The following is a 40,898-nucleotide window of genomic DNA, read 5'->3' on the forward strand; positions in this document are numbered from 1 at the left end:
AAACAGGACAGAATTCGCCGCAAGAGTTTTGCCGGATCCTCGGATGGGCGCCGCAGGCCTTTCGCCACCTGCGGCCAATAGGCCCCATATTTCTTCTCCAGCGCCGCGAACTCTTCGAAGAAGGAAGCCAGTTGCGGCAGAACGCTCTGCATCCCTTCCAGCGGACGCGCTTCGAGTTCGACGGCTTTGGTCTCGGCCAGCGCCTGCATCACGCCCGCCATATCATCACGCGTTGTGATCACCTCGAACCGCCTGGTTGCACGCGCCCGCAGCATCACGCAGCCCCCGCGAAAACGACACGGTTCACCAGGATGCCGCGCAGTCGCTCGTTATCAAGGATGCCAAGACTCAGGTATGCAAAGACGGATACGGGGCCTGCCCCGTACATTCGGAACACTTTCAGAAAATGCTGTTCCATAGCCTCCCAGGTCCATCCCAGCGTACGGGGTATGGCGTTTCCCGGCGCCGCCTCCGCCCCCAGGAATCGCCCGGTGATCGGTGCCAATGCGGCTGCAAGATCGCCGGGCTTCCGGCAAAGGCTGGCGCGCCGGTCCCATTCCTCGCGCCAATGCAGGGAGACGTCTCGCCATGTCACCGCATCCTCCGTCGCGCCCCGGGCCCTGTCCGTCCCAGCCCCACCGTTGATCGCATGGGCGCCTTCGCGCAGAAACGGCAGCAGGCCGAACCACTCCACAGCCTTGCGCCACGTCTGCGGGCACCAACGCGCGATTTCCTCGACATCGCGCGCAAAGGCCTGTCGCAATACATCCTCCACGACATGCACATCGCTATCGCTGTTGAGCCGGTGCACCCTTTCCGCGATTGGCATGCGGCTGGCCAACTGCAATGCATGGGCGAGATCCGGGCTCGCCTCCAGCTGAACCCACTGCTGTGCGCTCATGCGCGCCGCAAGACGGGCATGCAGCCGGGCCGTGGCATATGAAAATCCCACGGATGCCACTATCCCTGCTGCCCCGTCAGCCTGCGCGCAAGGCGCTCCACCAGCCTGTCGATCTCGCTATCATCGAGTTCTTCGCTCCCAGCGACTATTGTGGACTGATATTCCGCCTCAATCTCCGTACGGGCCAGCTTCAATCCTTTTTTCATGCAAGCGTGCAGCGCCTGGATACGCCTATCCGTGCGCTCGGCTTCGCCACGCGCCGCGGCTTTCGCGCCACCGACGATACGCTCGGCTTCTGCCCGAGCGCGCTCGATCCGGGCGGCCGCCTCTTTCTCGGCCGTGAGCACCTTTCGCAACGCATTCACCTGCGCCTCGCCGGTCTCTCTGCGATCTCGTCCGCTCATGTGAACAACCTTCAGGGATCATCGCCTGTCTTCATGTTTGCATGCCGGCGCAAGCAAAAAAACCTTCTTTCGCAAAGGATACTTGCTTCAAATCCGCGCGGCTTGCCCGGATTCCTGCGCGGGCAAGGTAGCGCGGCGGAGTACCCCGGAACAACTCGGCCGATGCTCGCCAAAGCGAACCCAAAGCAAAGCTTAAAACGCGCCGAGAAACTCCAATCAGCGCAAACCGAAGCTGGAATAGGGAAAATACCGCACCGGCGTACCCGGCCTGACATCCAGCTCTTCATCGGGCAGCTCGACCAGTCCGGTTGCCCAGGACAAACCGCTGATGCGCCCCGATCCTTCCGAATGGAACACCTCGGCGGCGCCGTCCTCGTTCAGTCGCGCCCGCAGAAATTCGCGCCGCCCCGGCTTCTTTCGTTTCTCAAAGGCCGCGGGCACGACAAACCCCTGAGGTTCCTGCCACTCCGATCCAGCCATCAACGAAAGCGCAGGTCGGGCAAAAATCAGGGCACAGACCAGTGCGGCAACCGGATTTCCCGGCAAACCGAAAACCGGTGTCCCGCGCCACAGGGCCAGGGCCAGCGGGCGCCCGGGTTTCAACGCAATGCGCCAGCTCGACAAGGTGCCGCTTGCACGCAGGAGGGCCGAAACATGATCTTCATCCCCAGCGGAAGCCCCGCCCGATGTCAGGATCACGTCGGCCTCTGCGGCCCCTTCATTCAGGCGTATCTCGATCTGTTGCGGATCGTCGATGACATGGCCGAGGTCGACCGGGTGATATCCCCAATCTGCGATCAGCGACAACAGCATGGGACGGTTCGCGTCCCAAATCTGATGCGGCCTGGCCGGGCGATCCACGTCAGCGACAATCTCATCCCCGGTGGAAAGCACCCCTACCCTGAGCTGCTGGAACACATCGACACGCGGGATGCCTAGCGCCGAACACAAGGCCAGATCGGGCGCTCGTAAGCGATGCCCCGCTCGCAACGCAGGAGTGCCCTCGGTCACGTCCTCACCGGCCGCGCGGGTGTTGGTGCCGGGCTTGACCGGCCCGTCGAAGACCACAGCGGTGCCATCACTGGCCGTGTCTTCCTCGAGCACGACGGTGTCGACCCCATCGGGAAGGATGGCGCCGGTAAGAATCCGAATCGCCGCGCCATGCGGAACCGGCCGGTCATAGGGCTGTCCGGCTGCGGCTCTGCCATTGACCAGCGGCAGGCGTTGTACCCCGTCGCCAGTCGCGGAATGGGCAAAGCCATATCCATCCACGGCAGAGTTGGGGCGCGGCGGGTTTGATCTTCGGGCCACCGCATCCACCGCAAGGATGCGCCCGGCCGCCCTGTTGGTCGCGCAGGTCTCGATGGTAGTGATCGGATGCAGCGCGGCGCGCAACCGCCTTTTCGCCTCGTCGACTGGAACCCAGGCAACGCCTTGCGGCATGGCAAAACAGTCATCGCGCAGGCGCGGCGGCTCCTGCGTGGCGGGCAACGCGGCCCGTAGCGCAATTTCATGGCCCGTTCCCAAGGGTTGTTTCCATGTCGGGTTGCCCGCAAGCAACGGCGCAAGACCGCCCTTTTCCGATAACGCGAATACCGCCTGAGCGAGCACAGCAACCCGGCTCTCGTGCAAGGTCTTCCGGGGGTTTTCCGCGCGATGCAACGAGATTTCGGCCTGAAGTATCTCGGGATCGACAGGCACCACCGTCATCGCAGGACCAAGATCCTCCTTCGGCCAGAGGTTTGCCGGATCGTGCTCTCCGATAACGCCCAGCAAACAGGATTGCCCCCGGTCCTGAATAGCCAGCGCTTTGCCTGCCGCATCAAGCGACGCAAGGCGCTCGGTCAGGATGCCACCACGCGACGCGACCGCCAGCCATACCGCGTGCCCGGACGAACAATCCAGCATTGCGACCCGATCGAATCTCACAGCCCGACCTCATTCAGGATGAAGTCGGCGATCGCACCAGTATCGTCGAGGTCAAACAATGGCAGTACGGTTTCCACCGGCGAATCCGATGCCAGCGCCCGGATCGTGCCGTTTTCCTCAGCCAGCGGCCTTTTCCCGTTGACCGCCCGGAAGGCCTCGATCTTGGGATGCGCCTCGTTCTTGTAGCCCTCGATCAGCACCAGATCGACCGGCGAAAACCTTTCCAAAAGCGCATCAAGCGGCGGTTCCGGAGCATCTCGCAGCTCATGCATCAAGGCCCAGCGATTGGGCGTGGCGAGCAGAACCTCCCGTGCGCCGGCCTGGCGATGCCGATAGCTGTCCCGTCCCGGCTGATCGATATCCGTCGTATGGTGCGCGTGTTTGAGGCTCGAAACCGATACTCTGCGCTCGGCAAGCTCGGCGATCAAACGCTCCATGAGCCCGGTCTTTCCGGCGTTCTTCCAACCCGTCACGCCATAGATCTTCATAGCAAGGCCTGCGCTTTCTCCAGATCTTCGGGCGTGTTGATGTTGAAGAAGGGATCGAAGGGCGATGCCGGGAAAAGCGCCTCGCGCCCGCCATGGCGATCCGTCCAAAGGACGATCTTTTTCAACCCGTCCTCCAGACCATTCCGCAAATCATGGCGCAGGGCAACTGGCCAAAGGCCGAACGTCGGATGCCGGATCAGGCCCGAGCGTGACTTGCTCTTAGTCGCGGCGTCCCCCCTAGTTGCGGCCAGCACCAGCGGATGTGCCTGACCTTCTGCGGCAGCCTGCAACCGGATCACCAGATCATCCGGGAAAAACGGTGTGTCGGCCGCAACCGACACCACGACATCCGCCCCCTGTTCCGAGGCCCAGTCCAGCCCGGCCAGAACGCCCGCCAGCGGGCCCGGAAACCCGGCAACACTGTCCGGCAAAACAGGCAGACCAAAGCCCGAGAAACGATCAGAATCACCGTTGGCATTCAGGGCCATGCCCGCAACCTGCGGCGAAAGACGGTCGATCACATGCGCCAACAGAGGCCTACCGCCGAGCATCAGCAACCCCTTGTCGCGCCCGCCCATGCGTGTGGCCTGGCCGCCGGCCAGGATCACCCCCAGGGGCCTGCTCATTCAGAGGCTCCCTTGCGGCGCGTCTTCTGGTCCTCGGCAGGCACGCTTGCCGGATCGACATCCCGGACAAGCCGATCTTCACCTGACAGGCACACGAAACGCTGCCCGCGCATCCGCCCGATCAGCGTCAACCCCACCTGTCGGGCGATTTCGACGCCCCAGGCGGTGAACCCCGAGCGCGATGCCAGCGCTGGAATACCCATCATCGCCGTCTTGATCACCATCTCCGAAGTCAACCGGCCCGTGGTGTACAGAATCTTGTCTGCCGCAGGAACGTCATGGCGGAACATGAATCCCGCGATCTTGTCGACGGCATTGTGGCGGCCGACATCTTCCATGTAGAGGAGCGGCTGATCGCCCTGGCACAACACCGTGCCATGGATTGCCCCGGCCTTCAGGTAGAGAGACGGGGTCATGTTGATCTGGCGCGCCAACGCGTAAAGCCAACTCGTGCGGAGTTCGGTCTGCGGCAGTTCCAGCCCCTCCAACCCCTCCATCATGTCACCGAACACGGTGCCCACCGCGCAGCCGCTCGTCCGGGTCTTCTTCTGCACCTTCTCCTCGTATGACGTTTCGCGGACCGTGCGCACGACAACGGTTTCAATGTCTTCATCGTAGTCAATTCCGGTTACGACATCGTCATCGCGCAGCATCCCCTGGTTTCGCAGAAAGCCGAGCGCAAGGTATTCGGGATAGTCCCCGATCGTCATGGACGTGACGATTTCCTGACTGTTGAGAAAGATGGTCAGGGGGCGCTCTTCGACAACCCGGATTTCAATTTCCGCCCCGGTCTGATCCGTTCCCGTCACGGCGCGCGTCAGGCGCGGCGCGTCCGGGTCTGGTAGAATGGGATAGTCCGCGCCTTTCAATTCATGCTCCTGTCAGGCTTGCATTTTCCGCCGCGCGAACATCATGTATGCCAATATTGGGACATGCAAGTGGAAGCCATGCTGGGCTATGTAATCGCAGACGGACGCGGAAAGGCGGATCTATTGATCCGTGAAGTCGCCATGCGCCTTCACGCCGGCGGGGTCAGGGTCGCCGGGGCGGTGCAGGTGAACATTGAAACGGACGCCAACCGAAAATGCCACATGGACCTGCATATCCTGACCGGTGATGACGTGGTGCGGATCAGCCAGGATCTCGGGGCGATGTCCAGAGGATGCAGGCTCGATCCGGGCGGGTTGGAACGCGCCGTTGGGTTGGTATCCGCCGAGCTGGCCAACAATCCCCAGATCGTAATCATCAACAAGTTCGGCAAGCAGGAACTCGAAGGGCGCGGCTTCCGCCCGGTTATCGGAGAAGCGCTTTCTGCCGGTATTCCGGTGCTAACGGCCGTGAACCGCAGTAACCTCGACGGTTTCCTGGAGTTCGGACAGGACTTCGCCCAACCGGTTCCTAACGATGCTGAGGCGCTCCTCGACTGGGCGATGGTCGCGTTGAAACAGAGTGCAGCCGAGTGAACGGAACCAACCCCGACTAATCTGTCCTGCGATAGCCCGGACAAAATCTAGGACAAGTCGACCTCCTCATCGGGCTTCGGTATCTAGTTCGCCTTGGTCGCGCTTTTCAGGAAACTGATCAGGTCTGCCCTGTCGGATGTCTTGCGGATCACCTGCATCGGCATTTTTGATCCGGGAATGTAGTGATCCGGCCCTTCGTCGAAGAGAGCGTCAACCGTCGCCTCATCCCAAACAATATCCGCCCGAAGCAAGGTTGGCGAATAGGTATATCCCGGCAAGGTTCCGGCCCGGCGCCCGAACAGCCCATGAAGGCTGGGACCGGCCTTGCGCGATGGCCCGGGTTCAAGCGCGTGACAAATCGAACATTTGCGCATGAACTGCCGCTCGCCATTGGGCATGCTTTCGGCCTCTCTGAGAAATGAACGTTTTCCATTTATCGCTGGATCGAACTTATCCAGAAGGGCCACAGGCCAAGCATAGACGACATCGTCAAGCCCACCGGCGTAGATGGTCTCTCCATCCGGAGAGAACGCCAGCGCCCAGACCGGCCCCTGGCGGGTTGCCTTGAAATCCCGCGTGATCTCCCAGCGATTTGCATCTAGCATCATGATGTAGCCATGACCATCGCCCACGGCGATTTGTCCGCTCTTCGGGTGATAGGCCATGGACAGTATCGGGCGGCGATCCAGCGTGAAGTCGGCGATCGTCTCGCCGGTTTCGACATCGATGACACGCGTGCCGCCGTCGACGGCGCCGTAGGCCACCCACCCCGCGTCAATGATCAGAACATTCACGCCAAAGCCGTGATTGACCATTGGAAACGGCGTGCTGCCTTCGTCATCGTAACGCAGCAGCGCGCCTTGCGACGTGCCCGCAAAGAGACGGCCGCGCTGATCGAACGCAACCGCGTTTACCCCGGCACCCGGCGCAGGAAGCGCTTTGGACGCCCCTCCCTCGAGCGGCCAAAGCCGAATGGTTCCGTCCCAGCTTCCGCTCGCGACCGCTGTGCCGTCGGGGGAAACCGCCAGCGAGGTCACCTTTCCCTGGTGGCGTCCCAGCTCGATGGGCGGATCAGTCCACAGGCGCACGGCAAAATCGTCGCCCGCGCTGATCGGGGTGCCGCCGGAGGTGAAGCCGACAACCGTTACGGCCGCATCATGGCCTTCGAGCCAACGTGGTTCGCGATCCGTCCAGAGACCGACAGAGTTGTCGAAGCTGGCAGTCGCCACCTGCCCTTGCGGCGTCACGGCGATCCCCATGATCGGTCCACCATGTCCCTTTAACGTAGTGAACTCCTGCGCGGCACCAGCCGCCGCGCAGGCCCCGAAGAAAACTGCAAGAAGATATCGCAGCGCCCTATTTCGCCGTTTTGGGATCATCCGCCAAAGTATCTGCAACCAGTTGTCCAAGGCTGACCACCTCGATCTCGTCCCGGTCCAGCTCGAACAGTCCATCCTCGAAAACGCCCCGGCAGTTGGCGCAGGGAACGACCACAGCGTCGATATTGCCAAGATCGTCGATCTGTTCCAGCTTCTTGCCGAAAGCACCGATCATCAGATCCTCTGCACGCTGGTTTGCCGATACACCACCACCGCCACCACAGCAGTAGTTTGTCACGCCCGCGCCTTTCATCTCGACGAAATTCGAACAGGCATCATCCAACAGGCGGCGCGGTTCCTTGAGAAGGCCACCACGTCGGACAATCTGGCAAGGGTCATGCAGGGTCATCTTGCGCGTGTCGCGTTCTCCCGGCGGGATACGCCCTTCGGCTCTGAGCTTGTCAAGCAACTCAAGAATGTGCAGCACCTCGAACTTGAAAGAACGGCCAATCAGGTTCGGCCCCGCCCAGCGGATTGCCCCGTAGGCATGGCCACATTCCGGGCTGATAACGTATTTGACACCCAGCCGTTCGGCCTCATCGACAACGCGCTGCACCAGTTGCCGGGCCAGCGGACCCGAGCCGATCTGCACCCCGACATTCGTCGCTTCATAGGCTTCGGTGGACAGCGTCCAGCTGACTCCCGCACGATCGAAAATCTTGGCATAGGCGCCGATGATTTCGGGCGAGGCCATGATCTCATGCGAAGACAGCAACGCGAGGTAGTCGGCCCCCTCCACGTCCACCGGTATCTTCAGACCGGTGTCCTCTTCCTGATGCTCGACCTGTTTCAAAAGCGCTCTTGCGGTCACGCCCATCGGGCTTGAGGTTCTCTCGACATTGGCGCGGGCCTGCGCCAATCCTTCCGGCACGATGTCCGCGGCGGCATAGCCCTCGCGAACCTTGCGAATGGTGCCGGCGATGTCGATTCCCATGGGGCAGACCAAAGTGCAACGCCCGCACATCGTGCAGCTGTCATAGACAAGCTCTTCCCAATCACGCAGTTCCTCTTCGGTGATCTCGTCCGGTGCCCCGAAAATCTGGGTGATCCAGCGCAACGGGGCCTTGTGCTTCTTGTAGGCCTTCACCAGCGGGAACAGCTTGTATGTCGGCGTATATTTTGGATCGTGCGTCGCCTCGTAGAAATGGCACGCTTCGGCGCATTCCCCACAATGGACACAGGCCTCCAGATAGGACGCAATATCACGATCGATCTGGTTGACCAGAGTGTCAATGGCGGTCTGGGCTTTCGATGTCTCACTCATGGGTTCATCCCCTTGCGGCCATAGTTCGCGCCGGTGGCCCCGCGCGACAGGAAGAATGTGAAGGCATGCATCAGGCGGCTGAACGGGAAGTATATCAGCCAGATGTTGACACTGAGCATGTGAATTGCGCGCAGGCTGTCATGGGCTTCCTGAAGGGCAAGACAGCCTGTCAGCATGACTATGAAAGTCAGCCACGTGCCGACATGGTCATCCCAGTCCGAGATCAACCGCATCACCGGATCCGAGAAACGCCGCACCCACAGGACAATCAGGCCGGCAAAGGCGATCTCGGCTGCAATGATGAAACCCCAACGGGGCAGCGCAGGCCAGCTCAGACCGGTAAATTTCTCGATGAAGGCGATATGCGGCGCCGCGAAAAAGAACAACACGAACAGGCCAAGGTGAAACCCGTACCCCCCAAGAAGATGCATCCAGGTGCGCTGAGCGAACAGCCCGCGCGGGAAGAAATGCCTCAGGTTGCCTTTCAGGAAGCCCGTAGCGGCAGAGCCGCGCGCGGGGGCCAGGTCGGGCTTCTTGCCCAATCGAACGATCCCGACCAGTCGCCACAACCCCGCCACGACGAACAACGCCGCGGCGAAATAGAACATCGGGCCTTCAGTGAATTCCAGGAATGTCATGCCGAACCCTCCGCCGTGGCCGCGCCGGGCGCGGACTCGTCTTCATCATGGCTGGCCTTCTTGCCCGTTACCTCCTCGTACCAGAGGTCGTGGTGTTCCTTGGCCCAGTTTTCGTCCACTTCGCCGCGCAGCATCGAGTCGAGCGACCCTTCCATGCCGATCGAGCCGATATAGGCATGGCCCATCGCAATCGAGATCATGAGAATGGCGCCGCCGGCGTGCAGGACGGTGGACAGTTGGTGCCACGCCAGCACCTCCGTGACCCAGGGAAACAACAGGAGCATCCCGGTGGCGGACATGATCAGCCCGACGATTACCACGATCCAGTACCAGGTCTTTTCGCCGAAATTATAGTGGTGCGATGACGCGTGTCCGCCGAGCAGACCTCCACCCTTGATGATCCACTTGGCATCGGCCCACTGGAAGAAATTGCCCTTCATGAACTTGAAGATCACGATGAGCAGCGACAGGATGAAAACAGGCCCGAAAAGATTGTGGCCCTGCAGCATGGCGCTGGTCAGAACCGCGTTCGCCTCCTTGCCGATGATAGGTACCAGAACCGTGCGGCCCAGAAGGATGACCAAGCCCGAAATCGCCATCAGGATGAAGCTTGACGCAAGGAACCAGTGCGCGATGCGATGCGCCATGGAGAAGCGTGGAATATACTTGCCTGACCGTCCGCCGCGAATCTTGATGCGGCCGCGCACGATGCCGAACAGCGCAATCACCCCAAGAACCGTCACTAGAATCCAGCCTGCATAGGGCAGGATGATTTCCCGCCGCAGCAGGCGCCATTCCTCACCCAGAACCTGCATCACCCGGGGCTGTCCCGAGGAGGATGTGACATTGACCGTCTCGCTGGGCCGGATCTCTTCCATCAGGGCTTCGAAAACGTTTTGCGGACGCCCGGGCACCTCGAGGATCGGATTGTCGCCAACCACAGGAGGCGGCTCTGTGCCACCGTATTTCAACTGCCGCCAGATGTCGGCGTCGGACGCCTCACCAAGCGGAGCGGTAATGCCCGGCGAGTCCACAGCTCCCTCGGGCGGCCTGACGGAACTTTGCGCGTCTGCCGTCGAGGCCATGGCCAGGCAAAGCAGCGTGATTGCAGCCACGAGCAGCCGCAAGGGATGCAGTTTGAAGGCGGTCACGGTCATGACAACCCCTGTCTTTTGTATTGCTCCGGACAGGCAGGCCGCAGAGGGCGGCCTGCCTGGATATTACGGAAGAGCCTGCAGCTCAGCCGCCCTTCTGGTCGTAGGCCGTGCCCCAACCCCAGGCGCCCGAGCCAAAGCCGCGGGCGACCACGCGTTCGCGATAGATCGCCGACACGACGTCGCCATCTCCCGCGAGCAGGGCCTTGGTCGAGCACATCTCGGCGCAGATCGGCAGTTTGCCTTCTGCGATCCGGTTGCGCCCGTACTTGGCGAACTCGGCCGTGGAGTGGTTCTCTTCCGGACCGCCGGCGCAGAAGGTGCATTTGTCCATCTTGCCTCGAGATCCGAAATTGCCTGCCTGCGGATATTGCGGCGCGCCAAACGGGCACGCGTAGAAGCAATAGCCGCAACCGATGCAGAGATCCTTGGAGTGAAGAACAACCCCCTCCTCGTTCTGGTAGAAGCAATCCACCGGGCAGACCGCCATACAGGGCGCATCCGAGCAGTGCATACAGGCCACCGAGATCGAACGCTCACCCGGGTCGCCATCGTTGATCGTCACAACGCGGCGCCGGTTGATGCCCCAAGGCACCTCGTGCTCGTTCTTGCACGCCGTTACACAGGCATTGCACTCGATGCAGCGTTCAGCGTCGCAGAGAAACTTTGCTCTAGCCATTTCTCAATCCTCCTTATGCTGCCGTGACCTTGCAGAGAGTCGCTTTCGTCTCCTGCATCTGGGTCACCGAGTCATAGCCATAGGTCTGTGCCGTGTTCGAACTTTCGCCGAGCACATACGGGTCAGCCCCTTCGGGATACTTGTCCCTCAGGTCCTTGCCCTCGAAATGGCCGCCGAAGTGGAACGGCATGAAGACGACGCCTTCGCCGACCCGGTTCGTCACCATCGCCTTGACCTTGACCTTGGCGCCTTCGGCACCTTCGACCCAGACCGCGGCCCCGTCACGCACACCAAGGTTGTTGGCATCACGCGGGTTGATTTCGACAAACATGTCCTGCTGAAGCTCGGCCAACCAGGGGTTCGACCGGGTTTCGTCACCACCGCCTTCGTATTCCACGAGCCGGCCAGAGGTCAGGATCAGCGGATAGTCTTTGCTGAAATCCTTTTTCTGGATCGAGGCATACATGGTCGGAAGTCGATAGAACTTGCGGTCCTCATAGGTCGGATAATCCGCAACCAGGTCGCGCCGCGGCGTATAGAGCGGCTCGCGGTGGACCGGGATCGGATCCGGGAAGGTCCACACGACCGCCCGCGCCTTGGCATTGCCGAAGGGCGCACAGCCGTGCTTGATCGCAACCCGCTGGATACCGCCGGAAAGGTCGGTTTTCCAGTTGGTCTTGGGACCGGCCACAGCATCGATCGCAGCGCGCTCGTCATCCGTCAGATCCGAATCCCAACCCAGGTCCATCAGCATCTGCATGGTGAATTCCGGGTATCCATCCTGGATTTCCGACCCCACCGAGGCCACGCCATCGGCCAGCAGGTTATCGCCATCGCGTTCCACGCCGAAACGGGCGCGGAAGGTCAGGCCGCCTTCGGCAACCGGCTTGGACATGTCATAGAGGTTCGGCGTGCCCGGGTGGCCCATTTCGGGCGTCCCCCAGCATGGCCACGGCAGACCGTAGTATTCGCCATCGTTCGGGCCGCCAACGGCCTGAAGCGTGGTCCGGTCGAACGTGTGCTGGTTCGCCATGTGCGACTTGATCCGCTCGGGCGACTGGCCGGTGTAGCCGATCGTCCAGAGTCCGCGGTTGAACTCACGGGTGACACTTTCGATGTTCGGCGTGTTTTCGTCTTCCATCTCGATATTGCGGAAGAAACGATCTGCCCAACCGAACTTGTTGGCGAACATGCCCATGATTTCATGGTCGGTCTTGGATTCGAACAGCGGATCGACCACCTGCTCGCGCCACTGGAACGAGCGATTCGACGCCGTGACGGAACCACGGGTTTCGAACTGCGTTGCCGCAGGGAGCAGATAGACGCCATCGGTCCGGTCGTGCAGCACCGCCGAAACCGTCGGGTACGGGTCCACCACGACAAGCATGTCGAGCTTCTCCATCGCCGTCTTCATCTCTTTCAGGCGGGTCTGCGAGTTGGGCGCGTGGCCCCAGAGCACCATGGCGCGGACATTGTCCGGCTGATCCATGTTGTCCTTGTTCTCCAGGATGCCGTCGATCCAGCGTGATACCGGAATACCGGTCAGGTTCTGCAAAGACTTTTCCTTGCCGTCGGCACCGGTGGTCTTGGCAAACTGGTTGCCCAGCCATTCGGGATCTTCGCCCCAGACACGGGCCCAGTGCGCCCAGGCACCGGCCGACAGGCCATAATAGCCTGGCAGCGTGTGCGACAGAACACCAAGATCGGTCGCGCCCTGCACGTTGTCGTGGCCCCGGAAAATGTTGGTGCCACCACCCGAGGCGCCCATGTTGCCAAGGGCCAGCTGCAGGATGCAGTAGGCGCGGGTGTTGTTGTTGCCGTTGGTGTGCTGCGTGCCGCCCATGCACCAGATCACCGTGCCGGGACGGTTGTTGGCCATGGTCCGGGCGACGCGGCGCAGCTGCGATCCGGGGGCTCCGGTCACACGCTCCACCTCCTCGGGGGTCCACTTGGCCACTTCCTCGCGGATCTGATCCATGCCCCAGACACGGGTGCGGATGAACTCCTTGTCCTCCCAGCCGTTTTCGAAGATGTGCCACAGGATGCCCCATACCAGGGCAACGTCGGTGCCCGGACGGAAGCGCACATACTCGTCGGCATGGCTGGCCGTACGGGTAAAGCGCGGGTCACACACGATCAGCGGTGCGTTGTTCTGCTCCTTAGCGCGCAGAACATGCAGCAGCGAGACAGGGTGCGCCTCGGCCGGGTTGCCGCCGATGATGAAGATGGCCTTGGAGTTGTGGATGTCATTGTAGGAGTTGGTCATGGCGCCGTAGCCCCATGTATTCGCAACGCCCGCAACGGTGGTCGAGTGGCAGATACGCGCCTGGTGGTCCACGTTGTTGGTACCCCAGTAGGCCGCGAATTTGCGGAACAGATAGGCCTGTTCGTTGTTGTGCTTGGCCGAACCGAGCCAATACACGCTGTCAGGTCCGCTTTCGTCACGGATCTTTATCATGCCGTCGCCGATCTCGTTGATCGCCTGTTCCCAGCTGATCCGTTTCCACTCGCCACCCTCTTTTTTCATCGGGTATTTCAGGCGGCGTTCGCCGTGGGCGTGCTCGCGCACCGCTGCGCCCTTGGCGCAATGCGCTCCGAGGTTGAACGGGCTGTCCCAGCCGGGCTCCTGCCCGACCCAGACGCCATCGCTGACTTCCGCGATGACGGTACATCCCACCGAACAGTGGGTGCAGACAGATTTCTTGAGCTCAACCGCGCCGGTTGCCGCGGATGCTGCATTCGCACGGGTCACGGTGCCGCCCGTCGCGGCAATCGCCGTCAGGCCCCCGATCGCCAGACCAGAACCGCGCAGGAACGCACGGCGGTCGACCGAGGCGTTACCCACCTCGGAAAGGAGCGAAGTCCGCTGGGGGCGTCGCGCAACCCCGTTGGTCTTTTTCCTCAACATGTTTCAATCTCCCTTGCTCGCAGGCAATTGATCCCGCTTGCTTGGTTTCCGCAATGGCCTTGCTGGCAGTCGGGCGTCACGCAACCAGTCGCCGAAGGCCGGTGTCACAGGGCCCGGACGTGCCGGGCCATGCATTTGCTCAGAACTTCGCCGAAGCGAAATACGCCCGCGTATGGGCGGTATCCTGCATCTTGTCCGAAGTAAGATCAGGTTCGGCCGCTTCCGCGGTCGTCGCCGAGGTCGCCACGACAACAGCCGCAGCCGGCGCTGCCGTTCCGGCAAGTTTCAGGAAGTCGCGGCGCGTTGCGCCTTCTTCCGGTTTCATCAAGGTTCCTCCTCTTGCATATGACGGTCTCCCGCCGATAGTGACCGCCAGGCTTAGGTGCCCGATGGTCGAAGCCCTTTATCTTCTATCGCCCCAGTCGAAACGCCTCGGACTCGATTTCCATGAAAATGCGGCCGATGGTTCCCACCGGCGCATAGAAAACAGATCCCTTTGCAGCCTCTAGGTCCGAAAAGAAGTGTCCCGCCCAAGGGCCGATGTGGCGATCAAAGAATGTCTTTTGCTCGTCCAGCGCCGCCGGAGTAGCGAAACGCCCCGCGATCATCGCACCCATCATCTCCATCAGGCTCGCGATATTGTCCTCGGGTTCGAAAACGTTCTGCGCCCGGGCCAGCCCCCGGGCCGTCATGTCCTGCCGCAGCAGCGCCAGCGGTTTTTCATTCAGAAATCCGGTCAGATAGTAACTTGCATAGGGCAGCAATTCGCCACGGCCCAATCCGATGAACAGGCGATTGTATTCACTTTCAACCGATTTCGGCTTGGTAATCCTGGCCACCTTGGCCAGCGTGTTGATCGCCTGACCCAAATCGCCACCGTCCCCGGACAAACCCGCCGTCTGGGCCAGCAGCATCTGGTCAGGCGGCCCAGCCAAGATCAGACCGAGAAAATTGTAAAGATCGGCCCTGAGGCGATCCTCTTCGGCAATTCGGCTTTGGGGGGCAGCAGTCATCTCTATCCTTCAGGTCTCGAATTCGAAGCGCATGCGCCGGCCCGTCGCGGTCCGCGGGGCGGGTTCCGGCTCGGGTTCTGCTTCGACCGAGGCGGTTTCTTCATTTACTTCTGACTCTTCTAGCACGTCCGGAGCATAAATGTCTTCCACTTCCGGCTGCTCGTCGGGTTCTGCGACGTCATTCACGTCCTGATCCACCTCCGGCGACAACTCTTCGAGTTGAACGAACATGCCCTTGCCGACCTGGTAGACCGTCTGCAAGTTTTCCACCACCGTCGCTGCATCGGTGAAATCTTCACCGTAATCGACCAGCCCGTCGACATTGGCGAGAACGGGATTCATCCGCCACAGGCGTCGCAGCGCGCGGGTTTTCAGCCGCTCGGGCAACGACGCCTTGAGAAAGGCGCGCACATCCTCGCTCGTTTCCAGCGCCTCCGGTTCCGGAAACCCGGCCTCCTGCAGTAATTCCTCATCGGTACGTTGCTCAAGCGCCGCCTCCTGCTGCTCCCGCAAGGCCTCGCTCTGCGCCATGTCCTCGGCCTGGGCTTCGGCGGCGACGGCCGCTTTGCGACGAGACCAGAAATCGCTCATATCAGGCGCCTCCGCTTCAGCGCCGGAGAGGCATAGATATCCGCATCCTTGCGTATGCGCGGGTCGCCGATTCCATCCTGCAACAGGTCGATCCGCTTCTTGTCCCGCCGCCGTTTCACGAAAGCTTCGTCTTCATGATAGGCCTCGACGAAATCCCGGATCCAGGCAACCAGGCCGTGCGGCATTGGCACCTTCTCGACGATCTCTTCTCCGCTATCGGTATAGTCCTGCGCTTCGTATGGTGACGCGGTCACCAACACGACATCGAGCGGATAATCCCCCTCACCGTCCCGCAGTACGACATACAGACTGGGGACTTCGGCGGACAACCCGTGCAGATAGGCTTCTGTTTCAGCGCCATGAAGCTCCAGGGTCACGGTCGCAGCGTGATATTCCACCGCCTCGCCTTCGCGGCGCAGTTCGCGCCACTCGACCGGACCAGCACCCGGAAGCACCGCAGTGGCGGTCCAGTTCCATGGCACCCACTTTGTCACACCCGGCGCCTTGCGCAGGACGACACCGACCGGCATCGTGAGATACATTTCGGGATTGTGTATCAAACGACAGGCTCCTCCCCTGTTACAAGAGTGACCCAACCACGCGATTTGGCAAAGCACTTTTTTGAAAACGCCACGTTTTGCGGAAAAGAACTATCTGAAATGCGCTTTTTCTCTTCCGCCCCGCGCGAGTCTGGTGGAATATTGCCAAAACCTGTTGTTTCCTTTGCTGGAGCATGCGCGAGTCGACGTCGAGTCGCTGGGCTGTTCGGGTTTGAAACAACTCACGCACTGGCAACTGACTGGCGGAAAACCGGTTGAGGGCCTTCGCGAATTATGACTAGCATCGCACGGAACGGCGCGGAAACAAAGCGCTCAAAGGGCACGTCCAACGGGAACACCATGTCTAAGACCTTGATAACATGCGATTGCATGAGCAGCCAGACCATAGATGCCAAAGGGCTGGCCGAAACGACTGGCCTTGATGTGCCGAGAGCGTGCTCGGCGCTTTGCACCACCCAAATCGACAAAGCGGCGGACGCGCTTGCAAAAGGGAATGCCATTTTCTGCTGCACACAGGAAGGCCGCGTGTTCGAGGCCCTGGCCGACGAACTGGACCTTCCCGCCCCGCCTCTGCTGGATATCCGCGACAGGGCCGGCTGGACCGCGGACGAGGCCCCGACCCTGCCCAAGATGTCGGCCCTTGTTGCCGAAGCCCTGTTGCCGGCTTCCCCTCAGAAATCCGTCGACGTCATCTCGGAGGGGCTTTGCCTGATCCTCGGCCCCGGGGACGTGGCGCTTGAAGCGGCCCATACATTGAAAGACCACCTGGGCGTAACCGTCCTGCTGAGCGAGGCCGGCGATCTGCCTGACACCCGGGAGTTCGACATCGTGATCGGACGGCTGCGCCGGGCAAGCGGCGCATTGGGACAGTTCAGCGTGGTCATCGATTCGTTGCAGCAGGTCCAGCCGGGCGGGCGCGGCGCGTTTTCGCTGAGCGAACCACGCGATGGCGGGCGGACCGAATGCGACATCATCCTTGACCTGCGCAGGGACTCACCACTCTTCCCGTCGCCCGAAAAGCGCGAGGGATATCTGCGCGCCGATCCAGGCCGGCCCTCTGCAGTGGCCGACGCGGTCCTGACCGCGTCACATCTGGTCGGAACCTTTGAAAAGCCGCTCTACGTCCGAAATGAACCGCTCTTCTGCGCGCATTCCCGCGCCGAGAAAACCGGCTGCACGCGCTGTCTCGATCTCTGCCCGACAGGTGCAATCATGCCGGACGGAGACCATGTCACTGTCGACCCGATGATCTGTGCTGGATGCGGGGCCTGCTCCGCGGCATGCCCCTCTGGCGCGATCAGCTACGACGCCCCGGCGGTCGATCTGACCATGCGCCGGATACAGACCCTGGCCAAGGCCTACCTGAACGCTGGCGGAACTGCCCCGCGCCTGCTGGTCCATGACAGCCACGGGACCGAAATGATCAAGCTGGGCGCTCGTTACGGGCGCGGATTGCCTGCCGACGTGATCCCGGTGGAGATGCCCGCGATCGGCGCTATTGGACACGCTGAAATGGTGGCCGCCCTTGCCGCGGGTTTTGCCTCGGTCTCACTTCTGCCGGGGCCCGGCGCTGACCGGCTGGCTTTGCAGGCACAATGCGATCTTTCCTGCGCGATCGGCGGCGCGAACAAGGTCACGCTTCTAGATCTGGACGACCCCGACGCACTGTCCGATCACCTCTTCGACGAAACAGTCCCCGACGCCGTGGCCAACCCTGTTCGTCCGATCGGCACGCGCCGCCAGATCACCCGTCAGGCCGCACGGGCGCTGCATCCGGATACGGATCGGATTGCTCTCCCCGATGGGGCACCCTATGGCGCCGTGCTCGTCGATACGGATGCCTGCACGTTGTGCCTGTCATGCGTTTCCCTCTGCCCGTCGGGCGCACTTGTCGACAACCCGGACGCCCCGCAACTGCGGTTTCAGGAGGACGCCTGCCTGCAATGCGGACTTTGCGCCAATGTCTGCCCCGAAGACGCGATCGCCTACGAGCCGCGCCTCGATCTGACGGATGCAGCCCTGTCACAGAAAATCCTGAACGAGGAAGAACCCTTTGCCTGCGTTGAATGCGGTGCTCTTTTCGGGGTGAAATCCACCATCGAGAAGATCACCGAGAAGCTGACCAATCACTCCATGTTCGCGGATGAAGGCAAGCTCAGGATGATCCAGATGTGCGACAATTGCCGGGTGAACGCGCAGTATCATTCGACGGATAACCCGTTTCAGGGCGGAGAGCGGCCGCGGCCGCGCACGACCGACGACTATCTGTCAAAACGGCGCGATCACTGATGCTCCAATGGCGCGCCCAGATCCGCTGCGGCCATCGTCGCGACATAGGCCAGAACGGCCTCCACCTCCTCCAGTGTCATGGTGAGCGGCATGATGGGCGATGGCCGATCCTCCGGAAATGGCAGGGTTACCCCCTCGATCACCGTGAACGACGGGTGCGGGTTGAGTACGTAGAACGCCGCGAAGCGGTCCTCCCAATCCGGCAGGCTGCGCAGCACCGCAAAGCTTGGGGTCGAGCCAATTCCGGACATGCGGTTTTCATCGTCGACGCGGTGGCAACGAATGCATTTGGCACGCGAAACCACGAGACCGACCTCGGCAGAGCCGTTCCTTTCAATCTCGGCGACTTGGCGCTTCGATTCTTTCGGAGGGGCGAATATCGTATTGCCGTCCGGCGCGTATCCGATCACCGTGCGCCGGCCGATATCCGACGTCAGCCAATCCGCAAACCGGATTGCGCCCGGATGATCCGGCCTGTTCATGCTCACGCGCCACGTTTTTCCCACGCCATGAAACAGCGCCCGACCGGCATCGCCCAGAACCAGATCAGCTTGTGCCGGGTCCGGCACCAGTTCGACGCGGACCTGCGTCTTGAGCGAAAACCGCGGGCCGATGAATTTCAGCAGCCCCGTTTCAATCAAAACCTCTGGCGCGTAAACACGCACCAGGCGGTCATCGGCCAGGGCGGCGAAAGACATCAGGCCAAAGGCCACGACGATCACGAAGGCACGCAATCCAGACATGGCGTCAGCCTAGGCGCCAAATCCGGCCCGCGTCAATTCTGAGAAAGGGAGAACGAAATGAGCGAAGATTTCAACATGTCGATGCGCAAATTCCTCAAACAGGTAGGCGTGACCTCGCAGCAGGCCATCGAAGACGCCCTCCGCAAGGCCGATACCAGCGGCAAGAGTTACGCCGTCAAGGCCGTCGTCACCATCGAAGAGCTGGGTATGACGCATGAGGTCACGGGCGAAATCAAGAGCGAGTGACACAGTGGCCAGCAGAGACAAGGTTCTTGAAACACTCAAGTCCATCGCCGACCCGGTTGCGGGCAGCGATATCGTGGCAAGCGGCGTGGTGCGGGCTCTGAACGTCGACGGAGGCACGGTTCGCTTCGTTATGGAAATCGCCCCTTCGCACGCGCAGGCCTATGCAAGTGTAAAGGAACAGGCCGAGCAGAAGCTGGGCGCGCTTGATGGCATTGAAACGGTGGCTATCGTGCTGACTGGCCATAGCGACAAGGCGCCACCGGATCTCAAACCCACGCGCCCGGCGCAACCGCAAGGTCCGCAAGAGATCCCCGGCGTAGACCGGATTGTCGCCATCGCCAGTGGCAAGGGCGGCGTCGGAAAATCCACGGTTTCGGCCAACCTCGCCTGCGCGCTCGCGCAGCAGGGTCGCCGTGTCGGGCTTCTGGATGCCGACATCTACGGCCCGTCTCAGCCGCGCATGCTGGGCGTCTCGGGGCGGCCCGCCTCGCCGGATGGCAAGATCATCCTGCCAATGCGCAATCACGGCGTTACGATGATGTCGATCGGCCTGATGACAAATGAGGACCAGGCCGTGGTCTGGCGCGGCCCGATGCTGATGGGAGCGCTGCAGCAGATGATGATGCAGGTGCAATGGGGCGCGCTCGATGTGCTGCTTGTCGATCTGCCGCCGGGCACGGGCGACGTGCAGATGACACTTGCCCAAAAAGCGCGGGTCGACGGCGCGTTGATCGTTTCGACGCCACAGGACATGGCACTGCTCGACGTGCGCAAAGGCATCGCGATGTTTCAGCAGATGAACGTGCCGATCCTCGGCATGATTGAAAACATGTCGACGCATATCTGCTCGAAATGCGGCCACGAGGAACACATCTTCGGCCATGGCGGCGTCGCCCGCGAGGCCGAGAAACTGGGCGTGCCGCTTCTGGCCGAACTGCCGCTCGACATGCAGACCCGGCTTGCCGCCGACGGCGGCGCCCCTGTGACGGTCAGCGCACCCGATAGCGCCCAGGCCAAGGCATTTCAGGCACTTGCGGCAGCCCTGGTCGATCTGGGGGCGGCATGAGCAATGAATTGACCTTTCCGCCGCTTCTCTGGGGTGAAGAGGCACCGGACGATGCCTTCGTGCATGCCTGCATGCGGGCGGCCATGGCGTGTGACGCCGGCCTGGTGTCTTATAAGCTGGGCGTCTCGCAAATCCAGGGCGCTTTGGTTTTCGCCCCCGAGGTGCCTTTGAGGCTCGCAATGGCGATGCTGCCGGTTTGCGGCGTCGGCTTCCAGAACGCGCTTGGTGCGCTTGCCCCGCCCGAAGTTGCCGTGCACCTGCAATGGGACGGCGGCATTCTAGTGAACGGCGCATCCTGCGGCCGGTTCCGTATCGTGGCCTCTAACGCGGATCCGGAGGCGGTCCCCGACTGGCTGGTGGTTGGTTTTACCTTGCCTCTCCTTCCGCCCAACGAAGACACAGGCGAAACCCCGGACCAGACCGCGCTTTATGCCGAAGGCTGCGCAGAAGTTTCCCCCCCGGCGTTGCTCGAGGCCTGGGCCCGGCATACGCTGAACTGGATCACCCGCTGGGAGCACGAAGGCCCCCGGCCTCTTCATGCAGAGTGGCGCGGACTGGCGCATGGCATCGGAGAGCCGATCAGCTGGGGCGAAAAAAGCGGCACCTTTCTGGGCGTGGACGAGGATTTCGGCATGTTGCTGCGTGATGATGCCGGCGAAACGCATCTTGTCCCGCTGACCGAAGTACTGGAGGAAACCCCATGAAACTGGCACGGGCAGTCCATTTCGACGAAAGCGACATGCGTGTCTACGCCAGCCCTGCCCGCACCGGCGAATGGTGCATTTCAGGAGGCTTCGAATTCTCGAACTGGACCGAAGCCGATCTGACAGGAAAGGCACGGCAGGCTTTTTCAAACGGCTGGTTCGGCCTTGAAACGGGGGGGCGCGCGACCTTTGTCGCGGTCACCAACCTTGAGCCCGCCGAACTCGATGACCTGACTGACCTGCTGTGCCAGCACTTCGTGACATATTACGGCGCTCCGTCGGTGGAAGCCGCCCGCCCCGTTGCACAGGAAGAAATCGCACAGATGGCCGAGCTTTGCGAAGATCACGAGGCAAACACCTTGCTGACCGTCGCACGTGAACTGACTGAGGCCGGGGTTCGCGAGTCCTTCCGCGTGATCCAGCCACAGGACGCCGGACTGGAACAGTTCGCGGTTCACGGCTCTCTCGACGAATAACCCGGCCGCGTCTCGATGTTCTTGGACATTTCCTGAGCGGGCTCTCCGGGCCGGCATGCCGCCAGGGACGTATCAGGCGTTCCAAAGGACTGTGGCGAACTCGCGGGTGTCGTATCCGCCGTAGCTCTCGGCCCTGGCCCTGAAATGCTCGCCTGCGCAGAATTGGAACAGGGTTCTGACCTGTGGCTCGAACCACGCCTTCCGATCGACCAGCAGTGCGAACTCTTCTTCAATGATGGGCTGGAACTCAAGACCATAGGACCGCGCCACGGCTTCAAGGCCAAAAGCGGCATCGGCTTCGCCACGGCTCACCGCTTCCACGGCTTCATCCTCGGTGCGTGCGACCTCGGCAAAGTCCAGTCCAGACAGTTCCAGGCCGTGTTTTTCCGCCAGTTCCCGAAACAGCGCATCCGTACCAGACCCAGCTTGTCGCGGAACAACACGCCGTCCCTTCAAGTCAGGCAAGCCCGCAGGTGCTTCGTCGCCGGGGCGAAAAACAATACCGCGCCTTCGCACCGCAAACTGCACGAGAACAGCATTCTGGTTTGCAGCAACACGCGATACGGCCGGCACGTTCCAGAAGTCCGACTTCGGATCATGGATATGAAGTCCTGCCACCATGCCCTCGCCGCCGACGAAGCGGTCAAGTCCGTCAAATGACCCGTCATAGTAGGTCGCGAGACCGCAACGCGATTGCCGGACCGCCCAGTCCAGCAGCGGATCATGACTGCCCAGCAGAATAGCGGGCCTTGCGTCGGTTCTTCCCGCTTGCCGGCTCTTGCCACCGGATTTCGACCGCTCGATCCACTCCCGGATCTCGGCGGCTGGAAACAGGAGCTTCCCGGTGGCGCGTGAACACGGCACCTCGCCCGAGGCGGCCAGATCGTAGATCTTCCGCTCTTTGAGCCGCAACAAAACGGCCAGTTCCTTGACGGTCAGGTAATCGTGGTCCGAAATGGCAATTTCCGTCATAGCAAAGCAGTCACTTGATCGGGGCAGCCGCCATTGGCTGCCCCGACAGTCTTATCAGTTGGCGGGTGCATTTGGGAAGAATAGTTGCTGATCCGCGACCTTGTAGGCGGCGATGGCCTCCTGCCCCTCTTTCGAAACCAGCCAATCGGCAAAGGCCTGCGCCGCCTCGACTTTGACGCTGGGGCATTTCTCAGGGCTCACTGGGATCACGCCATACTGGTTGAACATGTCCTCGTCGCCCTGCACCTGGATCGCGTAATCCTGCTTGTTGGCAAAGCTGATCCAGGTCGCCCGGTCTGTCATGACATAGGCCCCCATGCCGATCCCGGCGTTAAGCGTTGCGCCCATGCCTGACCCGGTCTCGCGGTACCAGTCACCGCTTGCTGCCGCAGGATCAAATCCCGAGTCGCCCCAAAGCGCCATTTCCTTCTTGTGCGTGCCGCTGTCATCCCCGCGCGAGGCAAAGAGAGCGCCCTTGTCAGCGATCTGCGCCAGCGCGCCCTGCACGTCGTTCATGCCGCCGACACCGGCGGGATCACCGGCTGGGCCCACGATGACGAAATCATTGTACATCAGGTCGGTGCGCTTGGTGCCGAACCCCGCGGCGACGAACTTTTCCTCCGACGATTTCGCATGAACCAGAAGCACGTCGCCATCGCAATTCTGGGCATTCTTGATCGCCTGCCCGGTTCCTACCGCGACCACGTTGACCTGGATACCGGTCTTGTCCTGGAAGATCGGCAACAGGTAGTCATAAAGGCCCGAATTCGCCGTCGATGTCGTGGATTGAACGATAATCGACTGATCCTGCGCCCATGCTGCCCCCCCCAGAAACAGCGCAGCTGCGCTCGCCATAAGTGTCTTTCCAAACATCTCAGTTCTCCCTTTTGCTATTTCAGACGACAATTCTGCCGTTCAGGTAGTGCCGCGCCGTTTCGCTCCGCGGTTCCGAGAAAAAATCGGTCGCGGCGCTGTGTTCGGCCACTCGGCCGTTGTGCAGAAAAACAATGTCATCGGCCATTCGGCGCGCCTGGCCCATGTCATGGGTCACAAAGATGATGCGCGTTCCGCGCGCCCGCGCTTCGCTCACGATCTGCTCGATCGCGAGCACCGATGCGGGGTCGAGGCTGGCCGTGGGTTCATCAAGCAACAGAACCTCCGGATCCGTCGCCAGCGCCCGAGCCAGTGCCAATCGTTGCGCTTCTCCGCCCGACAGCAGGCGCGCGGGCTGATCGGCCTTTCGGGCCAGGCCAACATGATCCAGCAGCGCGCCGGTGCGCGCCCGGTCCTTGCCGCGGGATCGAAGAACGAAGTCCAAGTTGGCCGCCACCGAGCGTCGCAGCAGAACCGGCTTCTGGAACACCAGCGCCTGCCGCGCCGTAACCTCGGCTGGCTGCAGACCGCCCCAGCTCACACAGCCCGCTGTCGGCTGCATCAGACCATGTAGCAGTTTCAAAAACAGGGTTTTGCCAGAGCCGTTGAACCCCATGATCATGGTGCACCCCGTGGCGCCCAGATCGAGATTCAAGCCATCCAGCACGATCGTGTTTCCGAAACGCAGCACCAAATCCCGCACGCTGAGCGGCAGGAGCGCCGGGCGCGACGCTGCGCCGGCTGCCGAAGCAATGGTCATCGCGCCCACGTCAGACATAAGCCTGCCGCGCAGCCGTCATGCGCACCGATTGCACGGCCGCATTCACCCCGAGGGCGATGATCAACAGGATCAGCCCAAGCGCCAGTGCAAGCGCCAGATCACCCTTCGAAGTCTCCAGAGCGATGGCCGTCGTCATTACCCGCGTCAGGTGGTCGATATTGCCGCCAACGATAATCACGGCCCCCACCTCGGCCACGGCGCGCCCAAACCCGGCCAGACCAACCGTCAGCAACGAATAGCGAGCATCCCACAAAAGTGCCCGGATCGTTTGCAGACGTGTCAGGCAGAGCGACCGAAACTGCTCAGAATACTCCATGTGCAGGTCTTCGAGAACCTGTCGGGACAAGGCCGCAACAATGGGCGCGATCAGAATGGTCTGTGCGATGATCATCGCTGCGGGTGTGTAAAGCAGCCCCAGAAAGCCCAGTGGCCCCGACCGCGAAAGATGCAGGTAGACCAATAGCCCGACCACCACCGGCGGCAGGCCCATCAAAGCGTTCATCACGATCAGAACACCATTGCGCCCACGAAAGCGGCCAATGGCAACCAGCGCTCCAACAGGCAAACCGACTAGACAGGCAAACGCCGTTGCCGTCAGGCTGACGCGAAGGGACAGAAAGACGATCTCCAACAAGTCCGGATCGCCGGACAGAACCAGCTGGATCGCGAGCCCCAGTGCATCCCCCACACCTTGCAATATATTCCCCATGTGCAAATTTTTCCGAGCTTTGGGAAACTATGCAGCAAAATTCAAGACATTCAAGGCCGATGCTGCCCCGATCACATCAACCAAGTTGCATTTCTCATCTCCAGGCGCGGTTTCCCGCATCCTGTCTTGCCTCTGACGACTTTGAGCAACCCGCCCAATCGTTGGCCACTCGTCGCCACGATGACGCCACAATCGCAAGTGAACTTTGTTTTCCGTTAAATGGTGATCTTGTTCATTTCCCGCCACGTCGATGCGCCAATGGCTCAAGATGCAAGATACAGAAGAAAAAGATCAATCGAACGAGTTGCCCTTTGGAGCTATCCTGCTGCAGGGGCAATACGACGTCGAGACCCCCTTGGCCTACGGAGGTTTCGGGATAACGTATTTGGCGCGTGACAGTCTTGAGCGTCGCGTCGTTGTGAAAGAGTGTTTTCCCAACGAGATCTGTGAGCGTTCCGGAAATCTCGTTCTGGCGAAGGACGCTTCCTTCCAGGAATCCTATCGCAAAATCGTCTGGGAATTCGTTGGCGAAGCGCGACGCCTGGCAAAGTTGAAGCACCCCAACATCGTTGCCGTGCACCAAGTCTTCGAGGAAAATCACACAGCGTATATGGCAATGGATTTTGTCGACGGCGAGGAGCTTCTCAATGTTCTGGAAACCAGCCCGGAACGCGTAACGCCGGCCTTGGTCCGGAACGTACTGTCGCAGGTGCTCGATGCTCTTCAGTATCTCCACGGGCTCGGCATTCTTCACCGCGACATATCGCCAGACAATCTCCTGCTTGACCTTGATGACCAGGTAACCCTGATCGATTTCGGCTCTGCACAAGAGATTTCCCAGACATCCCGCGGCGTTATCGGCACGTCCCTTTCTGTCAAGGACGGGTACTCTCCCTACGAATTCTACATGCAGGATTCCGAACAGTCCGAGGCGAGCGACCTCTATTCGGTCGGCGCAACCATCTACCATCTGATCACCGGGAAGGCTCCGGTCGATTGCTGGACGAGGCTGGAAGCGATCCACAAGGACGAGCCCGATCCCTATGAGCCCCTGGCTGGCGGAGATTGGGGGCTTACCCGAGACTTTCTCGAGCTCATTGACCAGGCACTGGCAGTCACCCCCGAGAAGAGGCTGCAATCGGCGGCAGAATGGCTTGAGGTCATCCTATGCCTCGATAACGCTGAAAGCGGCGCCGACGTCGCGACAGAAGCGCGCGCCTATAGCGGCCAGATCCAACCCGTGCCGGCCAAGGTCATGAGCGGCGAAGCGTTCAACGAGGCAATTTCCGAACTCGTGGCTTCCGTCAACATGGATGTCGAAAACGCCTCCCAAAGCAGGAAACCGGAGGGCGGACAGAAACTCCCCCCTCAAGAATCCATCGCCCAGGATCCGCCAAAACAAACCCCCGTCGATATCTTCGGGAACGTCATCGAAAACGTGAGCGCCTGGATGCGGGAGCAGGACAGCATGCTTCAGAAACAAGCAGCCCCGCCCGACACGCCCCCGGAACCGCAAAGGGACCTCATTGGAGAGCGGCAGGAAAAATCCCGGTACCTGCGTCTTCTGAGAGGTAGATTTTTCAACGCCTAACCAAACGCCAACCGACCCCGGTCAAAAGGATCTGCCATGAAATTTCTTCGCGACATAATCGACCAGAAAACCGCAAAAGCGGAACGCGCGGCAGCAGCCGGGCCGGAAAACCATCCTGATCTGGACCCAGAAGGACTTGGGTCCGCATTCATCTTCGACCCATTCGAGGCAGACGAAGTAGAGGAAATCGTGAACAACGGTGATTCCGGCTCGCTCGGAGACAACATTTTTTCCTCGGACGGCACTAGCGATGGCTTTCCCGTCGACAAGGCGGACCTGGAGTCCGATGCCGACGACAAACGTCTGGAGGCTCTGCTACAAGACGCACCTGCCCTGCCGAAAACCGATCCGACCAGTGATCGTGCAACCGGACACAGCTCCGGAGAAAAGGCTGCCGAACCCGCGGACACTGGACGCCTGATACTCGAAGAAAAAGACCGAGCGTCTCTCTCGAAGGATGTCCTTCGGCCAGCACAGGCACCGGGAAAAGACGCAACCGAGTCCCCCGAAACAGCGGCAGCTCCCCGTCGTCATCCCTTTCCGGATCTGGTTAGTGCGGATCCAGAGGTCGGCCCCGTGTCTCCCTCGCGGGATACGGCCGTGCCGATGACCGAGAAGCGTCCTGAAACTGGCGCCGGCCGCGAGCAAGGGGTGAAGAAAACAGACACATCGAAGCCCAGCGACTCCAAACCCCAAATGTCGGCGCCTGTGCGCAAGCCACGCTCCATCGAGGAGCAGGCCACGCCCTCGAACCACACGCCAGAGCAGGCGCATCGTCCCACCGAAACCGATTCGGAAAAGGCCGCAATCGAAGTGCCGCCACCGGCGGCCGGTAGAAACAAGGCTCGGGCCGGACGTGCCAAGACCCGGCTCCTCGGCTTCAACAGCTCCATGACCGCGGCTGAAAACCCCTTCGATAAGTCGAAGGTCCCGCAATCAGGCCAATATACGGAATTCCCGGTTGGCTGGCTTGTCATCGTCAAGGGCCCGGGACGCGGCGCCGCGTTCACATTGTTCAACGGCGTAACCCAAATCGGACGTGGCGAAGGCCAGACCGTGAAACTGGATTTCGGCGACAACTCGATCTCCCGTGAAAACCACGCGGCGATCGCATATGACCCTGAACAGAACTCTTTTTTCATCGGTCATGGCGGCAAGGCCAATCTGGTACGCTGCAACAACATGCCGGTTCTCGCCACCCAGGCTCTGTCCGCCGGGGACCTGATCCGCGTCGGAGAGACCACACTGCTCTTCTCACCGCTCTGCGGCCCCAACTTTCAATGGCATGTGCCCGAGAACTCCGAGCGTACCCATGCTGCACAAGGGTGAATTCCTATATGATACCGCGACGGTCATCAGCCAAGGCCGGCGAGAGCGACAGGAAGATGCGATTGTGGCGGACTTCCCCGCCGGAAACTCCATGGGTTTCGTCGTGCTGTCTGACGGCATGGGCGGTCACCACGCAGGGGATGTGGCCAGCAAGATCGTCGTGACTGAAGTTTTCAGCGAGTTGAAGCTCCAGTCGGGTGACATCCGCGAAATGGAACACAAGATCGGCGACATACTGCAGAACGCCATGTTTGGCGCGAATGATTGCGTCGGCATCTACTCGAAGGAATGCGGGACCGACGCTGTAATGGGCGCGACCCTTCTGGTTCCGGTCCTGATCGAAAACCGCCTCTTTTGGCTATCTGTCGGGGATTCCCCCCTGTTTCTGTTCCGCGGAGAGAAACTGAGGCGCTTGAACGAAGATCACGCCATAGGATCCCAGGTCGAGTACCTGGTCTCGAATGGGTTGATGCTCCGAGACGAAGCCTTGAACTTTCCCGATCAGAATTGCCTCACGTCGGTTATCGTGGGCGACAAGATTCCGCAGGTCGACTGCTCGGCAGCACCCGTGGAACTCTTGGGAGAGGATATCCTGATCGTTGCGAGCGACGGGCTTCTGGTCCTGAGCGAAGACGAGATTGCCGAAACAATCGCCTCGGCGCAAAACTGGCCGGCGGCAGATATCAGCACTGCGCTCATGCGCAGGATCGAGGATGTCGATGACCCTTTCCAGGACAACGTATCGATCTGCGTGATCAAACTGAAGGAAAGCGGCGCAAGGCCAGGTTTCGAGACCGAGAGAAACAATGCGAACTCCTCGCCAAATCTGGCGCGGAAGAAAATCACGCTCGTCGCCAGCGTTTCGCGATCGGCAGGCGCGGTTGGTTGACGGACCGAGATGAGCAGCCAATTGAAAACACACCAGGATTTCGAGCCGATCGCGCACAGGCTGGAAAACGCTCTTGACGCAAATGCCGTGCCCGAAAGGCACCGAACGCTGGGCACGAAACTCCTCGCCCATCTGCGCCAACCGGTTCGTGTCGTCGTGGCCGGTCCGGCCGGAAGCGGAAAATCTTCGGTTATCAACATGCTTCTGGGGCAACAGGTTCTGGCGACATCCGGAGGCCCTCCGATCACTGAAGTGTCCTACGGCGCAACCGAGTCTGTCACGTTTGAACTTGAAGACGGCTCAACCCAGTCGACCGAGGGCCTTCTTGGCAACTTGAGGCTTCCAGACGGGGTTGTTCGGGCGAGCCAGGAAGTGCCCCTCAATGATCTGAAAAGCCTCATCTTTCAGGAAGTTCAACTTGACCCAAACCTGCATCCGAAAGGCCATCTGTGGGCTCAGGCCCTTGCACAAGCCAACATCGTTTTGTGGTGCACGGATCGATTCACCCAAGCCGAACAGAACCTTTGGGCCGGTGTACCTGACGAGATCAAGGATCAAGGTTTTCTGGTTCTGACAAAAGCCGATCAGCACATGCTGCGCGGCACTCTCGAGGCTTCGATCAAGGCGCTTGAAGAGATCGTCACTGAAGAGTTTTTCGGGCTCTACCCACTCGCCTCGATTCAGGGGCTCAAGGCCCGGGTATCGAACTCAGTCGACAATGCGGACCTCTGGCGATCAAGCGGCGGGCAAAGCCTCCACGATGAGATTCACAACCGCATCGAGTGTGGCCGGACGGCCGTTCTCGACAATGCATACATGCTTCTCGCGCAACTCGGCGATCGCGGCGCCGAACCGGCGGCCGACACACAATGTCTGCATGCGGCCAGGATTTCGGACACTCCACACGGGCCTGCAGACACGCAACGCGCCCCGTCCGAAAGTGCCGAAAACCGCCCCTTCGAGGACGCAACGGCCATCCTGGACGAGGCCGTTCGCCACCTGACCAGAACCGGAAAAGAACTGCTGGAGGAGATCGAATGCAACTACATCGACATAGATGACTTCCTGTCGCGTTGCTTCGCGTCAATAGAGGCGCTTTCCGCGAAACTCGACAACGCGAACCTTTCGGATCCCATCGTGAAACAAGTCTCCCAGGACGTACAGGAGGGAGAGGAAACCATGGTTCTGCTCCAGTTGGAACGAAACGAAGACGCCGCTTTGGACGCCGTGACCATACTGGTGCAACTGAAGATCGAGATAGCCGCCATCGCAGCGGTATGATCCGGGCAATCCTAGCCATCGGGCGCCCGGTTTTCGCGACAAACTTTGACCATAATTTTGCGGCAAACTCCAATTCGAGTGCTCTAGACTCGTATCGCGTTTAACCTTTTGAGGCAGGTCTGGACGGCTGAAAAAATGAAGATGAACTCGGATATCAAGCCGGCAATCGAGCTTCGCACGCCTGCGCGCCCCACCAACCTTCAGCAGGGAACGGACAGGTTGCAGGAGTTTTCTCGACGCACCGAAAGCGTCCGGAATACACTGGAAGGCCTGGAAACCCTTGTCGACAAGGGTGCGAAACAGGCCACGAAACGGCTTCTCAGACAGCTTGACGAGTTCGAGCCCACCGTCACGGTCTTGGGCCAGGTCAAATCTGGGAAAACGACGCTCATCAACGCGATGGCCGGCTGGTCGGATCTTCTGCCTTCCGATGTGAACCCCTGGACCTCCGTTGTCACGTCGCTGCATCTCACGCCCGGGCGCGACAAGAAAGGTACAAGCGCTGTCTTTCAGTTCCTGGGCGAAGATGAGTGGGACCGCCTCCTCAATAAGGGCGGCCGCATGGGTCAGCTCGCCGGGCGTGCCGGAGCCGAAAGCGAACTTGCCAAGCTCAAGGAACAGATCGAGCTCGTTCGTGAAAAATCCCGTGCGCGTCTTGGTAGAAACTTCGAGCTGCTGATCGGGCAGTCGCACCAATACGGCTATTTCGACAAGAACCTGCTGGAAAGATACATCTGTCTTGGCGACGAGTTCGATCAGCACGAGAACCCGGCCGAGGTTGAAGCGGCGCGAGAAAATGGTCGTTTCGCGGATATTACCCGGACAGCCGATCTCTATCTCAGCAGCCCGACGATCCCCCACCGCATTTGCGTGAGAGATACGCCCGGCGTCAACGACACGTTCCTGATGCGCGAACAGATAACCATTCAGGCCATTCGGGACAGCCGGATTTCGGTTGTGGTTCTGTCGTCGGGACAGGCTCTGACATCGGTTGACATGGGCTTGATCCGGCTGATCTCGAACCTGAAATCGCGCGAGGTCATCTTTTTTGTAAACCGCATTGATGAACTGGCCGATCCGCCGAACCAGATACAGGAAATCGAAGAGAGCATCCGCGCAACGCTGGCCCAGCACCACGGACCTGTCGATGCCGATATCGTTTTCGGAAGTGCGAACTGGGCGAACAAGGCCCTCAACGGTGACATCGAAAAGATGGACCGCCGCAGCTCGGCCGTTCTGATCGACTGGGCCGAAAAGCGATTGAAAGCCGGCCAAGGCGATCAAAGCGTGTCCAACATGATATGGGAGCTGTCAGGGATTCCCGCCCTTCTGGAAGCCATATCCGATCGCGTGATCGACAACTTCGCCGAGCCGTTTCTGACCGAACTTTCAGCGTCGGCCATAACACTGGCGACGGGTCAGCATGCGGCCGACCTGGTCCGCGTGAATGGAAGCGGCCAGGCCTCGCCTCTGGGCAGGGAAGTAGCCAGAACAACGTTTGATCGACTTGAACAGGAAACCTTCGACTTGCTGAACGCCGATTTGGCGCAGCTTATCGAAAGCTACCGCCAAAGAGTTGATCGTGCCCACGCAACCTTTGTCGACCGGGCAACACATTCGCTGATCAAGCACCTGGAAGACTGGGGCGAAAAAACCGTTTGGGAATACGACCCGTCAGGGCTGCGAATTCTGCTGCGCTCGGCTTACTCCCTGCTGTCCAGCCGGTGTGAAAGCGCCGCGCGCACGCATTACGAAAGGGCCGTCAGCCGTATCGCCGAACTCCTTTTCCAAAGCTTCGGCACATCGGTCGAGGGTATCCAGATCCGGATACCCGATGCGCCCGGCACGCCCCCGCCAATCGCTCTCGGCCAGACGATCGCACTCGACTTCAACGATGGGTGGTGGGTCAACTGGTGGCGGCGCCACCGGGGTTATCAGGCCTTCGCAAACCAGTTTCGAGCCCTGATAACGTCGGAAACCGAAGACTTCATGTCCCAGATCAAGTTCAATCAAACCGAAGAGATCCGCGCAGGCATCACAGGCAAACTCGAACGCGAATTCGCATCCTTCCGAAGCCTTTTCGAAGCGCTGACGGAAAATTCGACCCCCGAGCAGGACCTTCAGGAAATGCTGTGTGACAGGGGTGAACTGAAAAAGCGCGAGAAACTGGATGCCATTATCGCAAGCCTCCGGGAGCATGCAAAATGATGCAAGAACGTCAAATCGCAGAGACGGATACACAATCTGACACGGGGCAGCGCAAACCGCGCGTGGCCCTCATGGGTGAATTCAGTGCCGGGAAAAGCACCTTGTCGAACTTCCTGCTGGGAGGCGATCCATTTCCCGTGCGTATCACAGCAACCCGGCTTCCTCCGATTTGGAGCAGTTACGGGGAAAAATCAGCGGTCGCCGTGGATCATGACGGGTACGAAAGACAGGTCGATCTTCGCAACCTGTCCTCTGCCACTCTCGAGGACACGGCCCTGATTCGCGTCAAGCGCAAAGCCGACCTGCTGGAACTCTGCGATTGGGTCGACATGCCCGGCACGTCCGATCCGAACATGCCCGCCCATGTCTGGCTGTCGATCCTTAAGGAAATTGACCTCGTCGTCTGGTGCACGCACGCGACACAGGCTTGGCGCCAAACCGAGGCCGCCATCTGGGAGCAGGTGATGGATGGCACAACAGGGCGCAACATTCTTCTCATCACCCAGGCCGACAAGCTCCAATCCGCACGGGACCGGCGAAAGGTCATCAATCGCGTGCGCCACGAAACCGACGGCCAGTTTGATGCCGTTTTCGCCGTCTCGGTGCAACAAGCGGCCGAGGCCGCAGACGACACCGAGGCCTTGCAGGACAGCGGCATCCTCGATTTCCTGGATCACCTGGTCGAGACGTTGGTGCAACCCGTTGACTCGAAGGTCAAAAAGGCAGTGGAGTGGGAAACGGTACCGGAGCTTCCTGAATGGCAGTCCGAGGAAAGGCGCCGCGCCGCGGCCGACCGGCCGGCAGCGCATGCAGGCGCCCCCAAGGACGACATGCAAGATAACGCGCAGAACAAGCCCGCCCGGCTTGAAGACGTGGCTGAGGAAAAGGTAGTTCCGAAACGTGTCGAAAGAGTTGGGCGCAGCCGCATGCGTCCGGTCCGATCGGAGACGGTGAATGAAACTCTCTGATCAATCCTCTCTTCCGCACCCCTCCATGGGAAAAGAAGCTGGCAGTGTCGCCGATATCGCCAGGCATCTCGGGAACTTGCGTGAGCGCTTCCCGGGTTGCACTTTGGCCGCGTTCGGTGATTTGAACACTCGCCTTCTTTTCCGCGTGAGCTCTGAAAACGCCTGCGTACAGGAATACCTGGACGAATTGTGCGGTCTTGCCACGAGAGGCTTTGCACTCGTCGATACCGCGACGGGCGCCGGTAGCAATGACACCAGGGCCAACAACGAGATCGTCATGTTCGAACCGGGTGAAACGAAAGTATTCGTGCGCTCTCCAGCGAACCACTACGATTTTGTATGTTGCATCTTTCTATCCGATGCCCCGGTGTCCAAGATTGTGTCAGCAGCCGTCGTCCTGCTGCGTGATGTAGCCGGGGAAAGCGCGCCATGCCATTGACGTCCTTGGCAAAAATGCGATCTCTGTCCGAGATTGCGGATTTGAAGCAGGCGGTCGCCAAACTAAGCCTGGAAACCGCTTACCCGCAATCACGACACCGGACCTCCGCAAGCAACCTGGATCAGGTGCTGGACATCATCCAGGACGTCGCAAGTCAAACGATCCTGCCCCGTCACTATGCGCTTTTCGGTCGCGATGGCGAAATAGCCAGGCTCACGATCGGATTTCGTCGTATGGCCGCGGTTGAATTGGCCGGGGAAAATGCTTCGCTCTCCGCTTTCGCCGGCGCGACCCCGGCGGAAAAGATGCTGAACCAGTTGCAGTCCGCCTGCCAAAGCGGTGGTCCGTTCCGAATTGAGTTCGAAGGCCGTGCAACAGGGTTTTCCGGTCAGAATCCGAGCGGTCCCGCAGACGCCTCGGCACGGGGCTCTGCCAAACGACCGGACGCGCCGACCTTCGGAAAGATGTGCCACCACCTGCAATTCTGCAGCGCGGCCTGGCTCGTGCGAGAACACATGGACGAAATCCCGCGCCATCAAGGCCCAAGTGATCTTGTGAACCTGCTGCATCAGCTCGAACACTCCTTTCACGGAATGGCAAACAACCAGTCTCCTCTGACTGAAAAGGCGAGGCTCCAGCCGTCCTTATGGGTTTTCCCCGCCGCGCATGATTTGCACGTGATCGCGGCGCGGGATGCGCAAGGCCTTGCACTTGCTCTGACCTCGAAAGAAAAGGCGTTCGAGTTCCAGGAAATGTGGCGCCGCTCCTATCTAACCTAGACCAAGAATACTGATTGAGAACCGCTTTCGGACGCCGGCACCGCGCCCCAATCCAAGTTGGATGGCTGAAGCTCACCGCATTCCGTCCCACGCAGCCCAAGCTTAGCCAACGGGAAGTGCCCCCAATGATCTCGGGGATGTATGCCCTTATACTTCAAAGGAGCACGCTTTTTTCGGCGCAAAAGGCACCCTGGCCTCGCGCCCACACCCAGCCCGGTTCCTATGACGAAACCCCTCGGCTATTTTGGTTTCCAGCAGCTGAAAAGACAGACCCTTGACTGGGTATCGCGCACCAGTCAACTTTCTCGGAAGCTGAGCCTAAGACTGTCTGCGAATGGCTTGAGCACGAAATCAAAAACGGTTCTCTCGCCAGTCAGGATCATCACATCAGCTGGCATGCCAGCGGTCATAACGATTTCTCCAGGGATTTCCTCGAGCGCTTCTGCAGGAACGAGAACCTGCGCGAGGAAATACGGCTCACCGGTCCGATCGTCGATCAATCTGTCAGCCGAAACGTTTCTAAGCGTACCATATATCTGCGGCAAATTCCGTTGTGTATAGGCTGTTAACAAGACGCGCGCTTGCATTCCTGGATGAACAGTATCGATATCTTGTGGCTTCAGTCGCGCCTCTATTATCAGCGCACCGTCATCAGGTACGATGTCAAGGATTTCGCCACCTGGTTTCAGGATTCCGCCCACTTCTGTTGTTACCCTCAGGTTCAAGACTTGACCGGCGATAGGCGCAGTCACTTTTGTACGAGCCAGCGCATCCGCACGTTCGGGCAATTGGCTCTTGATGGTAGCGAGTTCCGCTCTGATATTGGCTAGCTCCGTTGAGACTTCTTCTCGGATTTGCTGATGTGTTGCATGAAGCTGTAGTTCTGTTTCGCCAATTTGTTGCTCCAGCCTAGCAATGGTTGCGCGATGCCCCGCCTGTTCTGCCGAGAGTTCCGCCTCTTGTCGCTTTAGTGCGAGCAGAGGTGCTAGACGTTGGAGTTTCTGGTCGTACAGACCTTGCGTGACCTCGATCTCCTGTTTGAGCAATTCCAGTTGCTCATCTTGAGCCGAAATTACTTCATTCAGACCTGTGATTTCTTCACGTAATTGCTTGATCCGACTGCCTAGAATGCGTTCGCGTGCGGCTTGGGTCTCGCGCCGATCATGGAACAACGCTCGTTGACTGACTTTTGCCTCAGCGATTTGTTCAGGACGATCGGTTGCAAGCTCCTCTGGAAAAGTAAACTTTACACTCTCAAGACCGGTTTGCTCGGCAACAAGCCTGGCTTCAGTCGCTAATAGAAACACCTGCCGTTCACGCAACTCATTAAGACGAGCCAAGGCCCTTACATCTTCTAGCGTGACCAACGTGTCACCTGCAGCTACGTGATCACCTTCGCGGACGTGGATCGTACGGATGATACCGCCCTCAAGATGCTGCACTGTTTTGCGCGATCCATCGGGGTTCACAACGCCAGGGGCAACTGCAGCCGAAGCAAGTGGAGCGTACCAAGACCACACACCGAATACGCCGAAGAACAAAACCGCCGACGTAAGTCCCAGTATCCGAGCGCCACGTGTTGCAGAACCCAAACGCAAGCCACTCAGGCTGTCGCGGCCAGCAGGAAAGACCAATCGGACAATCAGAAATGCGAGAACCAACAGGCAAAACACTGAACCAAGCACCAGCAGAGCGGGGGTTTCGAACTGGCCTTCCAGCAACTGCTCAATGCCAGTACGGAAGATAGCCACTAAACTATCGAACTCCATTCTTGCCTTCCTCTCCTATTCGCCCGCTTCTGAAGATCGCATTTTCCTTTAACTTCTTCGCTCCCTGCATCATGTCCCGCATGATCTCATCACGTGGGCCAAAACGTGCGACCGTTCCGTCTTTCAACACCAGCACCTTATCCGCCAATCCGAGCAGATGTGGTAGATGCGAAACAAGGATCACCGTCGTTCCGACTGATTTGATGTTTCGAAGAGCGCCTTGAAGTGCCGCTTCGCCCATACCGTCGAGGTTCGAATTGGGTTCATCCAGCACCACAAGTGAAGGGTTGCCATAAAGAGCGCGCGCCAGACCAATACGTTGCCGTTGCCCACCAGAAATCCGATCGGCATACTGACCGATATCGGTCTCATAGCCATTCGGAAGAGCAAGGATCATTTCGTGTGCACCTGCAGCCTGTGCAGCAGCGAGCACCTTTTCGTCATCTACCTCGCCAAGTCTTGCAATATTTTCTGCAACTGTACCGCTGAAAAGTTCGACGGCTTGAGGCAGATAGCCCAAATACACTCCAAGGCCCTCGCTATCCCAATCCGCCACGTCTGCGCCATCCAGCCGGATCTTGCCCAAAGAAGGCTTCCACGCACCAACCAGGAGTTTGCAAAGTGTCGTCTTGCCCGAACCCGATGGCCCCAGAACGCCACAGACCTCCCCAGGCGCGAGACGAAACGCTACGGATTTAAGGATAGCATTGCCTGACTCTGGCGCGAAATAGCTAACACCTTCCAAAGCGAGCTGCCCTTTTGGCCGGGGCAATTCCACTCTGTCTGTTGGAGACTCTGTGGCTGCAAACAACCGAGCAAGCTTCGTCTTGGCGTTGCGGTAGCTACCATAACTTTTCCAGGCAGAAATCGCGCGTTCGACCGGTGAGAGCGCTCGTGACAAAATGATTGAGGCCGCAATCATACCACCCGCGGTAAGCTCTGCCTGCAAAACGAGCCACGCCCCTGCCCCCAAGATTGCAATCTGGAGCATAAGCCTGAAAGAACGGGATAAATTGAATAGAATTGTCGTTGTATCGCCTGGGCCGCGTCCGCGAGTGTCAGCCTCTGCGTAACGCGCCTGCCAGCGAGAAATAACCGCGCCAACCATCCCCATGCCGGCCAGTGTTTCAGCGTTACCGATAAATTGCCCGGCATCTCGGCGCGCGTTGCGCAGGTTTTGATTGGCCGCAGCAGCTTGGCGCCGGGTAAGAGCATCGTTCAGAATGGCAACTGCGAAAAGTAAGATAGCGCCGCCAAGTGCAATCAGTCCAAGTATGGGGTGCATCAACCAGATGACCGCAATGAAAATTGGCGTCCAAGGTGCGTCGAAGAAGGCCAGGATAGCATCCCCAGCCACAAAACCACGCAAATCGCCTACGTCGTTCAGATCAGCCTCGGAACGGCCTTTCGCGAGCCGCGCCGTTATCGCGCGACGGATCACATGAGGAGATAATTCACCTTCGAGCCATGAGCCGGTCCTTGCGAGAACAACGCGACGTGCCTGCTCCAACAATCCGTACGTGGCGATCGCAGCAAACGCGATGACTGAGAGCCATATAAGCGTGTTGATGGAGCCTGACGAAAGGACCCGATCGAAGACCTGCAGCATGTAAATCGAACTTGCCAGAAGCAGGATGTTGGCCAAGAAGCTCAGAACGAACAACAAAGGCCATTGGCCACGTGCCTCAGAGAGGACAGCCTTCAGAGGTGTGGGCTTTTTCATAAGCAAGTCTCCTTGCCGCGCCTCAATTGAGCGCGCCGCTCGGAGCAGGTGTTATGCGTTCGGCAAGGCTGCGGAGGTTCCTCATGGAATGCAGGTGCTCATAAATCGCTTCAAGCATTCCTGATTGTTGCAGATCATGGAGGGTTTCCGCGTCCAATGCATTGAGCTTCTTGCGATCTACGACCATCACTCCGCCAATACGACGCGCTTCGCCTTTGGCATTTTTCAACTCAACGCGGATCGGAGAAAGCAGGTCAAGGTCGGCCAGCCGGGCGCAAATGGCTTCGGTACGCAATGCCCCTTGCGCTACGTCCGCCACAAACTTTTGCGCGCGGCTGACCAGGTCGCCCGGGCGACCTTCCCAATCGAACAGGGGCTCCCCCTGCCCGTCCTTGTTCAATCCAGCGTAATCCTCCGCAATAGCCAAGACGCCATTTTCCGAGCCTTTGTCCATCATTGCGACGAAAGGATACTGGCGCAGCATCGCGGGCACATACGCTGCCTTCCAGCTGTCATCTTCAGCTAAGTAGAGGTTTTCACCTTCTGCGAGGCCTAGAAGAGCCACTGAGCGGACATCTTCACCAGTCTTTATGAAAGCTACAACGTAATCAGATGCCAAGTCACCAAACTCACGAGAGAGTACCGGTACGAAGGTCATTTCCCGAGCGAAACCATAACCCTTTACGGGGTCAATAAATGTCTTGCCGTGGCGTTCCTGTGTCAGAGGAACTGCCTGCTTCAAAAGCGCAGATACGGTCATATTTCACCTAAATTGTTGGGGCATTTGGGGCATGAAGTCCGGACCCGATGGGCATAACGGGTCCGGACGAGGACGGATCAGGCGATCGCGTCATAATAGGCTTGAGACGTAATGTCGGTACCATCATCAGCGTCGAAGGTGATTTGTTCACCGGCAAAGACACCGTAGTTGTTCCAACCATCTAGCACGTTCTGGATATCGGAGCCGGCCTCGTCGATGTCCCCGTCTCCGTCGAGGTCCACACCGATAGACCAGCCCTCCTTGCCTTCCTTCTTGTCGGCAGCGCCTCCGTCGAAATAGTTGACGTAGAGAATGGCCTGGTCAATCCAGTAACCAATACTCTCTCCTTCAACCTCCGTATCGACCGAGTTTCCAGCCATGTAGTTCAGCCAGGAAGCAACAAGCGAACGTTCTACGGTCGAAACCTTCGACATGTCTTTGTTCTTGCCTCTGGACGTTTCGCCACCTTGAAGCGCGAGAACAGCGTCATCCAGTTGATATGTGAGCATATAGTCGTCGTCGGTCTGCCCATCATAGACGTCGCTGTCATCGTCTTCGGTGTTGAAATTCCAATCGCCGACCAAGAGCAATGGCGAACCTTGGTGGGTCGGATAGGCTCCATCATCTCCCTCGGGGGGTGTAAACACGATATCACCTGGGTTTTGCGGATCGTCAGGGTTTGTCACACCATCGAAGTAATCCGGGTAATTCAACTCGAACAGATCGTTTTCGGCGAACTCGTCTCCTTCCTTCTCTTCCGTATTTCCAGTGCCAGGAATAACGCCGTCATTGTTGTCGAAGCCATCCCAATAGGTCTGACCCAAGTCAGATTGCCAGAAGCCTGGGGTACGCACGCCGGGGCCTTCGATCATATCGTTGCCGAACCACAGCATGCCATCATTCGGCAGCGGATCATATGTCGTCGGATCAGCACTGACGGCCTCGATGACCACTTCTCCAGACTCGTCGACCACGACTTTGAACACGCCGTCGCCTTCCAAATCCGGTGTGGTTTGGAGCCAGCCTGATTTGAGCACTTCTTTAACGTAATAGGTGCCCATCTCCAGACCATCGAAGGACCAGAAACCGTCCGCATCTGAAACAGTGGTCTTGATCGCCGGGCCGTCGCCGCCGGTTAGACCATCGATGTCATCTTTCTCCTGGTAAAGCTCGATCGTCCAGCCAATGGCGCCAACTTCTTTACTGTCGCCCTCTTCGCCAGCATCCCATGTGCCGTTTCCGTTGGCGTCATCAAAGTCCCAGGTGCCATCGCGGTTTACATCAAAGAACTTGTAACCTTCGATGCTGGCGAGGCGGAAGTTGGCAAAGTCGTTGCCACTGTCCTCACCACCCGACCCCGGGTTTTCGACCGTGTTGACAACCCCGGTCGTCTCGACCGAACCGTCCGGCGCAATCTCAAGGATGTCTTTCCCGATCACGTCGTCCGACAGGTTCAGGCCACCGATCTCCCAGTAGCCACCAGCACCGGTCGTCGTCGAGAAGCCATCGTTGTTCTCGCCGTCGCCATTGACGTCGATGAAGATCGTCACCGGATCATAACTATCGTCCCAAACTTCGTCGTCGCCGCCGCCAAGACCATCACCATTCATATCCTCGTACTTGTAGCCCGAGATCTTGAAGTCCTGGAAGTTGGTGAAGTCATTGTCGCTCGACGTCCCACCGCTCGTCGCGGTGATCGGTCCAAGCTGCGTGGCGCCAACCGCTTCCCAGCCCTCAGGCGTCGCTTCGGTCACCCAGTAAACACCCGGTCCGAGATCCTCGAAGAGGTAGTCGCCATTGGCATCAGTGGTAATCGTTGTGACCGCGGTGTCGCCCCCTACGTCAGTGTCAAGCGTAGACGCGTTGCCATCGCTGTCCTTCCACAGCGTGATCTCCCAGCCCGAGACGCCATCCGTATAAGTCCCGTCACCCTGAAGATCCGTGAACTTCGTCCCCTCGATCGAGAAGTAACGGAAGTTCGCAAAGTCGTTGCCACTGTCCTCACCACCCGACCCCGGGTTTTCGACCGTGTTGACAACCCCGGTCGTCTCGACCGAACCGTCCGGCGCAATCTCAAGGATGTCTTTCCCGATCACGTCGTCCGACAGGTTCAGGCCACCGATCTCCCAGTAGCCACCAGCACCGGTCGTCGTCGAGAAGCCATCGTTGTTCTCGCCGTCGCCATTGACGTCGATGAAGATCGTCACCGGATCATAACTATCGTCCCAAACTTCGTCGTCGCCGCCGCCAAGACCATCACCATTCATATCCTCGTACTTGTAGCCCGAGATCTTGAAGTCCTGGTG

General features: G+C 59.7%; 40 protein-coding genes (1 of these 40 only partly in view). 14 read left to right on the forward strand and 26 right to left on the reverse strand.

The annotated features are described in order from the left end of the window. The 7 genes from E0501_RS07620 to E0501_RS07650 all read right to left on the reverse strand — a co-directional run. Positions 1 to 275 carry the beginning of a V-type ATP synthase subunit I gene (locus E0501_RS07620; protein WP_235857789.1) on the reverse strand. The gene continues 1,564 nt to the left of window position 1, outside the view, so only the first 275 of its 1,839 coding nucleotides appear in the window; the start codon lies at positions 273 to 275; the stop codon falls past the left edge of the window. Next, positions 275 to 901, reverse strand: a complete 627-nt coding sequence (locus E0501_RS07625) for a hypothetical protein (protein WP_137700704.1) — start codon at positions 899 to 901, stop codon at positions 275 to 277. Before E0501_RS07625 ends, E0501_RS07620 begins: the two co-directional genes overlap by 1 nt. Positions 902 to 960: 59 nt before the next feature. Further along, the gene (locus tag E0501_RS07630; RefSeq protein ID WP_137700705.1) at positions 961 to 1,305 is read right to left on the reverse strand and encodes a hypothetical protein; all 345 of its coding nucleotides are present in this window, start codon (positions 1,303 to 1,305) and stop codon (positions 961 to 963) included. A 216-nt stretch (positions 1,306 to 1,521) separates the two neighbouring features. Next, positions 1,522 to 3,234: a molybdopterin-binding protein gene (locus tag E0501_RS07635; protein WP_235857767.1), complete on the reverse strand. Its 1,713-nt coding sequence runs from the start codon at positions 3,232 to 3,234 to the stop codon at positions 1,522 to 1,524. Then, positions 3,231 to 3,722 carry a molybdopterin-guanine dinucleotide biosynthesis protein B gene (gene mobB / locus E0501_RS07640; protein ID WP_137700706.1) on the reverse strand — a complete coding sequence of 164 codons (492 nt, stop codon included), beginning with the start codon at positions 3,720 to 3,722 and terminating at the stop codon, positions 3,231 to 3,233. The genes E0501_RS07635 and mobB overlap by 4 nt, the downstream gene beginning before the upstream one ends. Beyond that, positions 3,719 to 4,348, reverse strand: a complete 630-nt coding sequence (gene mobA / locus E0501_RS07645) for a molybdenum cofactor guanylyltransferase MobA (protein WP_137700707.1) — start codon at positions 4,346 to 4,348, stop codon at positions 3,719 to 3,721. The genes mobB and mobA overlap by 4 nt, the downstream gene beginning before the upstream one ends. Next, positions 4,345 to 5,217 carry a formate dehydrogenase accessory sulfurtransferase FdhD gene (locus E0501_RS07650; protein ID WP_137700708.1) on the reverse strand — a complete coding sequence of 291 codons (873 nt, stop codon included), beginning with the start codon at positions 5,215 to 5,217 and terminating at the stop codon, positions 4,345 to 4,347. The genes mobA and E0501_RS07650 overlap by 4 nt, the downstream gene beginning before the upstream one ends. Positions 5,218 to 5,280: 63 nt before the next feature. Here E0501_RS07650 and E0501_RS07655 point away from each other — a divergent pair, with 63 nt between their 5' ends. Further along, entirely contained in the window at positions 5,281 to 5,811 is a 531-nt protein-coding gene (locus E0501_RS07655; protein WP_235857768.1) for a DUF2478 domain-containing protein, read from the forward strand. A gap of 83 nt (positions 5,812 to 5,894) precedes the next feature. Here the strand turns inward: E0501_RS07655 and E0501_RS07660 are convergent, their stop codons facing one another. The 10 genes from E0501_RS07660 to E0501_RS07705 form a co-directional block, all read right to left on the reverse strand. Continuing rightward, the gene (locus tag E0501_RS07660) at positions 5,895 to 7,190 is read right to left on the reverse strand and encodes a c-type cytochrome (RefSeq protein WP_137700883.1); all 1,296 of its coding nucleotides are present in this window, start codon (positions 7,188 to 7,190) and stop codon (positions 5,895 to 5,897) included. After that, positions 7,168 to 8,454: a (Fe-S)-binding protein gene (locus tag E0501_RS07665; RefSeq protein ID WP_137700709.1), complete on the reverse strand. Its 1,287-nt coding sequence runs from the start codon at positions 8,452 to 8,454 to the stop codon at positions 7,168 to 7,170. The genes E0501_RS07660 and E0501_RS07665 overlap by 23 nt, the downstream gene beginning before the upstream one ends. Next, positions 8,451 to 9,092 (reverse strand): respiratory nitrate reductase subunit gamma, encoded by a 642-nt coding sequence (locus tag E0501_RS07670; protein WP_137700710.1) that lies wholly within the window; start codon positions 9,090 to 9,092, stop codon positions 8,451 to 8,453. Before E0501_RS07670 ends, E0501_RS07665 begins: the two co-directional genes overlap by 4 nt. Next, on the reverse strand, positions 9,089 to 10,249 hold the full coding sequence (locus tag E0501_RS07675) for a formate dehydrogenase subunit gamma (RefSeq protein WP_137700711.1): 1,161 nt from the start codon (positions 10,247 to 10,249) through the stop codon (positions 9,089 to 9,091). The genes E0501_RS07670 and E0501_RS07675 overlap by 4 nt, the downstream gene beginning before the upstream one ends. Positions 10,250 to 10,331: 82 nt before the next feature. Then, positions 10,332 to 10,925: a formate dehydrogenase FDH3 subunit beta gene (fdh3B, locus tag E0501_RS07680; protein ID WP_137700712.1), complete on the reverse strand. Its 594-nt coding sequence runs from the start codon at positions 10,923 to 10,925 to the stop codon at positions 10,332 to 10,334. A 13-nt stretch (positions 10,926 to 10,938) separates the two neighbouring features. Then, positions 10,939 to 13,833: a formate dehydrogenase subunit alpha gene (locus E0501_RS07685; protein ID WP_137700713.1), complete on the reverse strand. Its 2,895-nt coding sequence runs from the start codon at positions 13,831 to 13,833 to the stop codon at positions 10,939 to 10,941. A 139-nt stretch (positions 13,834 to 13,972) separates the two neighbouring features. Continuing rightward, positions 13,973 to 14,158, reverse strand: coding sequence for a twin-arginine translocation signal domain-containing protein (locus E0501_RS07690; protein WP_137700714.1), 186 nt, complete (start codon positions 14,156 to 14,158; stop codon positions 13,973 to 13,975). A gap of 85 nt (positions 14,159 to 14,243) precedes the next feature. Beyond that, positions 14,244 to 14,846 (reverse strand): TorD/DmsD family molecular chaperone, encoded by a 603-nt coding sequence (locus E0501_RS07695; protein WP_137700715.1) that lies wholly within the window; start codon positions 14,844 to 14,846, stop codon positions 14,244 to 14,246. Between the two features lie 9 nt (positions 14,847 to 14,855). After that, the gene (locus E0501_RS07700) at positions 14,856 to 15,437 is read right to left on the reverse strand and encodes a DUF3306 domain-containing protein (protein ID WP_137700716.1); all 582 of its coding nucleotides are present in this window, start codon (positions 15,435 to 15,437) and stop codon (positions 14,856 to 14,858) included. Then, positions 15,434 to 15,967 (reverse strand): DUF3305 domain-containing protein, encoded by a 534-nt coding sequence (locus E0501_RS07705; RefSeq protein ID WP_137700884.1) that lies wholly within the window; start codon positions 15,965 to 15,967, stop codon positions 15,434 to 15,436. Before E0501_RS07705 ends, E0501_RS07700 begins: the two co-directional genes overlap by 4 nt. A 369-nt stretch (positions 15,968 to 16,336) precedes the next feature. On the opposite strand from E0501_RS07705, the gene E0501_RS07710 reads away from it, so the two are divergent. Beyond that, on the forward strand, positions 16,337 to 18,286 hold the full coding sequence (locus E0501_RS07710) for a 4Fe-4S binding protein (protein WP_137700717.1): 1,950 nt from the start codon (positions 16,337 to 16,339) through the stop codon (positions 18,284 to 18,286). Here E0501_RS07710 and E0501_RS07715 read toward each other — a convergent pair. Beyond that, entirely contained in the window at positions 18,280 to 19,029 is a 750-nt protein-coding gene (locus tag E0501_RS07715) for a cytochrome c family protein (protein ID WP_137700718.1), read from the reverse strand. The two genes, E0501_RS07710 and E0501_RS07715, sit on opposite strands and share 7 nt — an antisense overlap. Before the next feature lie 57 nt (positions 19,030 to 19,086). Between E0501_RS07715 and E0501_RS07720 the strand changes: the two genes are divergently transcribed. The 4 genes from E0501_RS07720 to E0501_RS07735 are packed head-to-tail and all read left to right on the forward strand — an operon-like array spanning position 19,087 to position 21,521. Continuing rightward, positions 19,087 to 19,275, forward strand: a complete 189-nt coding sequence (locus E0501_RS07720) for a DUF6494 family protein (RefSeq protein WP_137700719.1) — start codon at positions 19,087 to 19,089, stop codon at positions 19,273 to 19,275. Further along, entirely contained in the window at positions 19,244 to 20,341 is a 1,098-nt protein-coding gene (locus tag E0501_RS07725) for an Mrp/NBP35 family ATP-binding protein (protein WP_137700720.1), read from the forward strand. Before E0501_RS07720 ends, E0501_RS07725 begins: the two co-directional genes overlap by 32 nt. Then, a complete protein-coding gene (locus E0501_RS07730) occupies positions 20,338 to 21,045 on the forward strand; it encodes a biotin/lipoate--protein ligase family protein (protein WP_137700721.1) in 708 nt (235 codons plus the stop codon). The genes E0501_RS07725 and E0501_RS07730 overlap by 4 nt, the downstream gene beginning before the upstream one ends. Further along, on the forward strand, positions 21,042 to 21,521 hold the full coding sequence (locus E0501_RS07735; protein WP_137700722.1) for a DUF6505 family protein: 480 nt from the start codon (positions 21,042 to 21,044) through the stop codon (positions 21,519 to 21,521). Before E0501_RS07730 ends, E0501_RS07735 begins: the two co-directional genes overlap by 4 nt. Before the next feature lie 72 nt (positions 21,522 to 21,593). Here the strand turns inward: E0501_RS07735 and E0501_RS07740 are convergent, their stop codons facing one another. From E0501_RS07740 to E0501_RS07755, 4 genes are read right to left on the reverse strand one after another with little or no spacing between them, the layout of a single operon-like run. Next, positions 21,594 to 22,493 carry a helix-turn-helix transcriptional regulator gene (locus E0501_RS07740; protein WP_137700723.1) on the reverse strand — a complete coding sequence of 300 codons (900 nt, stop codon included), beginning with the start codon at positions 22,491 to 22,493 and terminating at the stop codon, positions 21,594 to 21,596. A 54-nt stretch (positions 22,494 to 22,547) separates the two neighbouring features. Next, positions 22,548 to 23,366: a substrate-binding domain-containing protein gene (locus tag E0501_RS07745; RefSeq protein WP_137700724.1), complete on the reverse strand. Its 819-nt coding sequence runs from the start codon at positions 23,364 to 23,366 to the stop codon at positions 22,548 to 22,550. A gap of 22 nt (positions 23,367 to 23,388) precedes the next feature. Next, on the reverse strand, positions 23,389 to 24,126 hold the full coding sequence (locus E0501_RS07750; protein ID WP_407943405.1) for an ATP-binding cassette domain-containing protein: 738 nt from the start codon (positions 24,124 to 24,126) through the stop codon (positions 23,389 to 23,391). 10 nt (positions 24,127 to 24,136) lie between these two features. Next, complete coding sequence (locus E0501_RS07755; protein ID WP_235857771.1) at positions 24,137 to 24,856, reverse strand: ABC transporter permease; 720 nt, start codon at positions 24,854 to 24,856, stop codon at positions 24,137 to 24,139. 268 nt (positions 24,857 to 25,124) lie between these two features. Here E0501_RS07755 and E0501_RS07760 point away from each other — a divergent pair, with 268 nt between their 5' ends. From E0501_RS07760 to E0501_RS07795, 8 genes are all read left to right on the forward strand, one after another. After that, positions 25,125 to 26,447, forward strand: a complete 1,323-nt coding sequence (locus E0501_RS07760) for a serine/threonine protein kinase (RefSeq protein WP_161594578.1) — start codon at positions 25,125 to 25,127, stop codon at positions 26,445 to 26,447. A gap of 36 nt (positions 26,448 to 26,483) precedes the next feature. After that, positions 26,484 to 27,776: an FHA domain-containing protein gene (locus tag E0501_RS21500; RefSeq protein WP_235857772.1), complete on the forward strand. Its 1,293-nt coding sequence runs from the start codon at positions 26,484 to 26,486 to the stop codon at positions 27,774 to 27,776. After that, positions 27,760 to 28,665 (forward strand): PP2C family protein-serine/threonine phosphatase, encoded by a 906-nt coding sequence (locus E0501_RS07770; RefSeq protein WP_137700727.1) that lies wholly within the window; start codon positions 27,760 to 27,762, stop codon positions 28,663 to 28,665. Before E0501_RS21500 ends, E0501_RS07770 begins: the two co-directional genes overlap by 17 nt. A gap of 9 nt (positions 28,666 to 28,674) precedes the next feature. After that, entirely contained in the window at positions 28,675 to 29,946 is a 1,272-nt protein-coding gene (locus E0501_RS07775) for a P-loop NTPase family protein (protein ID WP_137700728.1), read from the forward strand. A gap of 357 nt (positions 29,947 to 30,303) precedes the next feature. Further along, positions 30,304 to 32,154 carry a dynamin family protein gene (locus E0501_RS07780; RefSeq protein WP_235857773.1) on the forward strand — a complete coding sequence of 617 codons (1,851 nt, stop codon included), beginning with the start codon at positions 30,304 to 30,306 and terminating at the stop codon, positions 32,152 to 32,154. Beyond that, complete coding sequence (locus tag E0501_RS07785) at positions 32,151 to 33,122, forward strand: dynamin family protein (protein WP_137700730.1); 972 nt, start codon at positions 32,151 to 32,153, stop codon at positions 33,120 to 33,122. Before E0501_RS07780 ends, E0501_RS07785 begins: the two co-directional genes overlap by 4 nt. Then, positions 33,109 to 33,561, forward strand: coding sequence for a hypothetical protein (locus E0501_RS07790; RefSeq protein ID WP_137700731.1), 453 nt, complete (start codon positions 33,109 to 33,111; stop codon positions 33,559 to 33,561). The genes E0501_RS07785 and E0501_RS07790 overlap by 14 nt, the downstream gene beginning before the upstream one ends. Then, the gene (locus E0501_RS07795) at positions 33,552 to 34,340 is read left to right on the forward strand and encodes a hypothetical protein (RefSeq protein ID WP_137700732.1); all 789 of its coding nucleotides are present in this window, start codon (positions 33,552 to 33,554) and stop codon (positions 34,338 to 34,340) included. Before E0501_RS07790 ends, E0501_RS07795 begins: the two co-directional genes overlap by 10 nt. Before the next feature lie 296 nt (positions 34,341 to 34,636). Here the strand turns inward: E0501_RS07795 and E0501_RS07800 are convergent, their stop codons facing one another. From E0501_RS07800 to E0501_RS07815, 4 genes are all read right to left on the reverse strand, one after another. After that, on the reverse strand, positions 34,637 to 36,109 hold the full coding sequence (locus E0501_RS07800; protein ID WP_137700733.1) for an HlyD family type I secretion periplasmic adaptor subunit: 1,473 nt from the start codon (positions 36,107 to 36,109) through the stop codon (positions 34,637 to 34,639). Continuing rightward, positions 36,096 to 37,832: a type I secretion system permease/ATPase gene (locus tag E0501_RS07805; RefSeq protein ID WP_137700734.1), complete on the reverse strand. Its 1,737-nt coding sequence runs from the start codon at positions 37,830 to 37,832 to the stop codon at positions 36,096 to 36,098. Before E0501_RS07805 ends, E0501_RS07800 begins: the two co-directional genes overlap by 14 nt. Positions 37,833 to 37,854: 22 nt before the next feature. Beyond that, positions 37,855 to 38,592 (reverse strand): SapC family protein, encoded by a 738-nt coding sequence (locus E0501_RS07810; RefSeq protein ID WP_137700735.1) that lies wholly within the window; start codon positions 38,590 to 38,592, stop codon positions 37,855 to 37,857. Between the two features lie 77 nt (positions 38,593 to 38,669). Beyond that, positions 38,670 to 40,898: SpaA isopeptide-forming pilin-related protein (locus E0501_RS07815; protein ID WP_205123458.1), on the reverse strand; the 2,229-nt coding region annotated here is incomplete at its 5' end.

The sequence above is a fragment of the Marimonas lutisalis genome, from assembly GCF_005434965.1.
Classification (GTDB): domain Bacteria; phylum Pseudomonadota; class Alphaproteobacteria; order Rhodobacterales; family Rhodobacteraceae; genus Marimonas_A; species Marimonas_A lutisalis.

Excerpts from the sequence above, each read along its gene's own strand:
- E0501_RS07715 (WP_137700718.1), bottom strand. The coding sequence starts at position 19,029 with ATGTCTGGATTGCGTGCCTTCGTGATCGTCGTGGCCTTTGGCCTGATG.
- E0501_RS07745 (WP_137700724.1), bottom strand. The coding sequence starts at position 23,366 with ATGTTTGGAAAGACACTTATGGCGAGCGCAGCTGCGCTGTTTCTGGGG.
- E0501_RS07665 (WP_137700709.1), bottom strand. The coding sequence starts at position 8,454 with ATGAGTGAGACATCGAAAGCCCAGACCGCCATTGACACTCTGGTCAAC.
- E0501_RS07690 (WP_137700714.1), bottom strand. The coding sequence starts at position 14,158 with ATGAAACCGGAAGAAGGCGCAACGCGCCGCGACTTCCTGAAACTTGCC.
- E0501_RS07810 (WP_137700735.1), bottom strand. The coding sequence starts at position 38,592 with ATGACCGTATCTGCGCTTTTGAAGCAGGCAGTTCCTCTGACACAGGAA.
- E0501_RS07720 (WP_137700719.1), top strand. The coding sequence starts at position 19,087 with ATGAGCGAAGATTTCAACATGTCGATGCGCAAATTCCTCAAACAGGTA.
- E0501_RS07695 (WP_137700715.1), bottom strand. The coding sequence starts at position 14,846 with ATGACTGCTGCCCCCCAAAGCCGAATTGCCGAAGAGGATCGCCTCAGG.
- E0501_RS07760 (WP_161594578.1), top strand. The coding sequence starts at position 25,125 with ATGCAAGATACAGAAGAAAAAGATCAATCGAACGAGTTGCCCTTTGGA.
- E0501_RS07660 (WP_137700883.1), bottom strand. The coding sequence starts at position 7,190 with ATGATCCCAAAACGGCGAAATAGGGCGCTGCGATATCTTCTTGCAGTT.
- E0501_RS07770 (WP_137700727.1), top strand. The coding sequence starts at position 27,760 with ATGCTGCACAAGGGTGAATTCCTATATGATACCGCGACGGTCATCAGC.
- E0501_RS07805 (WP_137700734.1), bottom strand. The coding sequence starts at position 37,832 with ATGAAAAAGCCCACACCTCTGAAGGCTGTCCTCTCTGAGGCACGTGGC.
- E0501_RS07790 (WP_137700731.1), top strand. The coding sequence starts at position 33,109 with ATGAAACTCTCTGATCAATCCTCTCTTCCGCACCCCTCCATGGGAAAA.
- mobB (WP_137700706.1), bottom strand. The coding sequence starts at position 3,722 with ATGAAGATCTATGGCGTGACGGGTTGGAAGAACGCCGGAAAGACCGGG.
- E0501_RS07725 (WP_137700720.1), top strand. The coding sequence starts at position 19,244 with ATGAGGTCACGGGCGAAATCAAGAGCGAGTGACACAGTGGCCAGCAGA.
- E0501_RS07795 (WP_137700732.1), top strand. The coding sequence starts at position 33,552 with ATGCCATTGACGTCCTTGGCAAAAATGCGATCTCTGTCCGAGATTGCG.
- E0501_RS07685 (WP_137700713.1), bottom strand. The coding sequence starts at position 13,833 with ATGTTGAGGAAAAAGACCAACGGGGTTGCGCGACGCCCCCAGCGGACT.
- mobA (WP_137700707.1), bottom strand. The coding sequence starts at position 4,348 with ATGAGCAGGCCCCTGGGGGTGATCCTGGCCGGCGGCCAGGCCACACGC.
- E0501_RS07785 (WP_137700730.1), top strand. The coding sequence starts at position 32,151 with ATGATGCAAGAACGTCAAATCGCAGAGACGGATACACAATCTGACACG.
- E0501_RS07735 (WP_137700722.1), top strand. The coding sequence starts at position 21,042 with ATGAAACTGGCACGGGCAGTCCATTTCGACGAAAGCGACATGCGTGTC.
- E0501_RS07710 (WP_137700717.1), top strand. The coding sequence starts at position 16,337 with ATGTCTAAGACCTTGATAACATGCGATTGCATGAGCAGCCAGACCATA.
- E0501_RS07755 (WP_235857771.1), bottom strand. The coding sequence starts at position 24,856 with ATGGGGAATATATTGCAAGGTGTGGGGGATGCACTGGGGCTCGCGATC.
- E0501_RS07700 (WP_137700716.1), bottom strand. The coding sequence starts at position 15,437 with ATGAGCGATTTCTGGTCTCGTCGCAAAGCGGCCGTCGCCGCCGAAGCC.
- E0501_RS07740 (WP_137700723.1), bottom strand. The coding sequence starts at position 22,493 with ATGACGGAAATTGCCATTTCGGACCACGATTACCTGACCGTCAAGGAA.
- E0501_RS07775 (WP_137700728.1), top strand. The coding sequence starts at position 28,675 with ATGAGCAGCCAATTGAAAACACACCAGGATTTCGAGCCGATCGCGCAC.
- E0501_RS07675 (WP_137700711.1), bottom strand. The coding sequence starts at position 10,249 with ATGACCGTGACCGCCTTCAAACTGCATCCCTTGCGGCTGCTCGTGGCT.
- E0501_RS21500 (WP_235857772.1), top strand. The coding sequence starts at position 26,484 with ATGAAATTTCTTCGCGACATAATCGACCAGAAAACCGCAAAAGCGGAA.
- fdh3B (WP_137700712.1), bottom strand. The coding sequence starts at position 10,925 with ATGGCTAGAGCAAAGTTTCTCTGCGACGCTGAACGCTGCATCGAGTGC.
- E0501_RS07800 (WP_137700733.1), bottom strand. The coding sequence starts at position 36,109 with ATGGAGTTCGATAGTTTAGTGGCTATCTTCCGTACTGGCATTGAGCAG.
- E0501_RS07705 (WP_137700884.1), bottom strand. The coding sequence starts at position 15,967 with ATGCCGGTCGGTGTCGTCCTGCGCAAGGCGCCGGGTGTGACAAAGTGG.
- E0501_RS07630 (WP_137700705.1), bottom strand. The coding sequence starts at position 1,305 with ATGAGCGGACGAGATCGCAGAGAGACCGGCGAGGCGCAGGTGAATGCG.
- E0501_RS07625 (WP_137700704.1), bottom strand. The coding sequence starts at position 901 with ATGAGCGCACAGCAGTGGGTTCAGCTGGAGGCGAGCCCGGATCTCGCC.
- E0501_RS07730 (WP_137700721.1), top strand. The coding sequence starts at position 20,338 with ATGAGCAATGAATTGACCTTTCCGCCGCTTCTCTGGGGTGAAGAGGCA.
- E0501_RS07750 (WP_407943405.1), bottom strand. The coding sequence starts at position 24,126 with ATGACCATTGCTTCGGCAGCCGGCGCAGCGTCGCGCCCGGCGCTCCTG.
- E0501_RS07655 (WP_235857768.1), top strand. The coding sequence starts at position 5,281 with ATGCAAGTGGAAGCCATGCTGGGCTATGTAATCGCAGACGGACGCGGA.
- E0501_RS07670 (WP_137700710.1), bottom strand. The coding sequence starts at position 9,092 with ATGACATTCCTGGAATTCACTGAAGGCCCGATGTTCTATTTCGCCGCG.